Here is a 57671-nt window from a genome sequence, read left to right as displayed (position 1 = left end):
CTGCCGCCGTAGAGCGCCGCGATCAGCGCCGCATAGCGCTCGGCGATGAAGCCGCGCCGCACCTTGCGCGTGCGCGTCAGCTCGCCGTCGTCGGCGTCCAGCAGCTTGGGCAGGATCAGGAAGCGCTGGACCTGCGCGCCTTCCATGCGCGGATCGTGGGCGAGGTCGCGGTTGACCTGCGCCACCGCGTCGGCGATGAGGTCGTAGACCTCCTTCTTGCCCGCCAGCTCCTGGTAGCTGGCATAGGCGACGTCGTGCCGTTCGGCCCAGTTGCCGACCGCCGTCAGGTCGATGTTGATGAAGGCGGTGACGAAGTCGCGCGTGTCGCCGAAGGCCACCGCCTCGTTGATGTGCGGGAAGAATTTCAGCTTGTTCTCGATGAACTTGGGCGCGAACAGCGTGCCGTCGGTGAGACGGCCGACATCCTTGGCGCGGTCGATGATGTGCAGATGGCCGTCGTCGTCGACATATCCCGCGTCGCCGGAATGCACCCAGCCGTCGGCCGTCTTGGTCTCGGCCGTCGCCTCGGGGTTCTTGTAGTATTCGTGGAACACGCCGGGGCCGCGGAACAGCACCTCGCCGTTGTCGGCGATGCGCAGCTCGACGTCCGGCACGGTCTTGCCTACGGTGTCCAGGCGCACGTCGCGGTTGGGATGGATGGTGACGAACACGCTCGCCTCGGTCTGGCCGTAGAGCTGCTTCATGTTGATGCCGAGCGAGCGGTAGAAGTTGAAGATGTCGGGGCCCACGGCCTCGCCGGCGGTGTAGGCGATGCGCACGCGCGACAGGCCCAGCGTGTTCTTCAGCGGGCCGTAGACCAGCAGGTCGCCGAGCCGGTAGAGCAGGCGGTCGGCCAGGCCCACCGGCCGGCCGTCGAGCAGGTCGCCGCCGACCCGCCGCGCCAGCGCCATGAAGGCGCGGAACATCCAGCGCTTGAGCGCGCCGGCATCCTCCATGCGGATCATCACGTTGGTGATGATGTTCTCCAGGATGCGCGGCGGCGCGAAGTAGTAGGTCGGGCCGATCTCGCGCAGGTCGGTCTGCACCGTGGCCGCCGATTCCGGGCAGTTGACGGTGAGGCCCGTGATCAGCCCCTGGGCGTAGGAGAAGATGTGGTCGCCGACCCAGGCCATGGGCAGGTAGCACAGCAGCTCGTCGCGCTCGCCGAGGCCCTCGATGCGGGCGGCGTTCTCGGCGCTCCTGCGCAGGTTGTCGTAGGTCAGCACCACGCCCTTGGGGCGCCCGGTGGTGCCCGAGGTGTAGAGCATGACCGACGAGTCGCTGCCCTTGCCCTTGGCGATCTCGGTGTCCAGGAAATCGGGCTTCGCCGCCATCAGCGCCCGGCCGTTCTGCTGCACCTGGTCGTAGGACAGCAGCCCGTCATAGCCGCCCAGGCCGCGCCCATCCTCGTAGATCAGTGTGCGCAGGCCCGACACCTGGGCCCGGATCTCCAGCAGCTTGTCGATCTGCTCCTGGTCCTCGGCCAGCGCGAAGCGGGCCTCGGCATGCTCCACGACATAGGCCATCTCGGCCGCCACGGAGTCCTGGTAGACCGGCACCGGGATGCCGCCCAGCATCTGCGCCGCGTTCATCGCCCAGTACAGCCGCGGCCGGTTGTCGCCGACGATGATCAGCTTGTCGCCGCGCCCGAAGCCCAGCGACGCCAGGCCGGCGGCGAAGGCGCGCGTCTGGTCGTGGACCTGCCGCCACGTATGAGTCTGCCAGATGCCGTAGTCCTTCTCGCGATAGGCCGGAAGGTCGCCCCATTGCCGGGCGTTGCGCGCGAGGATCTGCGGGAACGTCTCGGCCGTCGCGGCGGCGGTCGTCTCCAGCCTCATGCCCCTGCGTCCTCCCTAGGACACGCCAGCTTCTTGTTGCACTGCGTCAAGTGTTTTTGCAATACGGCTTTGCTTTGTTGACGTAGGTACCCCCGGCTTCAGCCGAGGGTCAAGCCGAGTCTTTGCCGCAGGTCTTGGCATGGGGCAAGATGCGCCCAAGGAGGACGCCATGCAGGGCAGCAGCCTGCGCGGGAATCGCGGCCCGCGCTACAAGCACCGCGCCGGCGACGCTACAGCCTATGAAGGCATCGTGGTGCGCAAGCTGACGCCGATCATCGGGGCCGAGATCGGCGGCGTCGACCTTGCCCAGCCGCTCTCGAACCGCATCCAGGACGAGATCCACCGGGCGCTGGCCGAGAACCTGGTGATCTTCTTCCGCGACCAGGTGCTGACGCCGGACCAGCACCTCGCCTTCGGCCGCCGGTTCGGTGATCTGCATGTGCATCCGGCGGCGCCGCACGAGCCGGGCCGGCCCGAGCTCATGATCGTGGCCGCCGACGAGAACTCGACCCGGGCCAACGGCGAAGGCTGGCATTCGGACGTGTCGTGCGAGGCCGAGCCGCCGATGGGCAGCATCCTTTACATCAAGCAATGCCCGGCCGAAGGCGGCGACACGCTGTTCGCGAGCATGTATGCCGCCTACGAGGCGCTGTCGGAGCGCATGAAGGTCTATCTCGAGGGGCTGACCGCGATCCACGACGGCGAGCATGTCTATCGCGGCACCTACGCCAATCTCGGCGTCGCCGACAAGCCGTCCTATCCCCGCGCCGAGCATCCCGTGGTGCGCACGCATCCAGTGACCGGCCGCAAGTGCCTGTACGTCAACCGCGGCTTCACGGTGCGCATCAACGGCATTCCCCGCGACGAGAGCGACGGCATCCTGCGCTACCTCTACGAGCACATGGAGAACCCGCTGTTCCAGTGCCGCTTCCGCTGGCAGCCCAACTCGATCGCCTTCTGGGACAATCGCTGTGTCCAGCACCGCGCCATGTGGGACTACTGGCCGCACCGGCGCTACGGTAACCGCGTCACCGTGGCCGGCGACAAGCCGCGCTGAGGCGGGCCGACGCTGGGCGTCGTTGACCGGCCGCGGGCAAGAACCTGGCGTCCGGAATTGCTGGTCGCTGACACACCTGTCATCCCGAGCGCCCCTTCGACAGGCTCAGGAGAGGGATCTCCTGCGAGGGACGCACGGTGCGCCATGCGCGGGAGATCCCTCTCCTGAGCCTGTCGAAGGGGCGCTCGGGATGATGGTCACGATTGGCCGCAACTCCAAGCGCGCCAGCGGCCGCTACGAACGCGTCCGCGACGACGTCCGGCGCGGCATTACCTGATCGCAACGCTCCCTTCGCCCCGGCTGCCTTGCGCCGCGGGCGCCTGTCGTGCTGTGACAGGCGCAAGCCTCACAACAAGGTATTCCGAGCAACATCATGCCGCTTCCGCTCGACAGCCGACTGCAGGTCGGCATCCAGACCATCCATCGCCGCACCGAGCCCGCCACCGGCCCCTGGTTGCCCCGGATCGACGAGCTGGTGACCCTGGCCCAGCGCGTCGACCGCTGCGGCTACGACTCGCTGTGGGTCGGCGACCACATCGCGTTTGCGATTCCCATCCTCGATCCGCTGCTGCAGCTGGCGCAGGCGGCGGTGGCGAGCCGTCGCCTGGTGCTGGGCACGTCGGTCTACCTGCTGCCGCTGCGCCATCCCGGCCCCGTCGCCAAGCAGGTCGCGACGCTGGACCACATGACCGAGGGCCGGCTGATCTTCGGCGTCGGCGTCGGCGGCGAGTTCCCCAAGGAATATGCGCTGGCGGGCGTGCCGATCAGCGAGCGCGGCGCGCGGCTGAGCGAGGGCATCGCCGTGCTGCGCAAGCTGTGGACCGGCGAGAGCGTGGCGCATGACGGCAAGTTCTACCCGTTCCCCGAGGTGCGCATGCAGCCGCCGGCGCGCCAGGCCGGCGGCCCGCCGATCTGGTGCGGCGGCCGCTCGGAGGCGGCGCTGAAACGCACCGGGCGCCTGGCCGACGGCTGGATGTCCTATGTCGTGACGCCCGACATGTACCGCGCCAGCCTCGAGGCGATCGCGGCGGCCGCCGACTCGGCGGGTCGCACGCTGACGCGGTTCGGCACCAGCCATCTGCTCTTCATGCGCCTGGACGACACCTATGAAAAGGCCCTCGACGCGGCGACCAAGACGCTGAGCGTCCGCTACGCCATGGATTTCCGCAAGGCGGCGCAGCGCTACTGCGCGCTGGGCCCGGCGCCCCAGATCGCCGAGCGCATCCGTGAATTTTACGCCGTCGGCGTGCGGCACGTGATCCTCGACCTGGTCGGCCCCTACGAGGAGCGCGATGCGCAGATCGAGCGCGTCGCGGCCGAGGTGCTGCCGCTGCTGCGGGATCTGACAGGCAGCGGCGGGCACTGAACTGCGTGCAGGTTGTGCTCGGAATCTCCGATCGCTGATACATCCGTCATCCCGAGCGCAGCGAGGGATCTCCCGCGAGGGATGCACGGTGCGCCATTCGCGGGAGATCCCTCGCTGCGCTCGGGATGACAGTGAGGATGTGTGTGGATACCGTAGACTGCAGGAGTTGCTCGCGACGCCCGGGACGACGAAGCGCGCTTGACGGCTTGTGCTGCGCCGACGCACGGTATCGCCGCGATGACCATGGTGGTTTTCCTCGAGCGACTTACGATCGCGGCCTCCTGAGCGGAGGCCGTCGCGGGCGTGACGCCCGCTGTTCGCCCCTCGGGCTGCTCCTGCGCCATCGTTTCCGGAATCTCCGATGTCCTTCATCCGCAATGCGGGCCGCCTGCTGTGGCGCTCGCCCGCCGTGCTGCTGGTCCTGACCGCGCTGTTCTGGTCCGGGAACTTCGTCGTCGGCCGCGCCGTGCACGGTAGCGTGCCGCCGGTGGCGCTCGCCTTCTGGCGCTGGAGCATGGGCTTCGTGATGGTGATCGGCTTCGCCTGGCCACACCTGCGCCGCGACCTGCCGGAGCTCGCCCGGTGCTGGCGCCTCGTCCTGCTGCTGTCGGCGCTGGGCGTCGCGGCCTTCAACACCATGGTCTATATCGGCCTGCAGTCGACGATGGCGATCAATGCCCTGCTGATGCAGTCGGCGATGCCGCTGGTCATCCTGCTGTGCTCGTTCGTGCTGTTCGCCGAGCGCACCGGCGCGCGGCAGCTGCTGGCCGTGCTGGTGTCGCTGGCCGGCGTGCTGGTCATCGCCAGCCGCGGCGCGCCGGCGAGCCTGGCCTCGACCGCCTTCAACGCCGGCGATGCCTGGGTGTTCGGCGCCGTCGTGTCCTATGCGTTCTATTCGGCGCTGCTGCGGCGGCGGCCTGCCGTCCATCCGCTCAGCTTCATCGCCGCGACCTTCGCGCTGGGCGCCCTGATGCTGGTGCCGTTCTATGCCTGGGAGACGGCGTCGGGCGCGCCGATGCGCTGGAGCGGCACGTCGGCCCTGGCGGTGGCCTATGTCGCGCTGTTCCCGTCGCTGCTCGCCTATCTCTGCTTCAACCGCGGCGTCGAGCTGATCGGCGCCAACCGCGCCGGCCAGTTCGTCCACCTGATGCCGGCCTTCGGCACCGGGCTGGCCATCGTCTTCCTCGGCGAGAGCGTCCATGGCTACCACGCCGTCGGCATCGCCCTGATCGCGCTCGGCATCGGCCTTGCGATCGCGCGCCGGGCGCCGCCGGCCCGCGCCCCGGAGTGATCAGCGCGGGCCCCAGGGCCGCAGCCCCAGGGCGCCGGCGATCATCGCGCCGTAGAGCAGGATCGCCAGCCCGACCAGCCAGAACAGGTCCGGCAGGCTGCCGTGCCAGGCGGTGATCAGGAAATAGCCGCCGACGCCGGCGATCAGGGTGCGCACCACGCTGGCGGCCAGCGGCACCATCTGGCGGTTGGCGCCCTGGGCCGCGAAGTTCAGCGACATGCCCAGGCCGAACAGGGCGTAGAACGGCGCGGCGCGCGTCAGGTAGTGCGTCGCCGCCTGCAGCACCGCGGCGTCATGGCTGAACAGCCCGGCCCAGGCCTGCGGCAGCAGCGCCACCGCGATGCCCAGCGTGCCGGTCAGCGCCGCCGCCATCAGGCCGCCGATCCAGGCCACCCGCCGGGCGCGCTGCCACTGGCCGGCGCCGGCCGCGATCCCGACCAGGGTGGTGAGCGCCGAGCCGATGCCGAACGACAGCGGCACCAGGATGAACTCCAGCCGCGCGCCGATGCCGTAGCCGGCGATGGCGGCGTCGCCGAACGGCTTGATCGCGAAGTTCACCAGCATGGTCGTGAGGTTGGCGAGCACGGCCGACAGCGAGGAGATCAGCCCCACCTTCAGGATCGGCCGGAAGGCGGCGCCGGCCAGCCCATGGCCGCCCAGCGTCGGCGTGAAGCCGGCCCGTCCCGACCACAGCCGGCGCGCCAGCAGCGCCGCCGCCAGCAGGCTGCTCACGTTCATCGCCGCGGCCGAGCCGGCCAACCCCATTCCGTGCCAGCCGCCCAGGCCCCAGCCGGCCGGGCCCAGCACCAGCAGGCCGGAGATCGGGATCTGCAGCAGCGAGGCCACCAGCATGTACTTGCCCGGCGTCGCCGCATCGCCGGTGCCGCGCAGGATCGATGCCAGCGCGAACATCGCCCACGGCGCCACGGCACCGGCGAACAGCACCGTGGCGTAGGACACCGCCGCCTCCAGCGTCGCCCCGGTGGCGCCGAAGGCGGCGAACAGCGACGGGCCCAGCCACGACATCGCCGCCGTCCACGCCAGCGCGAAGCTGGTCGCGATCAGCATGGCATGCACGGCCAGCGACGCCGCCCGGGCGCGGTCGCCGGCCCCCAGGGCGCGGGCCACGGCCGAGGCGATGCCGCCGCCGATGCCGCCGGCGGCCATCATCGTCATCAGCATCAGGAACGGGAACACGAGCTGGAAGCCGGCCAGCGCCGATGTGCCCAGTCGGCCGACGAAATACATGTCGGCGATGCTGACGCCGCTCTGTACGAACATGACCGCGGTCGTCGGGCCGGCCAGGCGCAGGATCGTGGGCAGCGGCCGGGCCGCCAGCAGGGGATGGGGCGCGGTGCCGTGCATGGGCAATCCCATTTGGTGTATATGCACACATAAGGGCGGCCCGGCCGCCTGTCCAGCGCCCTTCGGCGTTGCGGTTCCTCAGGGCGATCCGGCGCGCGCCGCGACAAGCGCGCCATGGTCATGTCCTGCGGCGACGTCGGCTTCAGCCTATACGCGTGCAGCGGACGATCGCAAACGGCGGTGGTGCCGCGCTAGCCGGCCGGTCGCTTGCGGTCCTGCATCGGCGCCGGGCTCAGCACCCAGGCCAGCGCACGCCATCCCAGCGGCAGCAGCAGGGCAGCGGCGACGATGCCGGTGGTGCTGGCGGCGAAGTCGATCACCGACGCGCCACGGTCGGGCACGTAGATCTGGCCGATCTCCAGCGCGGCGGCGAAGGGCACCAGCACCAGGACCAGCGCCAGGCGGCTGAGCTTCGACTGATAGGCCAGGCCGATGATGGTCGTGGCCCCGAAATAGGCGATGACGTGCTCGAGCTGCTTGCCGTAGCCCAGCTTGGCGATGTCGGTGCGAACGAGCTCGCGGCCCGGCAATTCCGACAGCAGCACCAGCGCGATTACGCAGCCCCAGGCGGCGAGCTTGAGCAGGGTCGACAGGCGGGCGTGGACGGTCAGGCGACCCATGCGATCGGTCTCTGGCGGGCGGTGCCGTCTTTTACACGATCGTGCGATTATTGGCATGACAAAACGGTTGCTCAATTTCTTCTTTTTGTCGCCACTTTGCTCAAGCCTAACAGGCGTCGGGGCCCGGTGCCGAGCCGCGGCCTGCTTCACAAGGAGTGCCGATGACCCGTATTGTCCTGCTCTCGTCTGTCGCCTGCGTGATGTCGTTGGGGCTGGCGGCGCACGCCGAGGAGCTTCCCACGCGCAAAGCCGGGCTGTGGGAATCGACAGTCACCGGCAGCACCCTGCCGGCGCCGCAGGTCATCAAGCAGTGCATCGACGACAAGACCGACTCGCTGGCCCAGAGCGCGGCCATGGGCGGCGGCAACTGCAAGCAGACGCGCCTGGAGAAGACCTCGGCCGGCTACGAGATCGACGCCGCCTGCCAGATGGGCCAGATGTCGTCGACCGCCAAGTCGGTGATCAGCGGCGACTTCAGCTCCAGGATCACGGCCAAGATCAGCAGCTCGGTGGTGATGGCGCAGGGCCAGCCGCCGGTGACGTCGACCACCACGGTCGAGGCCAGGTATGTCGGCCCGTGCGCGGCCGGCCAGAAGCCCGGCGACATCATCATGCCGGACGGCAAGGTCGTGCGCACGCCCGGCACCACCAAGTAGCCTGCGTTTGCGTTGCCGCCCAGTGTCCGGGCGGCAACGCCTACGGCGCCTGGCGGCCGAAGATCTGGTCGAGGCGCTTGCGCGCGCCGTCGCTCAGGAAGTCGCGGTCCATGCGCATCGGATCGCCGAAGAAGGCCTGCGCCAGCGCCCGGTCCGTCACCACCGTGCCCAGCAGCGACAGCGCCCCGTCGCGATCGAAGATGCCCTCGGCATAGAGCAGGCGCCGGTCGCGCTCGGCCCGGCCCATCACGCGTTCGAAATACTGCATCGCGAGGTTGTCGGCGCGCGGCATCTTTGGGCCGAGCACCAGCACGTGCAGCTGCCGCCACTGCGCGGCGGTCAGCGCGCCGCGCCAGCTTCCGACCACCGCGTGCAGCCCGTCGATCTGCAGGGCGGCGGCGTCATCGCCGTTGGCCAGCACCGGCGCCGCCATGGCCTGCGCGAACGCTGCCAGCGCCGCCTTGTCCGGCCGTCCCGCCGCCAGCGTCGCCTCCATCAGCGCGATCGAGCGGTCGAAGATCTGCTGCTGCCGGCCCAGGCGGTCGGGCGGGAAGCCGACGCCCTCGAGCGTGGCGCGGGCGGCGCGCGCCCGCTCGAGCAGCGCCTGCAGCGGCGCCCGCCACGCCGTCTGCCCGGGCCGGTCCACCCACGGCGCCAGCGTCGACCACAGGCCCAGCGGCAGGTGCGCGACCTCCTTGTAGCGATGGTAGAGCGGCGGCGTGAACGACTCGGTCTGCGCCGGGGCGTCGGCGCGCAGCAGCGTGGCGTCGTCGAACGCCACCACGATCGCCGGCCGCGCCCGCAGCAGCATCTCGCGCTTGCCGTCGGCGTAGTTGGCGCGCGCCTGCTTGTTCAGCGCCATCAGGGCCTGCTGGGGTGCCGGCGCCGGGTCGGCGGCCGCCACCGGTGGCGATTGTGGGCCGGCGGCGCAGCCGGCTGCGGCCAGCGCCGCCAGCAGGGCTGCGATCGTCGGCTTGGTTGCGATGCGGATCATCGTTGCGTTCCCCCCGGAGTGGCCGTTGCCGGCAAATCAAAAGGGCTTAGCGGTCGCCCGCTAAGCCCTTGATTGTTTTGGTGGAGCCAAGGGGAGTCGAACCCCTGACCTCTACAATGCCATTGTAGCGCTCTCCCAACTGAGCTATGGCCCCGAAACTCCTGAACGCGCCCCGTGGGTGGTTCGCGCCGAACGCGGCGGAACATATGGACGCGCCGCGCTCGTGACAAGGCGAAAATGACGTCTCAGGTCTCTTCGTCGTTGCCCTTGTCCTCGATCTCGACCTCGAGCTCGGCATCGTCCTCGGCCAGGTCCTCGGTATCCTCCAGCGCCGCGTCGTCGTCCTCGGCCCCGTCCACGGCGGGCAGGTCGTCGTCGGCGATCGGCACGCCCTCGATCAGGTCCTTCTTCTTGGCGGGGGCCGGGATCTTGCTGGCGGCGGCCGGCGTCGAGCGGCTGCGGCGCGCCTTCACGAAGTCCTCGGGATCGTGCGAGTGGCCGCACTTCGGGCAGATGATCGGATTCTTGGCCAGATCATAGAATCGCGCGCCGCAGCTCTGGCAGCTACGCTTGGTTCCCCAGGCGGCCTTCACCATTCCCAAATCCTCATTGCAACACCGCGGGCAGCGCCTCGGGCGCCTGGCCGGCGCGGAAACCGGGCGTTTGCCATGCCCGGTCCGGCTTGTCAAAAGCCAAATCGCTACGTCCCGCCGCCGGCCGCTGCCGCCAGCACGGGCGGGGCCGGCGCCAGGCTGCCATGCAGGACCAGATCGATGGCGCCCTGCGCCAGCTTGTCGCGCGGCACGTCCGGCGCCCCCATCAGGCCGCCGCGGATCATGCCCAGCAGCAGCGCCGGCAGCACGTCGGGGTCGACGGCCCGGAACTCGCCGCCTTCGATGCCGGCCGCGATCACCGCCCGCAGCGCGTCCTGGATGGTGCGCCGCCGGCCGCGGTATAGCATGCGCCAGCGGTCGGCCAGCTCGGGCTGCTCGCCGGTCAGCACCCGCAGCGACACCATCTGCTGCGCCAGCACGTCGACCAGCCGCGCCAGCATGGCGCCCAGCGCCGCCTGCTGCGAGCGCGCCTGGTGGCGGATGGCCTCGAGGTCGGTCTCCAGGCCGGCCAGGGCATCGCCAAAGACCTGCAGGAACAGCTCCTCCTTGGAGGCGAAATAGCGGTACAGGGTCGGCTTCCCGATACCGGCGGCACGGGCCACGTCATCGACCTGCACGCCGCCGTAGCCCCGGCGTCCGAACAGGTCGGCGGCCGCGCGCAGGATGTCGGCGCGGCGGCGCTGGCGCCACTCGGGCGCATTTTCGCCATGGTCTCGGGGCATTGAAAACAGAACTCCTTGGTTCTAAATATGGAACGGCAGCATGCCGGCTTCAAGCATTTGCCGGCGGACACGATATCGTCGGTAACCTGCATCAGGCGGCATGCGGGACGCTGCGTCCCGCGGGGGCCCATTCGTATGATCAAAGCGCGTTTTCTGGCGGTGGCGGTGCTTCTCGTCGTCGGGGCGGTGGGCGCCTGGGCGTTCCGCGCCGCGGGCCCGCCTCCGTCGCCCGGCGCCGGCCGGCCGGCGGAGGCGGCCAAGCCCGTGTCGGCGACCGACGCCGTGGCGCGGCCGATGCCGGTGCTGATCGATGCCATCGGCCATGTCGAGACGCAGCAGAGCGTCGTGGTGCGCTCGCGCATCGACGGCGTCGTCGCCAAGGTCTGGGTCGAGGACGGCCAGGAGGTCAAGGCCGGCGACAAGCTGGTCACGCTCGATGCCCGCCAGGCGCAGGCCTCGCTGGCGCAGGCCGAGGGCGCCGTGCTGCGCGACAAGGCCCAGCTCGAGAATGCCCGCCGCGACCTCGCCCGCCTCGAGCCGCTGGCGCGCGCCGGCGCGGTGTCCAGGCAGCTGCTCGACCAGGCCGTCGGCAATGTCGCGGCGCTCGAAGGCACGCTGGCGGCCGACCAGGCCCAGGTCGAGAGCTTCAAGGTCCAGCTCACCTACACCGAGATCCGCGCCCCGATCGGCGGCCGCATCGGCACCATCGGCACGCGCCTGGGCACGTCGGTGCGCGCGGCCGACGCCACGGCGGTGGTCACCATCAACCAGCTCGATCCGATCTACGTCAACTACGCCGTGCCGCAGCGCGAGCTGGCGGCGCTGCAGGACGCCATGGCCGTCGGGCCGGTGCCGGTGCGGGTCGTGATCGCCGGCCGTGAGAAGCAGCCCCTCGAGGGCAAGGTCGCCTATATCGACAACACCATCGACACCACCTCGGGCACGCTGTCGGTGCGCGCCACCGTCGCCAATTCAGACCGGCGCCTGTGGCCGGGCCAGTTCGTCAACACCACCACCACGGTGCGGATCGACCAGCAGGCCGTCGTGATCCCTGCCGAGGCGCTGCAGACCGGCCAGAACGGCACCTTCGTCTTCCTGATCAAGCCCGATATGACGGTCACGACGCGCCCGGTCGTGGTCGACCGCGTGCTCGGCGACAGCGCCGTGATCCGCTCCGGGGTCGCCGCCGGCGACAAGGTCGTCACCAGCGGCCAGCTGCGGCTGAGCGAGGGCAGCAAGGTCGAGATCCGGCCGCCGGCGGCGCCGGCCAACACCGCGCCCGGGGCCAAGCCGGAGAAGCCGTCATGAACCTGCCGCAGCTGTGCATCCGACGGCCCGTCATGACGACGCTGCTGATGCTGTCGTTCATCGTCGGCGGCCTGTTCGGCTACGCCCAGCTGCCGGTGGCGGCCCTGCCGCGGGTCGACTTCCCGACCATCTCGGTGACCGCCTCGCTGCCCGGCGCCAGCCCGGAGACCATGGCCTCGTCGGTGGCGACGCCGCTGGAGCGCCAGTTCGCGACCATCCCCAACGTCAACTCGATCATCTCGATCAACGGTCAGGGCACGACGCAGATCACCCTGCAGTTCGACCTCGACCGCAACATCGACGGCGCGGCGCTGGACGTGCAGTCGGCGATCTCGACCGCGGCCCGCCTGCTGCCCGACGAGATGACGACGCCGCCCAGCTTCCGCAAGGTCAACCCGGCCGACTCCCCGGTGCTGTTGCTGGCGCTGAGCTCCAGCACGCTGCCGCTGTCGACGCTGAACGAGTATGCCGAGACCCTGCTGTCGCCCAGCCTGTCGACCCTGGGCGGCGTGGCGCAGGTCTCGATCTACGGCGCCCAGAAATATGCCGTGCGCATCCAGGTCGACCCGCGCGCGCTCGCCTCCACCGGCATCGGCGTCGACCAGATCCAGACCGCGGTCGCGGCCGCCAATTCCAACGTCCCGGTCGGCGTCATCGACGGCAGCCGCCAGAGCGTCACCCTGCAGGCCTCGGCGCAGCTCGAGCGCGCCGCCGCCTACCGGTCGCTGGTGGTGGCCTACCGCAACGGCAACCCGGTGCGCCTGGGCGAGATCGCCACGGTGGTAGACAGCGTCGAGAACGACAAGATCGCGAGCTGGATGAACGGCACCCGGGCCATCGTGCTGGCCATCCAGCGCCAGCCCGACGCCAACACGGTGGCCGTGGTCGATTCGGTCAAGGCGATGCTGCCGACTTTCCGCAGCCAGCTGCCGGCCGCCATCGACGTGCGCGCCATCATCGACCGCTCGCAGTCGATCCGCGAGTCGGTGCACGACGTCGAGTTCACCCTGCTGCTGACCATCTGCCTGGTCGTGCTGGTGATCTTCCTGTTCCTGCGCAACCTGCGGGCCACGCTCATTCCGGCGATGGCGCTGCCGGTGTCGCTGATCGGCACCTTCGGCGGCATGTACCTGATGGGCTACAGCATCGACAACCTGTCGCTGCTGGCGATCACCTTGTCGGTCGGCTTCGTGGTCGACGACGCCATCGTGATGCTCGAGAACATCGTGCGCCACGTCGAGGGCGGCATGCGGCCGTACGAGGCGGCGCTGAAAGGCTCGCGCGAGATCGCCTTCACCATCCTGTCGATCACGCTGTCGCTGGTCGCCGTGTTCATCCCGGTGCTGTTCATGGGCGGTATCGTCGGCCGGCTGTTCAACCAGTTCGCCGTCACCATCAGCATGGCCATCCTGATCTCGGCCTTCGTGTCGCTGACGCTGACGCCGATGCTGTGCAGCCGCATGCTGAAGCACGTCGATCATTCGGCGCCGCAGGGCCGGCTGATGCGCTGGTCGGAATCGGTGTTCGACGGCATGCTGGCGGTCTACGAGCACAGCCTGAAATGGGCCCTGGCGCGGCGGCGCTTCATGCTCGGCGTCACGGTGATGACGCTGATCACCTCGGTCGTGCTGTTCCAGACCATCCCCAAGGGCTTCTTCCCGACGGAAGACACCGGCATGATCCTGGCCATCACCGAAGGCCCCCAGGACGTCTCCTTCCGGGGCCTGTCGCGCGAGCAGGCGCGCGTGGCGGAGATCGTGCTCGCCGATCCGGCGGTCGACGTCGTCAACTCGACGGTCGGCGTCGGCGGCCCCAACACCGCCACCAATGCCGGCCGCATGTTCGTGGGCCTCAAGCCTCTGGCCGTGCGCAAGGTCTCGGCGCAGGAGGTGATCCGCCGCCTGCGCCCGAAGCTGGCGGCGCTCACCGGCATCAACGTCTTCCTGCAGCCGATCCAGAACATCAATGTCGGCGGCCGCCTGTCGAAGGGGCTGTACCAGTACACCCTGCAGGGCACGCAGTTCCCCGAGGTCGAGCGCGCCGCGCCGCTGGTCGAGGCCAAGCTCGGCACGCTGCCGCAGCTGCAGGACGTCACCAGCGACCTGCAGGTGCGCAGCCCGCAGGCCGTGGTCGAGGTCGACCGCGACCGCGCCGCCACGCTCAACGTCACCGCCGACGCGGTGCGCAACACGCTCTACTCGGCGTTCGGGGCGCGCCAGATCTCGACCATCTACACGCCCAGCAACAACTACGAGGTGATCCTCGAGGTCGACCCGCGGTTCAAGGGCGACGTCGCCGCCCTGGGCTCGCTCTACGTGCCCACCACCACGGGCTCGACCGTGCCCCTGGATGCGGTGGCCACCGTCAGCCGCAAGGCCGGGCCGCTCAACGTCAACCACCAGTCGGCGCTGCCGGCGGTCACCATCTCGTTCAACCTGGCGCCGGGCGTCGCGCTGGGGCAGGCGGTGGCGGCGATCCAGGGCGCCGAGCGCGAGCTCAACCTGCCGGCCACCATCACCACCAGCTTCCGCGGCACCGCCCAGGTGTTCCAGGATTCGCTCAAGGGCCAGGCGCTGCTGCTGCTGGCGGCCGTGTTCGTGATCTATGTCGTGCTGGGCATCCTCTACGAGAGCTTCATCCACCCGCTCACGATCCTGTCCGGCCTGCCCTCGGCCGGCATCGGCGCCCTGCTGACCCTGATGCTGGTGCGCATGGACCTCAGCGTCATCGCCATCATCGGCGCCGTGATGCTGATCGGCATCGTCAAGAAGAACGCGATCATGATGATCGACTTCGCGATCGAGCGCCGCAGCCAGGGCAACGTCACGGCCGACGACGCGATCTACGAGGCCTGCGTGCTGCGGTTCCGGCCGATCATGATGACCACCATGGCCGCGATCATGGGCGCCGTGCCGATCGCGCTCGGCATGGGCGCCGGCGCCGAGCTGCGCCAGCCCCTGGGCGTCGTCGTGGTCGGCGGCCTGATCGTATCGCAGCTGCTGACGCTCTACATCACGCCGGTGATCTACCTCTACCTCGACCGGCTGCAGACGCGCTGGGGCCACGGCCGCGAGGCGGTCGGCCACGATGCGGCACCGCACGCGGCTGAATGATCTCTCGCTGAGCCTGTCATCCCGAGCGCAGCGAGGGATCTCCCGCGAGTGGAGTCTCGATCTTCAGGAGATCCCTCGCTGCGCTCGGGATGACAGTCCAATGAGTCTCCCTACGAATACGGGATGGCCTGCGGCGCGAAGATCTCGATGGTGCCGCCGCCGGGGCCGGCGCCCGATGTCGCCGTGAGCTTCGTCGGCGTGCCTGACGAGTTGACCTGCAGGTCGCACTTTGCGGACAGCCCGTCGACGTTGAAGCCGATGCCGTTGGTGATGCAGGTCAGCTTGTTGAGGTAGGCGCCGGCGGACGGCACGAGCTGGATCTGGATGCCGGTGCCGGCCGGGATCTTGGCGTTCAGGTGGTCGAGGCAGATCTCCAGGCCGAACTTGATGCCGTCGATCGTGAAGATCGATCCGCCCATGCGCTCGTCGTTGAACTTGCTGGACGTGCCGCCGCCGACATCGCGCGACCCCGGCACGGGCAGGGCCTTCACCACGCCGCCCTTGAGCTCGATACGGCGGTCGTCGTCCCAGTCCTTGAGGATGGCGACGCCGTCGTAGCCGGTCTTCTTCTTGCCTTCCTTGAGCATCTGCGGGCTGGCGTGGCGCCGGAAGTCGATATGGGAGACGTACTCCTTCTCGATGACATAGCTGTTCTTGAAGTCGCTCTCGCCGCCTTTCTGGATGAGCGCCACGTTGTCGATCCGGGCGCCCAGCCTGCCCTCGGCCACGCTGCCGGGCGGGCAGCCGGTGCATTCGAACGTCTTCGGCCCGGTGCGCACGAACGACTTGGCACCCATCTTGCCGCAGCTCTTGCAGAACAGCCGGTCGTCGAACGAGGCGCCGATCACCGTGCCGAACACGAACAGCCAGTCCTTGAACCTGGCGTCGCTGGTGTGCGTCCGCAGGTTGGTGAAGATGTCGGATACGCGCGATATGTCGTAGGCGCCGTTCAGGCCGCGGAAGAAGAATTCCGGCGCCATGAAGATCTTCAAGGTCTTGGCGTCGTTCTTGTCGGCCCCGTGGGCTGCCTGGTACTGGGTGTGGGCATCGTCGATCGCCTGGCGCAGCGCGGCGCACCGCGCCAGGCTGTCGGCCGCGTCGGTCGAGGCGCCGGCATATTCGACCAGGCCGTTGTACTCATACTTCGCGCCCGTCCATGTCGCCTTGAAGCGATGCGCGTCGAACTTGCCGGTCGTCACGCCGTAGCCGATGCAGCTGACATAGTCGTACTTGTGCCCGGAGACGGTCATCTCGGCCTGCGTGCGCGCCGCCGCCTCGAGGTCGGCCAGCGGCCTGGGCAGAGGGGCGGACGCATAGGCGCGCTTCCACGCCGCCTGGAAGTCCTTGATCCGCTCGACGATGGACATCGCGACGTTGCGCTTGGCCATGGGCAAGAACGCCTGGTCGTGGAGCTTGACCTCCTCGTTGATCTTCAGCAGGGCGCCGGTGAGGGCTGACGACCAGCCCTTGCCGATGCCGCGGATCTGCTCCAGCCAGACGCCGTAGCGCGGGATCTCGGCGTTGGCAGGTGTCCGGGAGACCGGCTTGAGGGTCGACAATGGCCCCGACATGACGCCACCTCGCAACAGAGGAATTATTCAAATAAACGGCAACCTTGTCGCTCGATAATGCGGCGATGGGTCAGCAACCGGCAGTTAAAAATTCTTAAAATCCGCGGTGAGGCCGGTGCGCTTCGATGACCTGCGATGCTCGCGCATCTTCACTGTCATCCTCGCTGCAGCGCCAGATATTTGCGTGGCTGCGGCATCCATGTTTCGCCTTGATTTGTGAGCAAATCTTCACTTATTTTACCACGACGCGACCGCGCCCCACAGGATCGATCCGGTGACAGGTCCTGGGGCGTCGGCGTGTCAGCAGGAGGCATGGTGTCCGGCGTACCTTTGATTTGCTACGATCTGCCCACGGTCAGCCGCTTTTTCCGATCGGTCGCGTTGTCGATGGCGTTCCAGCGTCACACCTCGATCGAGTGGGTGCCATATCGCGATAGCGCCGTGCTCAACGCGATCTATGGCGTGCTGTTCTGGAAGGAAGGCCCCGGCACCGCCGAGGTGAGGCAGGGCAGCGGCGCGAAGATCATGCAAACCACCGACGAGCTGCACGAACGCTTTCTCGCAGCCTGGGTGGACAAGCTGTTCCAGGGTGGCCCGACGGCGGGCAACACCTACGTGACCGAGATGGCGGGGCTGCGCGAGTACGCGCGCCAGGCGGTCAGCGACGTCTTTCGTGAGGCGCAGCAGATCAACGCCGCGGTCATCAACCAGACCCAGGATGCCATCGTCACGCTGGCGCGCATCAAGCTTGCCTCCACGGTGGGCGTGGCGGTGATCGGCGGCGCGGCGGGCGTGGCCTTTGCCCTGGGCGCCGCTGGAGGCGCCGCGGCGGGCGGCGTGACCGTGCTCGGCCTGCAGGCCGGCACGTCGGCGGCCGGCTTCGGTCTTGCAGGGCTGGGCTACTCGGCCACCAGCAACATCATCAAGACCTGGGAGCAGGGTCCTGTCGCCAAGGTGGCGGCGGTCAGCGTCGATGTCGGCAAGTATGCCGCCAGCGAGGCCGGCGGCCATCTCGCCGGCAAGGCGGTGGAGAAGGCGGTCACGCAGCAGGGGCGCTCAGCCCAGATCATCAAGTCAGCCGAAGGCCAGGTGCGCAAGTATTCCGAGAAGCTGGCGCAGGAAAGCCTGCGCCGGGCCCAGGCGCGCAAGGCCACCAACATCGTCCGGGGCTCGCAGCAGCAGATCGCGCGGGCAAGCGCCAATCTGGCCAAGGCCGGCACGGCGGCCAGGCTGGCGCGCGGCGCCGGCGCCGGCATTCCCGTGCTCTTCGCCGCCTGGGACATCATCGACGCCTGGGGCGACTATCAGGACACGATGAAGACGGTGCGTTGACACCGACTATCGGAGGAAGGTGAGTCACGACTGTCATTCCGAGCGCAGCGAGGAATCTCCTGCTGATGGCGCACCGTGCGTCCTACGCGGGAGATCCCTCGCTGCGCTCGGGATGACAGGAGGGCTTACGTGATCCTTCAGCTGGAGGCCGCGACTCTTGCCTCACGTCCGGGCGGCGCTGCGGCGCGATGCGGCACCGCCGACCAGCGCCGCGACGGCGAGCGCGAGCGGGCCGAACGACACCCACAGCACCGTGTCCCAGCCATAGGCCGTCAGCAGGCCACCCGAGGCGAATGAGCCGAGCGCCATCGTCCCGAACACGACGAAGTCGTTGAGCGATTGAACCCGCGTCCGTTCCTCCGGCCGGTGGCATTCCAGCACCAGCGACGAGGCGCCGACGAAGCTGAAGTTCCAGCCGAGGCCCAGCAGGATCAGGCTCCACCAGAAATGTGCCACATCCTGGCCGAGCAGCCCGGCGAAGGCGGCGACGCCGGTCAGCGCCAGGCCGGCGGCCACCACGCGCGGGGCGCCGAAACGGGTGATCAGGCGGCCGGTGAAGAAGCTCGGCGCGTACATCGCGATGACGTGCCATTGCAGGCCGAGATTGGCCGCCTCCTGCGACAGCCCGCACAGCCGCATCGCCAGCGGCGCGGCGGTCATCAGGAAGTTCATGAGCAGGTAGGAGACGACGCCGCAGATCACCGCGATGACGAAGCGCGGCTGGCGCGCGATGACGGCAAGCGGCCGCCCGCCGTCGATCTCCTCAGCCGTCGGCATCGGCAGCCGCACGCCGATCAGGATGAGAGCGCAGAGCGCTGCCACGCCCGCCTGCGCCAGGAAGGTGGCGGCGAAGAGGTGCGGCAGCCACAGGTCCATGGTGTGCGTCACGAGCTGCGGGCCGATGACGCCGGCGAAGACGCCGCCCGCCATGACGAGCGAAAGAGCGCGCGGGCGCTTCGCGGCCGGGACGCAATCCGCCGCCGCGAAGCGGAAGGACAGCACCACCGCGGCATAGGCGCCGCCGAAGAAGGTCGCCGCGCAGAACAGCCAGAAGGACCCGAGCACCACCGCGAGCGCCGCGAGCAGCCCGACCAGCACCCCGCACCCCGTCCCGGCCAGGAAGGCGGCGCGGCGCCCGTGGCGCCGTGCGATGGCGCCGGCCGGCAGCGTGCAGGCCGCCATCCCCACCACGAAGATGGAGATGGGCAGGGTCGCCAGCGCCTTGTCGGGCGCCAGCGTGTTGCCGACGATGGCGCCCGTGGCATAGACGACCGTCGAATTCGCGCCGGCCAGCGCCTGGGCGATGGCCAGCCTGGCGACGTTCCCCGCGGCGTATTGCGGCTGCGCTGCGAAGGCGGGTGCAGCCGGGGCGGTTTCTGCTTGGGACATGATGCTCGTTCTCAGGCAGTGGGCTGGCGAGCCAGCCCATGGAGGGGTCCTCGTGCTGGCATGGTGGTCGGTGGTGCCCGATCAGGCAGGTGCGGGACCGGCACGACTGATCAGCCACGTCATATCGGCTTCCCGTATGGCCGTCTTTCGACGAACAGACAGATTATGTAGAACAAAAGACAAAGGAGGCATGGACCCATGCGATGGGAGACGATCGCCGCGCCGCCCGGGCTGATGCCGCCCCGCCCGATGACCGTGCGGGCGCAATCGATCCCGGCGCGCCATCATTTTCCGGAGCACGCGCATGCCTGGCACCAGATGGTCTACGCGATCTCGGGGGTGCTGACGGTGGCCGTTGAAGGCCAGTCCCTGGTGATCTCGTCAGAGCAGGCCGTGTGGCTGCCCACGGGCCTGCGGCACCGTGTCGGGTCGCTGCTCGGCGCGGAATTCCGCAGCCTGTGGATCGCCGACGAGGCCGGCAAGGGCCTTCCCGCGAGCCCGACCGTGTTCGGCGTCTCGCCGCTGCTGCGGGCCCTCGTCGTCGAGGCGGTCGCGATCGAGGGCCAGGAGGATCATGACGGCTACACCGCCCGTGTGACGGACCTGATCCTCGACCAGCTGCGGCGCGCGCCGCCGCTGGCCGGGGCGCTGCCCTGGCCGCGCAGCGGCGCGCTCGGCAGGCTTTGTGAGGCTCTCTACATGGATCCGGCCGACCCGCGCGGCCCGCAGGCATGGGGCCGGGAGCTTGGCATGTCGGGACGGACCCTGGCGCGCCGCTTCGAGGCGGAGCTGGGCATGAGCCTCCGCTCCTGGCGACGGCGGCTGCGGCTGTTCAAGTCGATCGAGCTGATGGGCGGCGGCCTGAGCGTGACGCAAACGGCGATGGAGCTCGGCTACGGCTCGACATCGGCCTTCGTCTACGCGTTCCGCAGCGACATGGGGGCCAGCCCCCAGGCCTACATTCGCGGCAATGCGGCGGACCGGCCGCGTCGCGCACAGTCCGCGCTCGCGCGCCCTGAGACACCACGGTCCATGGCGGCGGTGGATGAATCCGGGTACTAACGGCGCGCGTTTGCCCTCTGGCTCCCGGAGTCGTCCCGTGTCGTCCTCGTCCGTTCCGCAGAAGCTCGTCTCCGCGCCCGTGGCGCGGCTGGAAGGCCGCGTGCGCGCGCCGGGCGACAAGTCGATCTCGCATCGCGCTCTGATGTTCGGCGCCGTCACCGTCGGCGAGACCACGATCGAGGGTCTGCTCGAGGGCGAGGACATCCTGTCCAGCGCCGCGGCGCTGCGGCTGCTGGGCGCCGACGTGGTCCGCCTCGGCGATGGCGCCTGGCGCGTGCGCGGCGTCGGCGTCGGCGGTTTCCGCGAGCCGCCCGATGTGCTCGACATGGGCAATTCGGGCACGTCGGCGCGCCTGCTGTCGGGGCTGATCGCCAGCCACGCCTTCACCAGCTTCATGACCGGCGACGCCTCGCTGCGGCGGCGGCCGATGCTGCGGGTGATCGAGCCGCTGTCGCGCATGGGCGCGCGGTTCGTGTCGCGCGACGGCGGGCGCCTGCCCATGGCCGTCACCGGCGCGCCGACGATGATGCCGATCGAGTACCGCCTGCCGGTCGCCTCGGCGCAGGTGAAGTCGGCGATCCTGCTGGCCGGGCTCAACACGCCCGGCGAGACGACGGTGATCGAGCCCGAGCCGACGCGCGATCACACCGAGCGCATGCTCGAAGGATTCAGCGCCGCCGTGCGCACCCGGGCGCTGGATGACGGCGCGCGTGCCATCACCATCGTCGGCCAGCCCGAGCTGGCCGGCAACCGCCACATCGTGGTGCCGGGCGATCCGTCGTCGGCCGCCTTCGCCGTCGTGGCGGCGGCGGTGCGGCCGGGCAGCGACGTCACGGTGGAGAATGTCGGCATCAACCCGACACGCGCCGGCCTCTACGAGACCTTGCGCGAGATGGGCGCGGCGCTCTCCTTCGAGAACCGGCGCGTGATGGGCGGCGAGACCGTGGCCGACCTGCGCATCAGGGGCGGCGCGCTCAAGGGCATCGACGTGCCGCCGGACCGCGCGCCCAGCATGATCGACGAGTATCCCGTCCTCGCCGTCGCCGCCGCCGTCGCCGAGGGCACGACGCGCATGCAGGGCGTCGCCGAGCTGCGCGCCAAGGAAAGCGACCGCCTGGCCAGCGTCGCGGCGGGCCTGCAGGCCAACGGCGTGCGCTTCGAGATCGGCGCCGACTACCTGCACGTCCAGGGCGGCGCCGTGCCCGGCGGCGGCCTGGTAGCGACGCATCTGGACCATCGCATCGCGATGTCGTTCCTGGTGCTGGGCCTGGCAGCGCAAAGCCCCGTGGCCGTCGACGACGGCAGCCCGATCAACACCAGCTTCCCCGGCTTCGCCGACATGATGAACGACCTGGGCGCGAAGATCACGAACGCGTAGGCCATCCCGTAGTCGGTCGGGCCGCGCCGCTCCAGCGGCGCTCTTCCATCGGTCGCGCAGCACCGCGCCGATGGACGTGGGCCTGACCTTGGCCGGCCACCGACAGTCCGTTCGTGTGGATCCCACGCGCGCCTACGTGGGCGCGCGCGGGCCGGTGCCGACAAGATAGATGGCATTGGCGTCGACGCCGTCCTTGACCAGGAGCTCGGGCGTTGTGTCCTCGGGGATATCCTCGAGCATCAGGGCCGCGATACCCTGGTCGAAGGCTTCTTGAACGGAGCGTCCGAAGCCGATGGCGCGGTAGAAGGATGCGGAGAATGTTATAGCGGCATTGTCGCCGATCGCCCGCTTCATCCCGATGGCGCAGTCCACCACTTCCGTGATGGCTTCGGCCTGAGGCCGCGAGAAGCATGCGTTGAGCACGACGACGCGGATGTTGTCCTTCATGGTCCGCAGGAGCTGCTTCAAGGCCGCCTTCGAAACCGGCTTCGCCAGCTCGCGGCTGTCGTGAAGAATGATTTCCTCCGTTGCGTCGCCGTGGCCGCTGAAATGAACGATGTGCGGCCGGAATTGATTCAGATACTGCAGCAGGTCATCCGGACGGATCGCCCACTTCGTGATGAGATCCAGCGAGTCGCGGTGATCCGAAGCCCGGATCTTCTGGTCCATCTCGCGGCTCTCGCGATCCAGGGCCAATTGCGAGGTTCCGCTCGGGTTGGCGGCCAGGAAGAGCAGCCTGCATTTTGCGGGCATTTCACCACCTCGCGTGTCGTTCTGCTCGGCAGCCAGCGCATTCCTGCGCCGCGGGACATAGGCGTTGGGATCGTGGCCGGCGGCCAGGTTCTCCCAGCGGCGCTGTTGCCGATCGGCGGCCGATTCGACGCCGTTGAGCAGATCGGCAACGCGATACCGCTTCTTCGATCGCTCGGGCCGAACCCATTCTTCGGCCTCATCTTCGAGTATGAGCAGGTGCTCGTAGCTGACGGTCAGGTCGGGTTCATCCGGCAATGGCACGCGTTGCTGAACCGGCAGGCCGCTGAAGTCGCTGTGAATCGCATCGAACTTCTCGCGGATGATGGCGAGAAGGCTTCGCCGCAGGTTTGGTGGTCCATGGACCGAGATCCCGACGGTGCGCTTGTCGCGGTCGGCGCGGACCACGGCACGACACCGGTCGCGCTCCAGCACGACCCCGGTGCGCCAGCGCGGCGTCTTCTCGCTCATCGCGTGGGTCTGCACGATGAACCGCGGCAGCAGGCCTTCCGGCAGCGCGTATTCGTATTCATAGCGGAACCCCAGATCCGGTGGCGTCGGATCGACGCCGACGCCTGCCTCGCTCAGCAGCTCGGGCACGAGGTACCGCTCGGCGCGACCGCCCAGACGGAAGCAGAGCTCGAATTTTTCCATGAGGCGCAGCAGGAAATCGTGTGTGTCGGCCGGGTAGCGCCGGGCATCGAGCGCCTGCCCGAGGTCTGCCTTTGTGAGGATCCCGCCGACGTTCGTGCGCTGGCTGGCGCGAAGGACCGAATAAATCCCGTCCGTCACCCAATGCGGGTTGAGCACGTGCGTGTCCTTGAGGCGTGGATCGTCGCGGTAGTTGAGCGCGATCCCCAGCACGTGCAGGAAGCCCGCCAGCTCGCGCTGCGCCGCGGGATCGGTCTCGCCCAGCTCGCGGCAGACGTCCTGGTAGGCTTCCCAGGCGATGAAGTTGTCCTTCATCGTCGCCAGCCGCTCCTTGATGGCGAACCACTCGGCCGGGAACTTCGTGCGGCGATGATCCAGCTCGTCGGTGTACCTCAGGATCTGCTCCTTCAGGTCCGCGATGCCGGTTCCATCCGCGCAATCAGTGGCGATCACGCCGACGATGAAGGGATACTTCGTCAGCAGCAGGCCGCGATCGAGGTCGAAGCGATGGGCGCTCGACTTGTTGAGGACGATCAGCACGCGCGAGTCGCCGCCGAAGCTGCGAATCAGCTGGAGCCAGTATTCGGCATCCGGCATGGCGCCGCCTTCGCGGCCCGCCAGCACCAGCAGGTACAGGGTTCGCTCGGTCAGGAAGAACTGGTGCGTGGCATGGAGGATCTCCTGCCCGCCGAAATCCCAGATATGCAGCCGCACATCGGCGCCGCTCGGCACGTTGACAACCCACTGCTGGATCTCGATGCCCGGTGTTTCCCTCTCGTCGGCATCGAACTGACCGGCCACCAGGCGGCGGCGAAGGCTCGTCTTGCCGACGCCGCCGCGGCCGACGAGGATGAGCTTGGCCTCGTTCAGCGCCTGCGCGCCGCGAACGGTGCGGAAATAGTAATCGAGGATGCTGGCTGCGGACTCGGGGCGGCGGCCCTTCTCGACATCCTGCCACGTCGGTCCGAGAATCTCGGTCGGCAGGGCGAGGTCGGGGTTGCCGTGCAGAAAGAACATCGCGACCCGCGAGAGATTGGTCATCGACTCCGGGAGCGCTGTCAGCCTGTTCCCCGCGACGTTCAGGTATTCCAGTTGCGCGAGGTTTCCGACGCCGTCCGGCAGCCGCGTCAGCGCATTCTCGGAGAGATTGAGCGTCTCCAGCGCGGTCAGGCTTCCCAGGTCGTCCGGCAGCACGGTGAACAGGTTGCGGGCGATGTCGAGGTATCTCAGCCGGACGAGCGGGGACAGCTCGGTCGCCAGCGCCGTCAGCCGGTTGCCCGCCAGGTCCAGCTTGGTGAGGCTGGCAAGCCTGCCCAGCCCTTCCGGCAACCTGCTCAGCTGGTTGTCCGCGGCGACGAGCACCCCGAGCCGGACCAGGTTGGCCAGGCGGCCGGGCAGCGCTGTCAGCCGGTTGCCTTCGACGGCGAGGTAGCGCAGCTGGACAAGGTCTGCCGTGCCGTCTGGCAGGTTGGCCAGCTGATTGCGCGAGACCCTGAGGTGTTCCAGCCGTGCAAGCCTGGAAAGCTTGTCCGGGAAGGCGGTCAGGCGATTGTCGGCCAGGTCGAGGGTGTTGAGCTGCCCCAGCTCGGTCAGACCAGCGGGCAGCGTGGTCAGCTGGTTCAGCTCGGCACCAAGTAGCCGCAGCTGCGTGAGCCCGGCCAGGCTGTCCGGCAGCGCCGCGAGCGCGTTGCCGCCGACCATGAGATGCTGCAGCGATGCGAGCTTGCCGAGATCCTCAGGCAGCGCTGTCAGCTTGTTGAACGAGACATCCAGCCACTGCAGCCGGACGAGATTGGCGATGCCGTCCGGCAAGGCCGTGAGGTGGTTGTTCCTGAGGCTCACGTGCTGGAGCTGCACGAGGTCGGTCATCGTCTCCGGCAGTGCCGTCAACTGGTTGTTCCAAAGCATGAGGCTCTGGAGCCCTCGCAGTGCGCCCAGGGCGTCGGGCAGCACCGTGAGCTGGTTCGCTGTCACATCCAGCGCGCGAAGCTGCGTAAGATTGGCAAGGACATCCGAGAGCGCCGTCAGCCGGTTTCGCGACAGGTCGAGCCTCTGAAGATGTGTCAGCCGCGCCAGGGAATCCGGCAGGCGAGAGAGACCGAGATCCACAAGATTGAGCTCTGTCGCCCCGGTCGCCGCCACATGCGCGATCCGCCGCTCGGCCACGGCCGTCGCGTCACTGGGCATCAGGTGGAACTGGACCATGACCGTGCCAGGAAGTTCCGCCGACTGGATGTCGGTCACCCATCGATCGCGCATGGTGCAGTCTGCGCGCAAGCGGGGCAAGCGCCAGTCCTGAGGTCCCGAGCTGCACGGGCGCGACGCCTGATTCCTATGCGGTTCTTATGGGCCGGGGCAATCGCCCGTCTCGAATTCCTATCCGCCGGCAGCCCATATCCCGGCGCGCGTTCCCTCCGGAACCGCGCTGGAGTCCCTCTATGCTCGACATCCTCTTTCTGGGCGGTGGCTGCGCGCTGATGCTGCTGATGGTCGCGTACGAAGCGCTGTGCCGTCGCCTGTGAGGTCACCATGACGCTCGATTATGTGCTGGGCGGTCTGCTGACCGTCTTCCTGCTTGCCTACCTGACCGTGGCGCTGACGCGGCCGGAGAAATTCTGAGGCGCGCCATGACCGTCAACGGCTGGATCCAGATCCTCGTCTTCATCGCCATCGTCGTGGCGCTGGCGCGCCCGATCGGCGGCTACCTCGACCGCGTCCTGGAAGGCGAGAGAACCTTCCTGTCGCCCGTGCTGGGGCCGGTCGAGCGCGGCTTCTACTGGCTGAGCGGCGTCAAGCCGACGGAGAACCAGAGCTGGTGGGCCTATTGCGGCGGCATGCTGATCTTCCACCTGTTCGGCTTTGCCCTGCTCTACGGCCTGCAGCGCCTGCAGGGGATGCTGCCGTTCAACCCGCAGGACATGGCGGCCGTGGCGCCGGACCTTGCCGCCAACACCGCCATGAGCTTCGCCACCAACACCAACTGGCAGAACTACGGCGGCGAAAGCACCATGAGCTATCTGGTGCAGATGGCCGGCCTGACGGTGCAGAACTTCACGTCGGCGGCGTCAGGCATCGCGCTTGCCGCGGCGCTCGTGCGTGGCTTCGCGCGCGCCGAGTCGCGGGGCATCGGCAATTTCTGGGCCGACCTGGTGCGCGTCACGCTCTACGTGCTGCTGCCGATGTGCATCGTGCTGACCCTGTTCTATGTCTGGCAGGGCGTGCCGCAGAACCTGTCGCCCTATGTCGAGGCCACAACCCTGGAGGGCGGCAAGCAGGTGATCGCGCAGGGCCCGGTGGCCTCGCAGCTCGCCATCAAGATGCTGGGCACCAACGGCGGCGGCTTCTTCAACGCCAACTCGGCGCATCCCTACGAGAACCCGACGGCGCTCTCCAACCTGGTGCAGATGCTGAGCATCCTCGTGCTCGGCGCGGCGATGACCAACGTCTTCGGCCGGCGCGTCGGCGACGAGCGCCAGGGCTGGGCGATCCTCGCCGCCATGGGCGTGCTGTTCGTGGTCGGCGTGTTCATCACGTACTGGGCAGAGGCTGGCGGCAATCCGCTGCTGACGGCGTTGGGCGTCGATCCGTCTGCCGGCAACATGGAAGGCAAGGAGGTGCGCTTCGGCGAGGCGTTGTCGGCGCTGTTCGCCGTCGTCACCACGGCGGCCTCGTGCGGCGCGGTCAATGCCATGCATGACAGCTTCATGCCGCTGGGCGGCGCCGTGCCGCTGGCCAACATGCTGCTGGGCGAGGTGATCGTGGGCGGCGTCGGCGCCGGCCTCTACGGCATGCTGCTGTTCGCCATCATCTCGGTGTTCGTCGCCGGCCTGATGGTGGGCCGCACGCCGGAGTATGTCGGCAAGAAGATCGAGGCGCGCGAGGTCAAGATGACCATGCTCGCCATCCTGTGCCTGCCGCTGGTGGTGCTGGGCTTCACGGCGCTCGCCACGGTGATCCCGGCCGGCCTCGCCGGCCCGGCCAATGCCGGCCCGCACGGCTTCTCCGAGATCTTCTATGCCTTCACCTCGGCGGCGGCCAACAACGGCAGCGCCTTCGGCGGCCTCACCGGCAACACCATGTTCTACAACTCGACCCTGGCGGTGACGATGGCGGTGGGGCGCTTCGCGATGATCGTGCCCATGCTGGCGGTCGCCGGCTCGCTGGCGGCCAAGCGCAAGACCGCGGTGTCGGTGGGCACGTTCCCGACCCATGGCGGCCTGTTCATCGGGCTTCTGGTCGGCGTCGTCGTGATCGTCGGCGGCCTCACCTACTTCCCGGCCCTGGCGCTCGGCCCGATCGCCGAGCACCTCGCCATGCTCGCCGGGTCGGTGTTCTGATTTTCCCTCCCCCAACGAAGTTGGGGGAGGTGGCCGAAGGCCGGAGGGGGACCCGACGTGGTCTCAGTTGCACAAGCCACGTCGGCTCCCCTCCGCCCCTTCGGGGCACCTCCCCACTGCGTGGGGAGGAGGACGTAACGGAGATCCAACTATGTCCAGTGGTCCGCGCGCGGCTTCGCTGTTCGACCCCGCGCTCATCAAGCCCGCCATTGTCGAGAGCTTCCGCAAGCTCGACCCGCGCGTGCAGATCCGCAACCCCGTGATGTTCGTGCTCGAGATGGTGGCGCTGGTGGCCACCGTCCTGATGGTGCGTGACATCGTCGGCGGCGCCAAGGGCGTCGGCTTCACGGTGCAGATCGTGATCTGGCTGTGGGCGACATTGCTGTTCGCGAACTTCGCCGAGGCGGTGGCGGAAGGCCGCGGCAAGGCGCAGGCCGACGCCCTGCGCCGCACCCGCACCGAGACGGTCGCCAAGCGCCTGCTGGGCGTCTCCGACATGTTCGAGCAGGTGCGTGCGCCCGAGCTGCAGGTCGGCGACGTCGTGCTGGTCGAGGCCGGCGACACCATCCCCGGCGATGGCGAGATCATCGAGGGCGTGGCCACGGTCGACGAATCGGCGATCACCGGCGAGTCGGCGCCGGTGATCCGCGAGGCCGGCGGCGACCGCTCCGCGGTGACCGGCGGCACGCGCGTGCTGTCCGACCGCATCAAGGTGAAGGTCACGGCGGCGGCCGGCTCGAGCTTCCTCGACCGCATGATCGCCCTGGTCGAAGGTGCCGTGCGCCAGAAGACCCCCAACGAGATCGCGCTCAACATCCTGCTGGCCGGCCTCACCATCATCTTCATCTTCGCGGTGGCCAGCATCCCGAGCTTCGCCGACTACGCCGGCGGCGCGGTCTCGGCCGTGGTGCTGATCGCGCTGTTCGTCACCCTGATCCCGACCACGATCGGCGCCCTGCTGTCGGCCATAGGCATCGCCGGCATGGACCGCCTGGTGCGCTTCAACGTGCTGGCCACCTCGGGCCGCGCCGTCGAGGCGGCGGGCGATGTCGATACCCTGCTGCTGGACAAGACGGGCACCATCACCCTGGGCAACCGCCAGGCGACGGCATTCCTGCCGGTGCGCGGCATCACCGAGCGGGAGCTGGCCGAGGCCGCGCGCCTGGCCAGCCTGGCCGACGACACGCCGGAAGGCCGCTCGATCGTCGTGCTGGCCAAGGAGAAGCACGGCCTGCGCGGCATGGAGATGGGCGAGCTGAAGGCGCGCTTCGTGCCGTTCTCGGCCAACACCCGCATGTCCGGCGTCGACCACGAGGGGGCCGTGATCCGCAAGGGCGCGGTCGAGGCGATCATCGAGCACGCCCAGGGCCTGGGCATCGGCAAGATGATCCCGCCCGACGCCGAGCGCATCGCCAACGACATCGCCCGCCAGGGCGGCACGCCGCTGGCGGTGTCGAGGAACGGCCAGATCCTGGGCATCGTGCACCTCAAGGACATCGTCAAGGGCGGCATCCGCGAGCGCTTCGCCGAGCTGCGCAAGATGGGCATCCGCACGGTGATGATCACCGGCGACAACGCCGTCACCGCCGCCGCCATCGCCGCCGAGGCCGGCGTCGACGACTTCCTGGCGCAGGCCACGCCCGAGGCGAAGCTGAAGCTGATCCGCGAGGAGCAGGCCAAGGGCAAGCTGGTGGCGATGTGCGGCGACGGCACCAACGACGCGCCGGCGCTGGCGCAGGCCGATGTCGGCGTCGCCATGCACACCGGCACCGCCGCGGCGCGCGAGGCCGGCAACATGGTCGACCTCGACAGCGATCCGACCAAGCTCATCGAGATCGTGGCCATCGGCAAGCAGCTGCTGATGACGCGTGGCGCGCTCACCACGTTCTCGATCGCCAACGACGTCGCCAAGTACTTCGCCATCATCCCGGCGATGTTCCTGGCCTTCTATCCCCAGCTCGACACGCTCAACGTGATGTCGCTGGCGACGCCGCAGAGCGCCATCCTGTCGGCCATCATCTTCAACGCGCTGATCATCATCGCGCTGGTGCCGCTGGCGCTGCGCGGCGTGCGCTACACGCCCGGCGGCGCCGCCGCCCTGCTGCGCCGCAACCTGCTGATCTACGGCCTGGGCGGCATCATCGTGCCGTTCATCGGCATCAAGGCCATCGACCTCGTCGTGTCCGCCGTCGGATTGGCGTGACCGTTTGCCTCCCCCACGCAGTGGGGGAGGTGGCCGAAGGCCGGAGGGGGACCCCACGTGGTCTCAGTTACGCGGGCCTCGTCGGCTCCCCTCCGCCCCTTCGGGGCACCTCCCCAGCAGAGCTGGGGAGGAATTCAAGGAGAAACTACAATGCTTCGCGACATCCGCCCGGCGCTCGTGATGATGCTGCTGATGACGGTGCTGCTCGGCCTCGTCTATCCGCTGGGCATGACCGGCATCGCCGGCGCAATCATGCCGCAGCAGGCCAAAGGCTCGCTGATCGAGCGCGACGGCAAGGTCATCGGCTCGACCCTGATCGGCCAGAATTTCACCGGCGACAGGTATTTCCATGGCCGGCCGTCGGCGACCACCGACACCGACCCCAACGATTCGGCCAAGACAGCGCCGTCGCCCTACAACGCGGCAAGCTCGCTGGCGTCGAATCTCGGCCCGACCTCCAAGGCCCTGGTCGAGCGGGTGAAGGAGGACGTCGCCAGGCTGGGCGGCAGCAAGGAAAAGCCTGTGCCGGCCGACATGGTGACGACATCCGGCAGCGGGCTGGATCCGCACATCTCGCCGGCCGCCGCCGCGCTGCAGGTGGCGCGCGTGGCCCAGGCCCGCGGCCTGCCGGAGGCGCGCGTGCGCGCGCTCCTCGCCGCCGCCACCGACGACCGCACCTTCGGCGTGCTGGGCGAGCCGCGCGTCAACGTCCTGCAGCTCAACCTGTCGCTGGACGCGGTGAAGTAGCGCCGAAACCTCCTCCCCCAGCTCAGCTGGGGGAGGTGCCCGAAGGGCGGAGGGGGAGCCGACGCGGTTCCTGTAACTGAAGCCACGTGGGGTCCCCCTCCGGCCTTCGGCCACCTCCCCCACGCGTGGGGGAGGGCAGTCATCAAACCCAGAGGAAAATCACACATGCACAGGGGTGTTCTCGCGGCCGGATGCCTGGCCGCCATGATGGCGGCCGCGCCGGCCTTGGCCCAGACGACACCGGCGCCGGCCTCGACACCGGCGCCGGAGCCGCCGAAGCCGGACCCGACCGGCCCGTTCGGCGGCAGCATCACCGGCATCGTGACCTTGACGTCCGACTACCGCTTCCGCGGCATCTCGCAGAGCAAGAACGACCCGGCGATCCAGGGCGGCCTCACCTACGAGGTGCCGCTGCCGTTCATCGGCTTCGCCCCCGTCTCCATCTACGGCGGCTTCTGGGGCAGCAGCATCAACTTCTCGCCCGACGTCGACGAATCGATCGAGCTCGACATGGTGGCGGGCGTGAAGTTCAAGTTCCTCCAGGAGAAGCTGGTGCTCGACCTGGGCTGGATCGGCTACCGCTATCCCGGCTCGATGAAATCGGCGCACCTGGCCTACGACGAGTTCGGCGGCGCGCTGAGCTACGACTTCGGCTTCGCCACGCTGGCCGGCCAGGTGCGCTACAGTCCCAACTTCTTCGCCCGCTCGGGCGATGCCTGGTACAAGCAGGCGATGCTGACCGTGCCGCTGGACTTCATCAAGATCAGCGAGAAGGTATCGTTCAAGATGTTCGGCGGCATCGGCCACCAGGCGGTCCAGCGCAACGCCCGCTTCGCCAACCCCGACTACTGGGAATGGCAGATCGGCCTGGTCGCCACGATCTACGGCGTCGATTTCGGCGTCACCTATGTCGACACCGACATCTCCAGGCGCCGCTGCAACGGTGGCGGCTTCAACTACTGCGCCCCGCGCGCCATCTTCAGCATCAGCAAGTCGTTCTGATCCAAGCCAGACCTGGTAGAATCGCGCAATATCGGCCGTTACGACCAAGTCGACGTCGAAGCCCGGGTTCTTGAGACAGACCGACCATCGGTCGGCTGAATCTGCAATCGAGGGCGAGCCATGGAACGCCGGCGGCGCACGATTTTTGCGAAGAGTGGATAGTGCCAGCAATCGGCGGACAGCAGGCTGTGCGCGCAGCATTACATTCCCGCTTGTCCGGGGCGCTCCCGGGTGGAGGGGACAACCATGGAAAGCCTGGGCAGAAGGTCGGCTCTTGGCGTTGCCACGACGTCGACGCTGGCGCTAGCCTTGCCGACGGCGGCGTCGCGTGCCGCCGGGAAGAGCGAACCGGTCGAGCCCCGGGCAGGGAGCTGGAAGACCTGGGTCGTTCGCTCTGGCGCCGAGCTCAGCCCGCTGGCATCGCCGGACGCAGCTGCCACCGGCCGCGAGATCACACAGCTTAAGGAGCTGACGGGCAAACGCGATGCCGCCGCCAAGGATCTGATCGCCTGGTGGGACACGGGTGCGCCGTCCTATCGCTGGCACGAAATCGCGCTCGCCGAGACGTTGCGGGCCAACATGGGCGGAGCGCCCGCCGCGCGGCTGCTGGCCCTGGTGCATGTCGCGATCTACGACGCGATGGTCGCCACGTGGGCAAGCAAGTACGCCCACGGCCGCAAGCGGCCCAGCGAAGTCGACGCGACCCTGTCGACCGTGCTGCCCAATCCGCCGAGTCCTTCCTATCCGTCCGGGCACGCGGCTGCGGCCGGCGCCGCCGCTGCGGTGCTGTCGTATGTCTTTCCGGATCGCGCGCAGATGTTCGCCCAGAAGGCCGAGGAAGCAGGCCGCTCACGCATGCTTGGCGGCGTCAACTACCCGAGCGATGTCGCTGCTGGATTCGATCTCGGGCGCCGGGTTGCCGCCCTGGTCATCGAACGCGGCAAGGCCGACGGATCGGACGCCAAATGGACCGGCACGGTGCCGTCCGGCGCCGACAAGTGGTTCGGCACCAACCCGCTGGGCCCGGCGTTCGGCACTTGGAAGACTTGGATACTGTCTTCGCCGGGCGAGTTCCGACCCGGGCCACCATTGCCGCATGATTCATCCGAACGGGGGGCCGAGCTCGCCGAGCTTCGGAACTTCAAACGCACCCCGAAGACCAACAGCGAGGCCCTGTTCTGGGAGGCGGCGGTCGGCGGTCCGCGTGGTCACCAGTATTGGAGCAATCACCTCGGTCGCTTGCACTTCGAATACGGGCTCAACGGCAACTCTCCGCGCGCGGCGCGCGCCTACGCGATCTGGAGTGTCGTCTATTACGATGTGCAGATCGCCTGCTGGGAAGCCAAATACATTTACTGGGACATCCGCCCCATGCAGCTTGATCCCGAGATCAAGCCGCTGTTCAACACGCCGAACCATCCCAGCTATCCCTCGGCCGGCGCAACCATCTGGACGGCTGCCGCGGTTATTCTCGGCCACCTCTTCCCTCGCGACGCAGCAGCACTTTCAGCGCTGGCTGATGAAGGTGGTCAATCCCGCATCGCCGCTGGTATCCACTATCGCAGCGACGTCGTCGCTGGCAATGCGATGGGCCGCGCCGTCGCCGGCAAGATGATCGAACGGGCGCGTGACGACGGGGCGTCGTAGTCAACCCCCCGGACTCATTCGAATTTCGCTCAGGCGGGGAGAGAGGCGGATCAACTATGGCCAGGCGCACCATGCGAAGCCGTCCCGGCGGCATCCATGGCGGCCCTGATCTGGTCGATTTCGGGTCGTGCCACCACATCGCGCCGCGGATGCCACGTTGGGCCAGACCATTGTATTTTGACGGCGGCGTTCTGGTTTCCCATGTGGGCGAGGACGTCCCCCTTCCAACGCTCGCCGGAAGGTGCAAATGCCAGTCGCCTTAGTATCAGCCGTCCAGCCGCTGGCTCGGGGCTGTGAGAACTGCCATTTCCTTCAAGTGACGGAAGAGTTTTCCTATCGGGCGGAAGCCGCTGCCGGATATGACCCCGCTTTCTCTCATGTCTCGAACTACTTTGTGCCCTTCTTGCTGCGCGCGGCGCGGCTCGGATCAGGCCAGAACGTCTGCCGGGTCCTTGAGGAACCAAGCTGGCGGCAATCGTCGCCGTCGATGTCGTCGGGCAATCACGTCGGGGCTGGACGAGAATGGCACGCCACCGGCAGCGCCCTAACCAGTTTGTAGCCAAGATAGGGCGCGCGCCCGCTCGCTGCTGCTGAAGACCCTGATCTCCGGATGAGCGAAGTGCTCAGCCAAGCGCGGCGCGATCTGCAGAAACGCGCTGTCAGTCACGGCAGCAACTCTCTCGATCCTCTTGTGATGGTCCCGAACGAACTTCAGATGTTCGACGAGCGCACCGAAACTGTCCCAACCGGGAAATGACGGCGCCTCGATCAACAACCCTGCCAGCATTCCCTGTTCGACAAGGTAGGGATCGATAACCTCCGCAACCTTCGTGAAGTCACCGGCCTCGATCGTTCCTTGTGGGCGGACGATCAAGATTGCCTTGTCGCGCAGCAGCTCAAATTGAATCAAGGCTTCCTCCTGCACTTGTCTATCAGCATTCCAAGCGCCGGACCCCACGATACCGCCTGCGCTGCTCACCGTCACCGACGCGCAAGCGGCTTGGCCATGTCCGCATTGGGTCAATCTCTGACGAACCGCTTGACATTCGTCGATGTTTTGGAATCCGGCCGGAAGCAGGCACGGCATGGCCGGCTTTATGGGTTTCGACTGTAGTCACCCCTATGCGGTTCCTATGCCGAACCGGCCCCAGCCACATGGCGGTTCCAGGCGCCCGGTGCGATCTACCTGATCGGTGATCGTAGAGGAGGCACCCCGTGCCACGTTCGACTGAGACTGAATGCGGACCGTGTACGACGGCCGAGCGCGAGGCGGCGCTCGGCGAGGATATGATCGCAGCGGCGCCGCCGCGGCCGGAAACCCACGCCGTGGTGATCGGCCACCGCACCTTGCCGCTGGTGCTGACCCTGATGCATCGGGGCTGCGCCGCCGTCGCCGGCCTGCAGCTGGGCACGCGTGCGCCGGATAGCGAGCCGGCCGACCTGGCCTGGATCGCCGATCCGCGCACCGACGCCGAGCTCCACGCTGCGATGGAGGCCGCTTGCCACCGCATCGGCCCGCAAGGCCGTGTCGTCCTGGACGTGACGTCGCTGGCGCAGGCCGGTGGGCTGGCTGCCGTGCAGCGCCTGATCACCGCCTTCGGCCTCAGCGTCGCCTCGATCGGCGACAGCAGCCTCCACCTCATCCTGGTGGCCACGCGCGCGCCCACCATGGCCCGCGCCGCGTAAGCTTCTCCTCGGCGCCATTGTCACAGGAGCCCATCATGAACGCCTCACGCCTGCGGCTGCGCGGCTCGATTGTCGCGCTGGTGACGCCGTTGCGCGACGACCGGGTCGACGCCGACGCCTTCGCCGCGCTGTGCGCCCGCCAGATCGACCGCGGCACATCAGCCCTCGTGCCCTGCGGCACGACCGGCGAGGCGCCGCTGCTGACGGCGGACGAGCATCGCCGCCTGATCGAGATCGCCGTCGCCACGGCTGCCGGCCGGGTGCCGGTGATCGCCGGCGCCGGGACCTGCAGCACGGCCACGTCCGTCGCCCTGGCGCGGCAGGCCGAGCATGCCGGCGCATCGGGGCTGCTGTGCGTCACGCCCTATTATCTGCGGCCGACCCAGGAAGGCGTGATCCGACATGTCCGTGCCATTCACGACGCGGTCGGCCTGCCGATCGTGCTCTACGACGTGCCGGCCCGCACCGCCTGCGCCCTGAGCGACGAGACCGTGCGGCGCCTCGCCGAGCTGCCGCGCGTGATCGGCCTGAAGGACGCTACCGCCGACTTGCGGCGGCCCGGTCGGCTGCTGCGCCTGATCGGCGACGACTTCACGCTGCTGTCGGGCGATGACGCGACCCAGGCCGATTTCCGCCTGGCCGGCGGCCATGGCTGCATCTCGGTGACGGCCAATGTGGCGCCGGCGCTGTGCGCGGCCCTTCATCATGCATGGGACATCGCCGATCTGGTCACCTTGCGCAGCGTCACGCAGATCCTGGCGCCGCTGCATGCGGCGCTGTTCCTGGAGAGCAACCCGATCCCGGTGAAGCGCGCGCTGCATCATCTCGGACTGATCGCCGACGAGCTGCGCCTGCCGTTGACGCCGCTGGCTGCCGACGCCGATGTCCGGCTGCGCGCCGTGCTCGAGCCCGTGATGGCCGCCGAGGGGAGGGAAGCGCGCCGTTGCGCTGCTGTCATGCCGCTGGTGTGGCAGGAGAGTCCGTTCACCGGCTTCGCGGCGTGAGGTTTCGACCACCTTCCCCCGCTTGCGGGGGCTACCGGATTCACACATCGCGCCGGCTATCTGAAACGCTGCGTGTTGACCCTTCCCCCGGAGGGGGAAGGTGGCGCGCAGCGCCGGAAGGGGGAGGTTGCAACCGCTTCGATGCTGCTGAACGGCCGCCGAATCTGTTCGAACATCCCCCTTCCGCCCCTTGCGGGGCACCTTCCCCCTCCGGGGGAAGGGACGCATAAGATGTGTGAATGTCGTAGCTTGCGGGGGAAGTAGAAGACATCGCGGATCTGTCATCTTGTTCTCCAAAAGAGAACGTGCTATAGGTCCGGGGGTGCTTCGGAGGAGCCGGCCGATGCTGCCGCTGTGCGTTTCCGTTCCCCATTCCCAGGCGTCCACCCGCTGCGGACGCCTGAGACGTTGCAATCGAACCCGGGGAGTTTCCGTATTTTTCGACGTTTGCGACGTGGCCTTTGCGGGATGAAATTTCGTAAGTGACTGAGATCGTTGTCTTCTTTGTGTGATGGCCATCCCATCTCCGGACCGCACCATCGACCGCCCCTCGCCCGAGGCGTTGCTGGCGGCGGCCAACCGTGAGCTGCGCGGCAAGCTGAAGATCTTCCTCGGCGCCGCGCCCGGCGTGGGCAAGACCTACGAGATGCTGTCGGCGGCGCGCCAGCGCCGGGCCGAGGGCGTCGACGTCGTGGTCGGCGTGGTCGAGACGCATGGCCGCGCCGAGACCGCGGCGCTGCTGGAGGGCCTGGAGGCGGTCCCGCGGCGGCGCATCGACTACAAGGGCCGTTCGCTGGAGGAGATGGACATCGATGCCGTCCTCGCCCGCCGCCCGGCCCTGGTGCTGGTCGACGAGCTGGCGCACACCAACGCGCCCGGCAGCCGCCATCCCAAGCGCTACCTCGACGTGCTGGAGCTGCTCGCCGCCGGCATCGACGTCTACACCACGCTCAACGTGCAGCATGTCGAGAGCCTCAACGACATCGTGGCGCGCATCACCCGCATCCGCGTGCGCGAGACGGTGCCCGACTCGATCGTCGACGGCGCCGACAGCGTCGAGGTCATCGACCTCACGCCCGAGGACCTGATCAAGCGGCTGGGCGAGGGCAAGGTCTATGTCCGCGAGGCCGCCGAGCGGGCGCTGAAGCACTATTTCTCGCCCGGCAACCTGACGGCGCTGCGCGAGCTGGCGCTGCGGCGCACCGCCGAGCGCGTCGACGAGCAGATGCGCAGCTACATGCGCGAGCATGCGATCGCCGGCCCGTGGGCGGCCGGCCAGCGTGTGCTGGTCTGCATCGATCCCTCGCCGGACGCCGAGAACGTGGTGCGGGCGGCCAAGCGCACGGCCGACAGCCTGCGGGCGCCGATGCTGGCCCTCTATGTCGAGACCGACCGCCACGCGACGCTCGGCGAGGCCGAGCGCGGCCGGCTGGCCGAGACCATCCGGCTGGCCGAGCGGCTGGGCGCCGAGGCCGCGACCATCCCGGGCCGGCGCATCGCCGAGGACGTGCTGGCGTTCGCGCGCGAGCGCAATGTCACGCGCATCGTCGTCGGCAAATCCAACCGCTCGGCCTGGTTCGAGCTGCTGCACGGCTCGGTCGTCGACGACCTGGTGCGCACATCGGGCGGCATCGCGATCGAGGTTGTGGCCGCCACGCACGCCACCGCCGATTCGAGCTGGGCCGGCTGGCGCCCCGAGCGCGCGCCGACCTGGGCCTATGCCGAGGCGGCGCTGTCCGTGATCGTAGCCGGCATCATCGGCGTCGGCATCGACCGGCTGGTCAACCTCAGCAACATCTCGCTGGTGTTCGTGGTGCCGGTGCTGCTGAGCGCGGCGCGGCACGGCATCTGGCCGTCGGTGTGGGCGGCGGCGCTGGGCGCGGTGGCCTACAACTTCTTCTTCCTGCCGCCGCTGTACGAATTCACCATCACCGACCCGGCCAACGTCGTCGCGCTGTTCTTCTTCCTGCTGGTGGCGGTCTTCACCAGCGCGCTGGCGACGCGCTCGCGCTCGCGCTCGCTGGCGGCGCGGCGCGAGGCGCAGGTGACGGCGGAGCTCTACTCCTTCAGCCGCAAGATCGTCGGCCTCGCCGATCTCGACGACCTGCTGTGGACCATCGTGGCGCAGATCGCGCGCATGGTGCGGGTCGAGGTCGTGGTGCTCATGCCCGAGCACGACCGGCCCGGCCGCACCGCGCTCGACATCAAGGCTGCCTTCCCGCCCGAGGACATGCTGGAGGACGCCGACCTCGCGGCGGCGCTGTGGTGCTGGGACCATGACCAGCCCACCGGCAAGGGCAGCGATTCGCTGCCCGGCGCGCGCCGCCTGTTCGTGCCGCTGTGCACGGCGCGCGGCAAGGTGGCGGTGCTGGGCGTCATCAACCGCGACAACGACGCGCCGCTGACGCCCGAGCAGCGCCGCCTGCTCGATGCGCTGGGCGACCAGGCGGCGGTGGCGATCGAGCGCGTGCTGCTGGCGCGCGACATCGATGCGGCGCGCCTGGGCGCCGAGCGCGAGCGGCTGCGCTCGGCCATGCTGACCTCGGTGTCGCACGATCTGCGCACGCCCCTGGCCTCGATCCTGGGCGCCGTCTCCAGCCTGCGCAGCTACGGCGAGCGCTACGATCCCGCCACCCGCGACGAGCTGCTGGCCACGGCGCAGGACGAGGCCGAGCGCCTGAACCGCTTCGTCGGCAACCTGCTCGACATGACGCGGCTGGACGCCGGCGCCGTCAGCGTGAAGCGCGAGCCGGTCGATGCCGCCGACCTGATCGCCACGGCGCTGCGGCGCGCCGAGCCGCTGCTGCGGGCACACCGGGTGGCGACGACGGTCGCGCCCGACCTGCCGCCGGTGGAGCTCGATTTCGTGCTCGGCGAGCAGGTGCTGTTCAACCTGCTGGACAACGCCGCCAAGTACACGCCCGAGGGCACCACCATCGCGATCGAGGCACGCGCGGAGAACGGCCACGTGCTGCTCGCGGTGCGCGACGAAGGTCCCGGCCTGGCGGCCGCCGACCTGCCGCATGTGTTCGAGAAGTTCTATCGTGCCCGCGAAGGCGATCGGCGGCGGGCCGGCACCGGCCTGGGCCTGGCGATCGCCAAGGGCTTCGTCGAGGCGCAAGGCGGCCGGATCGTGGCCCGCAACCGCGCCGACCGGTCGGGCGCGGAGTTCGTGATAAGCTTTCCGGCGATGACGGTGGCAGGATGAGGGCGGTATCTGAGACTTCCCTCCCCCAACGCAGTTGGGGGAGGTGGCCGAAGGCCGGAGGGGGAGCCGACGCGGTCTTCATGATCAAGACCACGTCCGCTCCCCTCCGCCCCTTAGGGGCACCTCCCCAGCGAAGCTGGGGAGGGAGATGACGCCATGACCAGCGACGCCGCCGCCATCCTGGTCGTCGATGACGAGCCGCCGATCCGCCGCCTGCTGCGCACCACCCTGGGGGCGCAGGACTATCGCGTGATCGAGGCCGCCACCGCGCGCGATGCGCTCGCCATGCTGCGCCATCATCAGGTCGACCTGATGCTGCTCGATCTCGGCCTGCCCGACATCGACGGGCTCGATCTGATCGGCCAGGTGCGGCGCGACAACCCGGTGCCGATCGTCGTGCTCTCCAGCCGCGGTGAGGAGCCGGCGAAGGTGGCGGCGCTCGATGCCGGCGCCGACGACTATGTCACCAAGCCGTTCGGCGCCGAGGAGCTGATGGCCCGCATCCGCACCGCGCTGCGCCACCGCCTGCAGCAGCAGGGCACCCGGCCGGTGTTCGAGAGCGGCGACCTGCGGGTCGACCTGGTGCATCACCACGTCGCGGTCGGCGGCCGCGAGGTCAAGCTGTCGCCCAAGGAGTACGACATCCTGGAGCAGCTCGTGATCCATGCCGGCAAGGTGCTCACCCACCGCCACCTGCTGCGCGAGGCCTGGCGCGACGAGAGCGTCGATCCGCAGTACCTGCGGGTCTATATCCGCCAGCTGCGCCAGAAGGTCGAAGCCGAGCCGGCCTGCCCGCGGCATTTGATCACCGAGGCCGGCGTCGGCTATCGGCTAGTTTGACCCGAAGGCCGGCGGTCCGGGCAGCAAGAGGTTCATGAGCGTGCAATTAGTTCGTCCCCAGGTCATTGCGCTGGACGGCCCATCGGCGGCCGGCAAGGGCACGCTGGCGCGCCGGCTGGCCAGCCACTACGACCTGGCCCACCTCGACACCGGCTCGCTCTATCGGGCTGTGGGCCGGCGCATCCTGAGGGAAGGGCGGGACCCGAAAGACGCAACGTATGCTGCTGAGACTGCTGCCAACCTACAACCGGTTGATCTCAAGGATCCCGAGTTGCGCAGCGAGGCGACCAGCCAGGCGGCCTCGATCGTGGCCGCGATCCCGGCGGTGCGGGCCAACCTGCTGGCTTGGCAGCGCGAGTTCGCCAAGGCGCCGCCGGACGGCAAGCAGGGCGTGGTCCTCGATGGGCGCGACATCGGCACCGTGATCTGTCCCGACGCCGACGTGAAGCTGTTCGTCACCGCCAGCCCCGAGGCGCGGGCGGAGCGGCGCTTCCAGGAGTTGCAAGCGGCCGGGGCGAACCCTATAAGACGCGCCGTTCTGGATGAGATGGCGTCGCGCGACCGGCGTGACAGCGAACGGGCCACGGCCCCCCTGTTGCCGGCTGACGGCGCCTTCGTGCTCGATACGAGCGATCTGGACGCCGACGCGGTCTTCGACCGGGTCGTCGCCTTCATCGAATCCAAAACACGTCCGCGCCGGGCCTGAAGCCGTCGGCGGCGCGAACGATCCGGGTACCGGCGGCTGGACCCGCGGGCACATCGTGCCACGCGGTCGTGGTGTGACCAGGCACTGGATCCGCCGGATGAACCGGCTGGCCGACGGGCTGCGACCCACGCCCGGGATCGTTGTTGAGGAGAAGAGATCGCATGGCAAGACGTTCTGCCCTGAGGGAGGCTGATCCCTCGACTGCCGATTTCGCTGCGATGCTGGACGAGTCGCTGAGCAAGTCGCAGGGCTTCGAAGGTGCCGTGATGCGCGGCACGATCGTGAACATCATCGGCGATTTCGCGATCGTCGATGTCGGCCTCAAGTCCGAAGGCCGCGTCCCCCTCAAGGAATTCGCCGTCGGCGGCACCGGCGCCGAGCTGCGCACCGGCGACACCGTCGAGGTGTTCGTCGACCGCATGGAGAACCGCGACGGCGAGGCGATGCTGTCGCGCGAGAAGGCCCGCCGCGAGGAATCGTGGACGGCGCTGGAGAAGGCCTTCCAGGACAACCAGCGCGTCACCGGCACCATCTTCGGCCGCGTCAAGGGCGGCTTCACCGTCGACCTCAACGGCGCCGTGGCGTTCCTGCCGGGCAGCCAGGTCGATGTGCGTCCGGTGCGCGATGTCGGGCCGCTGATGGGCTCGCCGCAGCCGTTCCAGATCCTCAAGATGGACCGCCGCCGCGGCAACATCGTGGTGTCGCGCCGCGCCGTGCTCGAGGAGAGCCGCGCCGAGGACCGCAACCGCCTGATGGGCCAGCTGAGCGAAGGCCAGGTCCTGGACGGCGTCGTCAAGAACATCACCGACTACGGCGCGTTCGTGGACCTGGGCGGCGTCGACGGCCTGCTGCACGTCACCGACATCGCCTGGAAGCGCATCAACCATCCGTCCGAGGCGCTCAACATCGGCCAGCAGGTCAAGGTGCAGGTCATCCGCTTCAACCCCGAGACGCAGCGCATCTCGCTGGGCATGAAGCAGCTGATGGCCGATCCGTGGGACGGCGCCGCCGCCAAGTACCCGGCCGGCATCAAGGTCAAGGGCCGCGTCACCAACATCACGGACTACGGCGCCTTCGTGGAGCTGGAGCCGGGTGTCGAGGGCCTCGTGCACGTCTCCGAGATGAGCTGGACCAAGAAGAACGTGCACCCCGGCAAGATCGTGTCGACCTCCCAGGAGGTCGAGGTCATGGTGCTGGACGTCGACATGTCCAAGCGCCGTATCTCGCTGGGCCTCAAGCAGTGCCTCGACAATCCGTGGGACACGTTCGCCGACAAGTACCCGGCGGGCACGGAGCTCGATGGCGAGGTGCGCAACATCACCGAGTTCGGCCTGTTCGTGGGCCTGCCCGGCGACATCGACGGCATGGTGCACCTCTCGGACCTGTCGTGGGACAAGGCCGGCGAGGACGCGATCCGCGACTACAAGAAGGGCGATCAGGTCAAGGTCAAGGTGCTCGACGTCGACACCGAGAAGGAGCGCATCTCGCTGGGCGTGAAGCAGCTGCTGAACGACCCGTTCGAGAAGGCCGGCAACCTGAAGAAGGGCGAGGTGGTCACCGCCATCGTCGCCGGCATCCAGGAGAACGGCCTGGACGTCACGGTCACCGACGGCATCCCGGGCTTCATCCGCAAGACCGAGCTCAGCCGCGAGCGCTCCGAGCAGCGGCCTGACCGCTTCGCCATCGGCGACAAGATCGACGCCAAGATCACCAACATCGACCGCGCCTCGCGCCGTGTCGTGCTGTCGGTCAAGGCGCGCGAGGTCGACGAGGAGAAGCAGGCGATGGCCGACTACGGCTCGTCCGACTCGGGCGCCAGCCTCGGCGACATCCTGGGCGCCGCCCTGCGCCGCGCCAAGGACAACGGCGAGAAGTAGTCCTGCCGCCATCGGCAGCAGCATCGGCCGGCCCGCTCCCCAGGAGCGGGCCGGCTTTCATTTGGCCGCCGGCGAAGGCAGCCCGCGCTCGGGGAACAGGTCGTTCTCGGGCCAGGCGGTGATGGTCGCCGGCAGCGCCGCCAGCCGCTCCACCAGCGCGTCGGTCGCCGCCTTGCCCGGGCGCGGCGTGTACCACACGAACCATGCCGCGCCGTCCTGGTGCTGCATCGCCGTCATGCCGAAGGTGCTCGGCGGCACGCCCCAGGTGCCGGTATGCCAGGCGATGCGCGATGAAGACGTGATGTCGGCCATGAACTGGCCCAGGCCGTACCACGCCGACGGCCATGGAATCGGCGCGCCGTCGGCCGCGTGCCGCGCGTCCGGTTCCGCCAGCAGGCCACGCCACGGCAGGTCACGCAGGCGATCGCGCGCCAGGAACGCCAGGTACTCGGTGCCGCTCAGGGACCAGCCGCCGAACGACGAGAACGAGCGCCATTCGGAGTCGAGCCGGGGGGCCCGGATGCCGGCGGCCTCCAGCATCTCGCGGCCGCAGAACCGCTCGTAGCTTTCGCCCGTGATGGTCTCGATCGTCACGCCCAGCGTCAGGTAGCCGATATTGGAATAGCGGAAGGCCTCGCCCGGGGCCGATGCCAGCGGCGCCGTCAGCGTGGCCGCCAGCAGGTCGGCGGGCGTGGCCGTGGCCGGCGACTTCTTCGTCTGCAGCAGATCCATGGCGGCCGTGGTCATCAGGTCGCGCGGCGCCGCGGCGAAGCCGGCGCGGTGCACCAGAAGCTGCTCGACGGTGGCATCCTTCAGCCGTGCGTCGGCCGGATCGCCGGCTTGGCGGAAGAACGGCGCCAGCACGTCGCCGACCTTGCCGTCGAGGCGCAGCCGGCCGTCCGACACCAGCCGGGCGATGCAGCGGCCGGTGATCGCCTTGCTGAGGCTGGCCAGCAGCACGCGCTGGCCCGGGTCCTGGCCGCCATAGCCGCGTTCGAGCACCAGGCGCCCGCGATAGGTGACGGCCAGGGTGCCCTTGTCGACGCCGTTCGTCTGCATCCAGTCGCGGAAGGCGGCGTCGAAGGCATCAGGTGTCTGCGCCGACGCGGGCGCCGCGGCGAGAGCCAGCGGCGGCAGCAGGAGCACGCGGCAGAAGACACGAAACGCGGCACGGAGCATGGGTGACTCGCCTTCGGACGGGCGATTTGTAGCCCACGATCCGTCGCACTGCCTATGCGATTTGGGTTCGTCCGGCGCCGTCCGTGCGGTACAATTGAAGCTGATCTGCGCTCCGTGTCCGTCTCGTTTGAACAGACGCTCATGGTGATGACTCCGACACCACCGCCTGACCCGCCGCGGCGCAATGCCGTACAGCGCTTCGCCGACTGGCTGGTCGACCGCTCGTGGCCGGGGATCGCCCTGGTCTGGCTGGCGCGGCGGCTGGCGACGCCGTGGTGGGCGATATGTGATGCAGCGCGGGTCTTCTGGGCCTGCCGGGCATCGCTGCTGGCCGTGGTGGTCGGCGGCGGCCTGATCGTGCTCACCGACCAGGCGCGCGACATCGTCATCAGCAATGTCGATCCGCGGCGCGGCTGGTCGGAGCTGATCGGCATGACCGCCTACGCCTTTCTGTGGGCGGTGGTGTCGTGGTACTGGGCGCGGGTCACCCTCAACTACAGCTTCGTCCTGGAGCCCGTGGCGGCGGCCGAGGCGCTGCCGCGGGGCCAGGAGCCACCGCTGCCGACCTTCCAGGAGGAGTGGCGCGACTTCTGGGTCGACCAGGTGCCGCGTCTGATCGCCTTCGGCGCCGTGGTGTCGTTCGGCTGGGCGTTCCTGAACGCGGCGGAGGTCTACCAGCACGCCGGCGACCTCGACGCCGCCAGCACGTTCCGGCGGTGGTTCTGGATGTATCTCGGCGGCGCGTGCGTGCTGTACGCCGTGCTCTGGATACGCAAACCGCTGCTCAAAGGGCTGATCGTCGGCAAGCCGGACCAGCCGCCTCGGATCCCGCCGACGTCGCGCGCCCACCATCTCCTGGCCGGACGGGCCCACTACGACCGGTTGCGCGACTACCTGTCCAACCCGCTGGCGGCCTCAGTGCTGTCGATCTCGCTGATCGCCCCGCCATGCCTGGCGATCGCCTTCGCGCTCGATCCCGTCGGCACGAGCGCGTTCTTCGGCACCGCCGTCAACGCCACGCTGCTGGGCCTGGCCGCCATGGTGCCGATCACCAGCTTCCTGGTGCTGCTGTCCAGGCGCACCAGGCTGCCGATCTTCGCCGGCACGGTCGCCTGGATGGTGGTGGCGACCCAATGGGCCGGCGACAACCACGACGTCCGCACCCTGAAGGACAGGCCGCTGGCCCTGCGCCCGCATGTCGATGCCGTGTTCAAGGCATGGTGGGCGGCGAATGTCGACCGCCAGACCGGCATCAACGCCGCGGTGGCGCCGTCGGTGTACACGCCGCCCTTCATCGTCGTGGCGACCGCCGGCGGCGCCAGCCGCGCCGGCTACTGGACCACGCAGGTGCTGGGCGAGATCGCCGAGCGCGAAGCGCATTTCGCCGATCGGGTCTTCCTGATCAGCGGCGTCTCGGGCGGCTCGCTGGGCGCCGTTGCGTTCCGCTCGCTGGTCGAGGCCGAGCGGCGCAAGCCCGGTGGCGGCGCGGCCAGGATCGCGCAGGCGGCGCCGATGGCCGCCGAGTTCATCAAGAGTGATTTCCTCGGCCCCGCCATGGCGGCCGGCCTCTATGTCGACCTGCCGCTGCACGCCTTTCCTGGCCTGTCGCCGGACGACCGGGCGGCGGCATTGGAGAAGGCATGGGAAGCGGCCTGGGCCCGCACGATCAAGGACAAGGGCCGGGCGCCATTCGCATGGGATGCCGGCTTCGTCGATACCTTCGCCGTGCCGCCGGCAGGCACCGACCGTGACCGCGTCTGGCCGATCCTGGCGCTCAACGGCACCTCCGTGGAGAAGGGCAAGCGGATCGTCACCGCCAATGTCCGCTTCCACACCGCGCCCCGGGGGGCGCGGGAGGACCTCGCCGGGCAGGTGAACCGCTACGACGCCTTCGACATCCTGGGCCGCGACATCCGCATCAGCACCGCGGTCACGATGAGCGCCCGGTTCCCCGTGATCTCGCCTACGGGCGGCATGCGCGACGACAAGGGCGTGCTCTGGGCCCGCGTCACCGACGGCGGCCTGTATGAGAACTTCGGCGCCGTCACGGCCGATGAGGTGCTGCGCTACGTCGTGGAGCGCCGCGCCGACACGCAGGGCGTGGGCGGCAGGCCGGTGCAGTATCCGGTCTGGCCGATGGTGATCCTCATCAGCAGCGATCCGTCGCTTGACCGCCTCGAGCCGCCCGGGCGGCGGCGCGCGGGCGCGAAGCCCGAATGTGCCATCGTGGACGCGGCGCGATCCGAAGCGCGCCGGCGCGCCCGCGGCCTCGTGCCGCCACCGCCTCCCTTCAAGCCGGACGAGCCGCCGCTGCTGGCGCATCCCGGCAACGACTGGCTGGAGTGCGAGAAGGATGCATCCAACGCGGCGCTGGTCGTCGTCGACCCGGGGCTGGCGCTCTACAATGGCCGTGTCGCCCGTGGCGAGGCGGCGGCGACGGCGCTGTATGACCGGATCATCGAGAACAAGATCATCGTGCGCGACCGCATGGAGGATGCCGTCCGCTATGCCGGCGGGACGATCGACGAGGTCAAGGACAGGCTCGGCGCGCTCGGCAGGCGGCTGCGGACGGACTCCGAGATCGATGTCTTCCACTTCCGCCAGTGCAAGGTGGCGATGCGCAAGGGTCCCACCATGAGCTGGCACGACTCCGAGGACGCCTGGGACGTCATGAACAAGATGCTGGGGCTGGACCCCGGCGCCGGCGATCCGTGCGGCAATCGCGCCGAGTTCGTGCGGCTGTGCGTGCGGCTGGCGACGGTCTCCGGGCTGGAGGCGCAGGAGGCCGCGTCAGCGCGCTGTGAAAGGGACTGGGCGCCGGCGCCGCCGCCGCTGGCGCCCCTGGCCGGGGCGTCGAAATAGGATCAGCTGCCCGCCACCCGGCGCCCGTGGCCGACCCAGAACGGCTCGCGCAGCTCCTTGCGCTTGATCTTGCCCACCGGCGTCTTGGGCAGCGGCTCGGCCCGCAGCACGACCTTGCCTGGCCGCTTGTAATTGCCCAGCCGCTCCTCGCAGAGCTGGATCAGCTCCGCCTCGGTCACGCTGGCGCCGGCCTTCACGGTGCACACCGCGCACGGAGTCTCGCCCCAGCGCTCATGCGGGATGCCGAACACCGCCACCTCGATCACGTCGGGATGGTCCGAGATCGTGTTCTCGAGCTCGGCCGGGTAGATGTTGAAGCCGCCCGACACGATCATGTCGCCGACCCGGTCGACCATGTAGAGATAGCCGTTGGCATCGAGGTAGCCGACGTCGCCGGTCTTCACCCAGCCGTCGACGAGGCGCTCGGCCGTCGCCTTCGGATCGTTCCAGAACGCCGTCATCTGGCCGTCGGTCTTGGCCACGATCTCGCCGGGCGTGCCCGGTGGCACGGGCTTGTTGCCCTCGTCCCAGATCTGCAGCTGCGCGAACGGCAGCGGCAGGCCGCAGGCGCGCAGCGGCGTCGAGCCGGGCACGTCCGTGGCGAACCACTGGGCCGGGCCCATCATCGCCACCGGCAGCACCTCGGTCTGGCCGTAGCCCTGGTACATAGCCTTGCCGAAGATCTCGTAGGCCTTCATCGCCGTGTCGTCGGCGATCGGCGCCGCCGCCACCAGCATGCATTTCAGGTGGGGGAACTTGCGCTGCTCGATGCCGGGGATGCGGTTGATGGCGTTGAGCATGGTCGGCACCATGAACAGGTAGCCGATGCGCTCGCGCTCGAAGGTGTCGAGCACGGCGGCCGGATCGAAGCGGTCCATCATCACGTTGCAGCCGCCAGCCAGCCACACCGGCGTGAACAGGTAGCCCGAGCCGTGGCTGATCGGACCCAGATGCAGGGCGGTGTCGCCCGGCTCGACCGGCGGATAGAGGTAGAACCAGTCGCGGCCGGCGGCGAGCCAGGCGCGGTGCGAATAGGCGACGCCCTTGCTCTTGCCGGTCGTGCCGCCGGTGTGGCGGATGATGAAGTTGTCGTCGGGTGCGATCTTGGGGTCGGGATCGACGGCCGACTGCTTTGCCAGCCAGGCTTCGTAGCCGGCGTCGCGCACGATCACGTGCTGCAGGTCGGGCAGCTCGGCCTGCAGGCCCTCGATCTCGGGCAGGTGCTTCTCGTCGACCACCAGGACGCGGCAGTTGGTATGGCCCATCATGTGCAGGTGGCTGTCACGGGCATTGCGCGGATAGAGCGGCACGCGCACGAGGTTGGCGATGGCGGCGCCCAGGAACATGTCTGCCGATTCGAGCCGGTTGTCCTCCAGCACCGCGACGCGGTCCTGCGCCTGCAGGCCCAGCGCCAGCAGGCCGTTGGCGAGGCGGATGCCGCGTTCCCAGGCCTGGGCGAAGGTGAGCCGCCGGCCTCCGGCGACGATCGCCTCGCGCTGCGCGTAGTAGCCTGCGGCGCTGCGCATCTGCGTGCGGACATCCATGACGTATCTCCCAACTGGTTCGATTGGTGCGCGAGTGTCGATGCGGCAGCATTGAAGTCAAGGATTACGCCGTCCGGGGTGTGGCGCTCCGGCCGGCGTCGTGGCACGCTGCGCGCCACGCTTGAGGAGCGTGATCATGGACGAGGTCCTGCTGTTGACCCGGGCCTTCGCTTTCGCCGCTGAGAAGCATGTGCATCAGCGGCGCAAGGGCGCTAACGCCGAGCCCTATGTCAACCACCTGGCCGAGGTCGCTCACCTGCTGGCGGTGGCGGTGCATGGCCGCGACGCGAACCTGGTCGCGGCCGGCCTGCTGCACGACGTTCTGGAGGATACCCAGACGACGCGGGACGAGCTGGCGGCGACCTTCAACGAGGATATCGCAGCGCTGGTGAGCGAGGTCACCGACGACAAGTCGCTGCCCAAGCAGGAGCGCAAGCGCCAGCAGGTCGTGCATGCACCGGGCAAGACCGACCGCGCCAAGATGCTGAAGCTGGCCGACAAGACGTCGAACCTGCGCGACCTCGCCGCCAGCCCGCCGGCCGACTGGTCGACCGAACGCCGCCTGGACTACGTCCGCTGGGGCCGCGACGTCGTCGCCGGCCTGCGCGGTGTGCACCCATGGCTGGAGACCCAGTTCGACGACGCCGCTGCGACGGCCGAGCGGGCGCTGGCAGGGAAGTAGCAGCCCATCCCGGAACCGACGCCAGGCCCTGGAAACCGGGCGGTCTGCAACAGCTTGCATCCAAAGGTAACGTCGTTATTATTCTGTAGAGGCGATATTCGCACGGGGAAAATCATGCCGAAGGTGCTTTATGAAAAGGATGGCCGGATCGGGCGCATCACCCTGAACCGGCCCGAAGTGTTCAATGCGATCGACGATGAGCTGCCGGGCGAGCTTGCCGAATGCGTCGCCCGCGCCAATGCCGACCCGGGCGTGCACGTGATCATCCTGTCAGGGAACGGGCAGGCGTTCTGCGCCGGCTACGACCTGACGCACTATGCGCAGACCAAAGGCACGAACGCCGCGACCCAGGACATGCCTTGGGATCCGATGAAGGACTATGCCTTCATGATGCGCAACACCGAGCTGTTCATGAGCCTGTGGCGCTCCTACCGGCCGGTGATCTGCAAGGTGCAGGGCTATGCGATCGCCGGCGGCTCGGACATCGCGCTCTGCAGCGACATGATCGTCATGGCCGAGGATGCCCGCATCGGATACATGCCGGTGCGTGTGTGGGGCTGCCCCACGACAGCCATGTGGGTCTATCGCCTGGGCGCAGAACGCGCCAAGCGCATGCTCTTCACCGGCGACAAGATCGATGGCCGCGAAGCGGAGAAGCTGGGCCTCGTGCTCAAGGCGGTGCCGGCGGCCGAGCTGGATGCCGAGGTGGAGGCGCTGGCCGAGCGCATGGCGACCGTGCCCACCAACCAGCTCATGATGCACAAGCTGATGATCAACCAGGCGATCGAGGCCATGGGGCTCAAGAACACCCAGATGCTGGCCACGATCTTCGACGGCATCACGCGCCACACCCCGGAAGGGATGAACTTCAAGAAGCAGGCGGAGGCGATCGGTTGGAAGGAGGCGGTGCGCCATCGCGACCAGGGCACCTGGGACTGGACAGCCAACCGGCCGATCAACCCGGTCGGCTAAGGAGAGCGGTGGCAATGCCAGGGGCGACGCCGGCGCGCAGCCGGCACGATGACCCCAGGGTCCGCGATCGCCTCGGGGTGATCCGCGACATCAAGCGCCAGCTGGTGATCGACGCGGCACGCCGCGTGTTCGAGGCTCATGGCCTGGAAGGCGCGTCGATCCGGCTGATCGCCATCGAGGCCGGCTGCACGACGGGGGCGATCTATCCCTATTTCCGCGGCAAGGAGGAGATCTACGCCGCGATCCTGTCGCAGACGTTGATCGCGCTGAAGCAGTTCATAGAGCAGCATCTGGCGCGGCACCGCCGCCCGATCGATCGGGCGCGGGCCGCCCTGGCGGCCTTCTATGCCTACTACAAGGCGCACCCGGCCGAGCTGTCGCTCGGTCTTTATCTTCTGCGCGGCGCCGGCGTGCGTCCCGTGGGCTTGAGCCGCGACCTGGACCGCGACCTCAATGGCCAGCTGCGCACCGTCTTCGACGCGATCATCGCCGCCATCGCCGATGCCGGGTTCGATCGCGCCCAGGCACTCACCGTCGACGGCGTCTCGCACGCCATCGGCTTGCTGGTCATGGACGGCACCGGCCGGCTGCGGATTTTCCGCGAGCCTGCCGATGGCCTCATGATGGACTACCTGGAGCGGCTGCTGCCGCAACAGTGATGGCGCCGGGTCGCCCGCATGGCTAGTCTTGGCCCGTGCAGTCGCTTGCGCTCCTGGGGCAGGTCTTCGCCATTATCGCGCCCGTGCTGCTGTGCACCGGCGTCGGCTACGTCTGGGGCTGGCTCAGGCGGCCGTTCGATCCCGGCATCACCACGGCGCTGGTTTCGGCCATCGCCGCGCCGTGCCTGATCTTCAACGCCCTGACGCGGCTGGAAGTGTCGGCAGCGGCGCTGGCGCAGCTGGCGGCCGCAACCCTGGCCTGCTTCGTGGCCATGGGCGTGCTGGGCTGGGTGGTGCTGCGCCTGGCGCATCTGCCGGCGCATTCATACCTGCCGGCGCTGATGTTTCCCAACGGCGGCAATGTCGGCCTGCCGCTGTGCTTCCTGGCCTTCGGCGCCGAGGGGCTGGCGCTGGGCATCGCCTGGTTTGCGGTCGGCGCGGTGGGGCAGTTCACCGTCGGCATCAACATCGCCGCCGGCAGCTTCGCGATCGGCAAGCTGGTGCGCCAGCCGATCATCTACGCCATCGCGCTCGCCTTCGTCTTCATCCTGACAGGTCACCGGCCCCCGGTCTGGCTCGGCCGCACCACCGAGATCCTGGGCAACATGCTGATCCCGCTGATGCTCCTGTCGCTGGGCGTCTCGCTGGCGACATTGAAGGTGACTCGGCCGGGACGCGCCGCGGCGCTGTCGGCCCTGCGCCTCGTGGGTGGCTTCTCGGTCGGGCTCGCCGTGGCCTGGGCGTTCGGGCTGGCGGGTGCCGCGCGCGGCGTGCTGATCATCCAGTCGGCCATGCCGGTGGCGATCTTCAACTATCTGTTCGCTCTGCAATACAAGCGCGAGCCGGCCGACGTCGCCGGCATGATCGTGATCACCACGGTGGTCTCCTTCATCAGCCTGCCGGCGCTGCTGCTCTACGTCCTGCCCTGAAGATCAGCGTTGCGCGCCCTCGCATGGCGTGGCTGCCGGATTGGAGGCATCCTACGCCGGCAAGACGGAGGAAACGCATGCTGCCGTTGGAAGGCATCAAGGTCGTCGAGCTGGCGCAGAACCTGGCCGGGCCGTTCTGCGCCCAGATCCTGGCGCATCTGGGCGCCGAGGTCATCAAGGTCGAGAAGCCTAACGGCGGCGATGACGCGCGTGGCTGGGGCAGGGTGCTGTCGCACGCGGCCAGCTCGTCGTTCAACGCCGTCAACCTCAGCAAGAAATCGGTGGTGGCCGACCTCAAGGACCCGGCCGATGTCGAGAAGGTGCGCCGGCTGGTCGATACGGCCGATGTGCTGGTGCAGAACATGCGGCCAGGCACATTGGAGGGCCTGGGGCTGGGTCCCGAGACGTTGATGGCACGCAATCCGCGGCTGATCTACTGCTCGGTCAACGCCTATGGCGCGAGCGGTCCCAAGAAGATGGATCCCGGCTACGAGCCTATCGTGCAGGCCTTTGCCGGCATGATGATGATGTCGGGCTTTCCCGGAGGGCCGCCGATGCGCATGGGCACGCAGGTGCTGGATCACGGCAGCGCCATGTGGGCCGCGATCGGCGTGCTGGCGGCGCTGGCCGAACGGCATCACACGGGCCGTGGTCGCAAGGTCGATACCTCGCTGCTGGAAACCGCGATCGGGTGGTGGACCAACCCCTATGCCGGCTACGCGACCACCGGCGAGGTGCCGGAACGGCATCCGACCGGCAGCCGCGGCGTTGTGGTGTTCGAGGGCTTCGAGACGGCGGACGGCCCGATCATTGTCGCGGCCGGCAATGACGGCCTGTTCCGCAAGCTGTGCCCGGTGATCGGCAAGCCGGAATGGGCCAGCGACCCGAGCCTGGCAACCAACCGCCAGCGCGTCGATCGGCGCGAGGAGCTGGTCGGCGAGATGCAGCGCGTGCTGAAGACCAAGCCGCGCGCCCACTGGCTCGAGGTGATCGCCGCGGCCGGCATCCCCTGCACGCCGATTAACGCCTTGCCCGAGATGCTGGCCGAGCCCCAGACCCAGGCCGTCGGCATGCTGCAGAAGGTGCCCGGCCTGGAGCGGGATGTGCCGCTGATCGCCCTGCCGCTGCAGTTCGATGGCCAGCGTCCGCCGATACGCCACCGTGCGCCGACGCTCGGCGAGAACACGAAGGACGTGTTCGGGGAGTGAATCCTCCCCAACGCAGTTGGGGAGGTGCCCCGAAGGGGCGGAGGGGAGCCAACGTGGTCTCAGTTGCAGGCACCACGTCGGCTCCCCATCCGCCCTTCGGGCACCTTCCCCGCGAAGCGGGGAAGGGAGGAATTACGACGCCATCGGCAGCCGCAGCGTGAAGCGCGCGCCCTGAACCTGGCCATCGGGTAAGCGCAGATTGCCGGCGGCGATGGAGCCGCCATAGGCATCGACGATCTGCCGGCAGATCGACAGGCCCAGCCCCGAGTGCTTGCCGAACTGCTCGGCGTTGGGGCGCTCGGAATAGAAGCGGCGGAAGATCGATTCGAGATTGGCGTCGGGAATGCCCGACCCCTGGTCGTCGATCGTCACCACGACCTGGTCGCGCTCGCGCATGAGGCCGATCGAGATGTTGCCGCCCTGGGGGCTGAACGAGATTCCGTTGTCGACGATATTGCGGAACACCTGGCCGTAGCGTCCCTCATGCCCCAGCGCCAGGAATGTCCCGCTGCCCAGCACGTTGAGCTGCACCCGCACGCCGACCTCGGCGGCTGCCGTGGCGTTGTAGGCATCGGCCATCGATGACAGCAGCCGGCCGACATCGACGATCTGCGGGTCGCTGCGCAGCAGCTCGGCATCCAGCCGCGAGGAATCGGCGATGTCGCTGATCAGGCGGTCCAACCGCTTCACGTCGTCGAGCACGATCTCCATCAGCTTGGCGCGTTTCTCCTTGTCGTCGATGCGGGCGGCGACCTCGACGGCCGAGCGCAGGGACGTCAGCGGATTCTTCAGCTCATGCGCCACGTCGGCCGCGAAGGTGTCGATGGCGTCGATGCGCTGCCACAAGGCGTCGGTCATGGCGCGCAGCGAGTCGGCGAGATCGCCGATCTCGTCGTTGCGCGCGCCGAAATTGGGCATGCGCGGCGTGCCCTCGCGCGCGAAGCGGATCTGGTCCGCCGCGCGCGCCAGCCGCTGGATCGGCCTTGCGATGGTGCTGGCCAGGAACAGCGACAGCAGCACCGTGGCCGCCAGCGCCACGGCGGCGATACGGAACACGTCCAGGCGCACCTGGCGGATGCGGGCGGCAATGGCGGCATCGTCATGCGTCAGCATCAATGCGCCCAGCACCTGCTTGTAGCGCTGCACCGGCACCGCCACCGACAGCATCAGCCGTCCGTCCGGCGTGCGCCGTGCGGTGCGTGTGTTGATGCCCCGCAGCGCCTGCTCCACCCAGGGATAGTCGCGCGCCACCGGATCGGGCAGCTCGATATACTCGCCGTCGGAACGGGCCACGCGCAGCCGAGCATCGATCCAGTCGCTGATGCGCGTGAGAACGCCGCGCTGCGCCGGCGCTGCGTTGGGCGGCGGCAGCGGCTGCGACGTGATGCGGCCGGCGCGGTCGCGCAGCGTGCGGGTGTCGCCGAGCATCTCGCCGGTTTCGGCGAACAGCCGGCCGCGGATGCCGATGGGCGCGGTCAGTCGCGCCATCAGCTGATTGGCATGATCGCGGTCGAGCCTGTTGATCGTGGTCTCGCCGCCGCGCACGGCGCCCTCGCCCAGGCCTGTGGCGACGATCTCGCCATGCACCGTGAGCGCCGCGAGCTCGGCCTCGATCAGCGTGTCCTCGTAGTCACCCAGGAAGACCACGCCGGCGGCGAGCAGCGCAATCGGCAGCATGTTGAGCAGCAGTACGCGTCGCGTCAGCGGCGAGAAGCGGCGTCCACGATGGCGGCGGCGCAGGAGCGACGATGCCGAGCTTGCCGGCGGCTCGGCGGCAGCCGCACGCCGATGCGCCGGAAACAGCCATCCGGTTCCCCAGCGTCGCCACCAGGGGCGGCGCAGGCTGGCCCGAGAGACGTCGGCCGGCGGTGCCGGCGTGTCCTCGGTGCGGGACCTATTGCCCGTCGCGGTATCGATATCCAATTCCATACAGGGTTTCGATCTGGGCGAACCCTTCGTCGATCTCGCGGAACTTCTTGCGCAGGCGCTTGATGTGGCTGTCGATCGTGCGGTCGTCGACGTAGATCGTCTCGCCGTAGGCCGCATCCATCAGCTGATCGCGGTTCTTCACATGACCCGGGCGCTCGGCCAGCGATTTCAGCAGCAGGAACTCGGTGACCGTGAGGTTCACCTGCTTGTTCTTCCAGACACAGAGATGGCGTGACGGGTCGAGCACCAGGTCGCCGCGGACGATGCGCTCTCCCGCATCCTTGGCGTCGCCGCCGACCTTTTCGCCCCGGCGCAGCAGGGCGCGGATGCGTTCCAGCAGCAGGCGTTGCGAGAACGGTTTCTTGATGTAGTCGTCGGCCCCCATGCGCAGGCCGAGCACCTCGTCGATCTCCTCGTCCTTGGAGGTGAGGAAGATCACGGGCATGGTCTGCGTCTTGCGCAGGCGGTTGAGCAGCTCCATGCCGTCCATGCGCGGCATCTTGATGTCGAGGATCGCAAGGTCCGGCGGGCTGGCATTGAGGCCTTCCAGCGCCGCCACGCCGTCGTTGAAGGTCTTGACGGTGAAACCCTCGGCCTCGAGCAGCATGGAAACCGAAGTGAGAATATTCCGGTCGTCATCGACCAAGGCGATCGTCTTTTTCATGTGGGCCTCCAGGGGCGAAGCCGGTGGGGGTGTGAGCTGTCTTTGAGCATACACAAAGCGATGGGAAAAGGGGCCATGCGGACATTGACCGGGCTGACGGCTGGCGGCACGGTCCCCGCCATGACCGTCTCCACCGATTCCAGCCCTGCGACGCAGGCGCGCACCCTGATGCGTAGCCTCGATCGCGCCAGCTTGGCCAGTGGCCTTCCCGGGTCGCTGGCGGTGCCTGGCGCCGATATCCTGGCTGCCTGGCCTTATGCATCGCTTGTATTGATTGCCGTTGACCACGACCTGGCACCAATCCTGCTGCTGAGCACCTTGGCCGAGCACAGCAAGGCCATTGCGGCGGAGCCTCGCGTCTCCCTGTTGTTCGATGGCACGGCCGGCCTGGCGCAACCCCTGACAGGCCCACGGGTGACGGTGTTGGGGCATGCCGCGCGCAGCGCCGATCCGGCGATCCGGCGTCGGTTCCTGGCGCGCCATCCCGACGCGGCGATGTATGCGGATTTCAAGGATTTCCACTTCTATCGCGTTGAGGTGGCACGGGCGCACCTGGTGGGCGGCTTCGGGCGTATCCGCTGGATCGAGCGCGAAGACCTGGTGGCGACGCCTCCAGCAGCCCTGGTCGAGCGCGAGGCCGGCATCGTCGCTCATATGAACGAGGATCACGCCGACGCCATCCAGCTCTACGCCACGCGGCTGCTGGGACACTCAGGCGAAGGCTGGCGCATGACCGGCATCGATGCTGCAGGCTGCGACCTGCGCCTGGCTGGCGTGGTGGCCAGGCTCGACTTTCCCAGCCTCGTGCATGACGCCGAATCGGCACGGGCCATGCTGGTGGCCCTGGTCAGGCAGGCTCGGGCCCAGGGCGGGCGCGATCTGTCTGTAGGCGAACGATAGAACGAAACAGGACTTTTGCAGAGCGAGCGTGGAGGGAACTTCCACAGATTCGTCACGTTTAATAAGCAAGTCGCTTGTTGCCCGGCAGGGGCGCGTCTCCGTAAGGTGCGCGCTCGCTTGTCGGTGTAGTTTATTGCATCCCGCGCGACGTATTATAACGAGTGCAGGGACACAGGAGACCAAGACGTGCATCAGGCAGGAATGGCCATCAGCAAGCATGGCCTGGACGCACTGGGATTGAAAAATCTCGGCAACGTTTATTGGAACCTTTCCGTTCCCGCACTGTATGAGCATGCCATTCGCCGGGGCGAGGGCGTGCTGGCCAAGGGGGGGCCTCTATGCGTGCTGACCGGCGTGCACACCGGCCGCTCGCCCAACGACAAGTTCTTCGTTCGTGAGCCCTCCAGCGAGGGCAAGATCGACTGGGGCAAGACCAACCAGGCGATCGACCCGAAGCAGTTCGACGGGCTGCTGGCGCGCATGCTGGCCTACGCGCAGCGCCGTGACCTCTATGTGCGCGAATGCTACGGCGGCGCCGACCCGGCACACCGCATCGGCGTGCGGGTGATCACCGAGACCGCCTGGCACAACCTGTTCGCCATGAACATGTTCCTGCGCCCGCCGGCGGAGGATCTGGCCGATTTCCGGCCCGACTTCACGATCCTGCAGCTCCCCGGCTTCCAGGCCGTGCCGGAGCTCGACGGCACCAATTCCGATTGCGCCATCGTCTGCGACTTCCGCCGCAGGCTCGTGACGATCTGCGGCACGTGGTACGCTGGCGAGATCAAGAAGTCGGTGTTCACGATCCTGAACTACCTGCTGCCCGAGAAGAACGTGCTGCCCATGCATGCCTCGGCCAATGTCGGGCCCAAGGGCGACGTCGCGATCTTCTTCGGCCTCTCGGGCACGGGCAAGACGACGCTGTCGGCGGATGCTTCGCGCACCCTGATCGGCGACGACGAGCACGGCTGGGGCGAGAGCAGCGTCTTCAACTTCGAGGGCGGCTGCTACGCCAAGGTGATCAAGCTCAGCCGCGAGGCGGAGCCGGAGATTTTCGCCACCACGGGACGCTTCGGCACTGTGCTCGAGAACGTGGTGGTCGATCCGCTCACCGGCCTGCTCGACCTCGACAGCAACAAATTCACCGAGAACACGCGCGCCTGCTATCCGCTGGATTTCATACCCAACGCCAGCGCCACCGGCATCGCCAGGACGCCTGAAAACATCATCATGCTGACGGCCGATGCCTTCGGCGTGCTGCCGCCGATCAGCCGGCTGTCGCCGGAGCAGGCGATGTACCACTTCCTCAGCGGCTACACCGCGCGCGTGGCTGGCACCGAGAAGGGGGTCAGCGAGCCGCAGGCGACGTTCTCGACCTGCTTCGGCGCCCCCTTCATGCCGCGTCACCCGACCGTGTACGCCAAGATGCTGGGCGAGAAGATGGCCCGGCAGAACGTGAAGTGCTGGCTGGTCAACACCGGCTGGTCCGGCGGCGGCTTCGGCGTCGGCGAGCGCATGTCGATCCGCCACACCCGAGCCATGCTGCGCGCCGCGCTCGACGGCCGTCTGGCGCAGGCGGCCGCCGCGCCTGATCCGCATTTCGGCCTGATGGTGCCGTCGGCCTGCCCGGACGTACCGGCCGAGGTGCTTAATCCGCGCGCGAGCTGGAAGGACAAGAAGGCCTACGAAAGCGCCGCGCGCGACGTCGCCCAGCGCTTCGAGAGCAATTTCAAGCAGTTCGAGACGGCGGTCGACGGCAAGGTCAAGCAGGCGGCGATCCGCGCCGCGGCGTAAGATCCCGGATCACCG

General features: G+C 68.6%; 43 protein-coding genes and 1 tRNA gene (1 of these 44 running past the window's edge). 29 read left to right on the top strand and 15 right to left on the bottom strand.

The features are described 5' to 3' along the window. A protein-coding gene (locus tag FHP25_RS02785) for an AMP-binding protein (RefSeq protein ID WP_147845363.1) crosses the window boundary here: on the bottom strand, positions 1–1838 show its 5' portion. It extends 124 nt beyond the left edge of the window; the window shows 1838 of its 1962 coding nt (coding positions 1–1838); its start codon is at positions 1836–1838; its stop codon lies off the left edge, out of view. A gap of 169 nt (positions 1839–2007) precedes the next feature. On the opposite strand from FHP25_RS02785, the gene FHP25_RS02780 reads away from it, so the two are divergent. The 3 genes from FHP25_RS02780 (at position 2008) to FHP25_RS02770 (ending at position 5552) form a co-directional block, all read left to right on the top strand. Then, entirely contained in the window at positions 2008–2895 is an 888-nt protein-coding gene (locus FHP25_RS02780; RefSeq protein WP_147845362.1) for a TauD/TfdA dioxygenase family protein, read from the top strand. A gap of 373 nt (positions 2896–3268) precedes the next feature. Next, positions 3269–4261, top strand: coding sequence for an LLM class flavin-dependent oxidoreductase (locus FHP25_RS02775; protein ID WP_147845361.1), 993 nt, complete (start codon positions 3269–3271; stop codon positions 4259–4261). Positions 4262–4622: 361 nt separating this feature from the next. Beyond that, entirely contained in the window at positions 4623–5552 is a 930-nt protein-coding gene (locus tag FHP25_RS02770; RefSeq protein WP_147845360.1) for a DMT family transporter, read from the top strand. On the opposite strand, the gene FHP25_RS02765 is transcribed toward FHP25_RS02770, so the two are convergent. Together FHP25_RS02765 and FHP25_RS02760 are read right to left on the bottom strand one after the other, a co-directional pair. Then, positions 5553–6917 (bottom strand): MATE family efflux transporter, encoded by a 1365-nt coding sequence (locus FHP25_RS02765; RefSeq protein ID WP_178133230.1) that lies wholly within the window; start codon positions 6915–6917, stop codon positions 5553–5555. It lies immediately after the preceding gene. 191 nt (positions 6918–7108) lie between these two features. Continuing rightward, positions 7109–7537, bottom strand: coding sequence for a VanZ family protein (locus FHP25_RS02760; RefSeq protein ID WP_147845358.1), 429 nt, complete (start codon positions 7535–7537; stop codon positions 7109–7111). Positions 7538–7698: 161 nt separating this feature from the next. On the opposite strand from FHP25_RS02760, the gene FHP25_RS02755 reads away from it, so the two are divergent. Further along, positions 7699–8193 carry a DUF3617 domain-containing protein gene (locus FHP25_RS02755; RefSeq protein WP_147845357.1) on the top strand — a complete coding sequence of 165 codons (495 nt, stop codon included), beginning with the start codon at positions 7699–7701 and terminating at the stop codon, positions 8191–8193. A 40-nt stretch (positions 8194–8233) separates the two neighbouring features. On the opposite strand, the gene FHP25_RS02750 is transcribed toward FHP25_RS02755, so the two are convergent. The 4 genes from FHP25_RS02750 to FHP25_RS02735 form a co-directional block, all read right to left on the bottom strand. Further along, entirely contained in the window at positions 8234–9187 is a 954-nt protein-coding gene (locus FHP25_RS02750; protein ID WP_147845356.1) for a hypothetical protein, read from the bottom strand. Between the two features lie 78 nt (positions 9188–9265). After that, positions 9266–9341, bottom strand: a tRNA-Ala gene (locus tag FHP25_RS02745). Positions 9342–9432: 91 nt separating this feature from the next. Then, positions 9433–9783 carry a TIGR02300 family protein gene (locus FHP25_RS02740; protein WP_147845355.1) on the bottom strand — a complete coding sequence of 117 codons (351 nt, stop codon included), beginning with the start codon at positions 9781–9783 and terminating at the stop codon, positions 9433–9435. A 104-nt stretch (positions 9784–9887) separates the two neighbouring features. Continuing rightward, on the bottom strand, positions 9888–10523 hold the full coding sequence (locus FHP25_RS02735) for a TetR/AcrR family transcriptional regulator (RefSeq protein WP_147845354.1): 636 nt from the start codon (positions 10521–10523) through the stop codon (positions 9888–9890). A gap of 135 nt (positions 10524–10658) precedes the next feature. Here FHP25_RS02735 and FHP25_RS02730 point away from each other — a divergent pair, with 135 nt between their 5' ends. Continuing rightward, a complete protein-coding gene (locus tag FHP25_RS02730) occupies positions 10659–11831 on the top strand; it encodes an efflux RND transporter periplasmic adaptor subunit (protein ID WP_178133229.1) in 1173 nt (390 codons plus the stop codon). After that, positions 11828–14944, top strand: coding sequence for an efflux RND transporter permease subunit (locus FHP25_RS02725; RefSeq protein ID WP_147845352.1), 3117 nt, complete (start codon positions 11828–11830; stop codon positions 14942–14944). Before FHP25_RS02730 ends, FHP25_RS02725 begins: the two co-directional genes overlap by 4 nt. Before the next feature lie 110 nt (positions 14945–15054). Here the strand turns inward: FHP25_RS02725 and FHP25_RS02720 are convergent, their stop codons facing one another. Then, complete coding sequence (locus FHP25_RS02720) at positions 15055–16515, bottom strand: hypothetical protein (RefSeq protein WP_147845351.1); 1461 nt, start codon at positions 16513–16515, stop codon at positions 15055–15057. 387 nt (positions 16516–16902) lie between these two features. Between FHP25_RS02720 and FHP25_RS02715 the strand changes: the two genes are divergently transcribed. Continuing rightward, positions 16903–17847 (top strand): hypothetical protein, encoded by a 945-nt coding sequence (locus FHP25_RS02715; RefSeq protein WP_147845350.1) that lies wholly within the window; start codon positions 16903–16905, stop codon positions 17845–17847. Between the two features lie 162 nt (positions 17848–18009). On the opposite strand, the gene FHP25_RS02710 is transcribed toward FHP25_RS02715, so the two are convergent. Further along, positions 18010–19236: an MFS transporter gene (locus FHP25_RS02710; RefSeq protein WP_147845349.1), complete on the bottom strand. Its 1227-nt coding sequence runs from the start codon at positions 19234–19236 to the stop codon at positions 18010–18012. 198 nt (positions 19237–19434) lie between these two features. Between FHP25_RS02710 and FHP25_RS02705 the strand changes: the two genes are divergently transcribed. Continuing rightward, positions 19435–20298 (top strand): AraC family transcriptional regulator, encoded by an 864-nt coding sequence (locus FHP25_RS02705; protein ID WP_147845348.1) that lies wholly within the window; start codon positions 19435–19437, stop codon positions 20296–20298. Between the two features lie 37 nt (positions 20299–20335). Then, positions 20336–21676, top strand: coding sequence for a 3-phosphoshikimate 1-carboxyvinyltransferase (gene aroA / locus FHP25_RS02700; RefSeq protein ID WP_231712186.1), 1341 nt, complete (start codon positions 20336–20338; stop codon positions 21674–21676). Positions 21677–21808: 132 nt separating this feature from the next. Here the strand turns inward: aroA and FHP25_RS02695 are convergent, their stop codons facing one another. Next, positions 21809–25321, bottom strand: a complete 3513-nt coding sequence (locus FHP25_RS02695) for a leucine-rich repeat domain-containing protein (protein WP_178133228.1) — start codon at positions 25319–25321, stop codon at positions 21809–21811. 285 nt (positions 25322–25606) lie between these two features. Between FHP25_RS02695 and kdpF the strand changes: the two genes are divergently transcribed. The 6 genes from kdpF to FHP25_RS02660 all read left to right on the top strand — a co-directional run bounded on the left by kdpF (position 25607) and on the right by FHP25_RS02660 (position 33013). Continuing rightward, positions 25607–25696: a K(+)-transporting ATPase subunit F gene (gene kdpF, locus FHP25_RS02690; protein ID WP_147845345.1), complete on the top strand. Its 90-nt coding sequence runs from the start codon at positions 25607–25609 to the stop codon at positions 25694–25696. Between the two features lie 8 nt (positions 25697–25704). Then, on the top strand, positions 25705–27414 hold the full coding sequence (gene kdpA, locus FHP25_RS02685) for a potassium-transporting ATPase subunit KdpA (RefSeq protein ID WP_147845344.1): 1710 nt from the start codon (positions 25705–25707) through the stop codon (positions 27412–27414). Positions 27415–27565: 151 nt separating this feature from the next. Beyond that, positions 27566–29617 carry a potassium-transporting ATPase subunit KdpB gene (gene kdpB, locus FHP25_RS02680; RefSeq protein ID WP_147845343.1) on the top strand — a complete coding sequence of 684 codons (2052 nt, stop codon included), beginning with the start codon at positions 27566–27568 and terminating at the stop codon, positions 29615–29617. A 150-nt stretch (positions 29618–29767) separates the two neighbouring features. Next, the gene (gene kdpC / locus FHP25_RS02675) at positions 29768–30364 is read left to right on the top strand and encodes a potassium-transporting ATPase subunit KdpC (protein ID WP_147845342.1); all 597 of its coding nucleotides are present in this window, start codon (positions 29768–29770) and stop codon (positions 30362–30364) included. A 165-nt stretch (positions 30365–30529) separates the two neighbouring features. Continuing rightward, positions 30530–31366, top strand: a complete 837-nt coding sequence (locus tag FHP25_RS02670) for a TorF family putative porin (RefSeq protein ID WP_147845341.1) — start codon at positions 30530–30532, stop codon at positions 31364–31366. 246 nt (positions 31367–31612) lie between these two features. Next, positions 31613–33013 (top strand): phosphatase PAP2 family protein, encoded by a 1401-nt coding sequence (locus FHP25_RS02660; RefSeq protein WP_147845340.1) that lies wholly within the window; start codon positions 31613–31615, stop codon positions 33011–33013. Positions 33014–33557: 544 nt separating this feature from the next. Here FHP25_RS02660 and FHP25_RS02655 read toward each other — a convergent pair. Further along, entirely contained in the window at positions 33558–34100 is a 543-nt protein-coding gene (locus FHP25_RS02655) for a SpoIIAA family protein (RefSeq protein ID WP_147845339.1), read from the bottom strand. Positions 34101–34228: 128 nt separating this feature from the next. Here FHP25_RS02655 and FHP25_RS02650 point away from each other — a divergent pair, with 128 nt between their 5' ends. From FHP25_RS02650 to rpsA, 6 genes are all read left to right on the top strand, one after another. Next, a complete protein-coding gene (locus FHP25_RS02650; RefSeq protein WP_147845338.1) occupies positions 34229–34699 on the top strand; it encodes a hypothetical protein in 471 nt (156 codons plus the stop codon). 35 nt (positions 34700–34734) lie between these two features. After that, positions 34735–35703, top strand: coding sequence for a 4-hydroxy-tetrahydrodipicolinate synthase (dapA, locus tag FHP25_RS02645; protein ID WP_147845337.1), 969 nt, complete (start codon positions 34735–34737; stop codon positions 35701–35703). A gap of 511 nt (positions 35704–36214) precedes the next feature. Then, complete coding sequence (locus FHP25_RS02640; protein ID WP_147845336.1) at positions 36215–38911, top strand: sensor histidine kinase; 2697 nt, start codon at positions 36215–36217, stop codon at positions 38909–38911. A gap of 156 nt (positions 38912–39067) precedes the next feature. Then, positions 39068–39751, top strand: a complete 684-nt coding sequence (locus FHP25_RS02635) for a response regulator (RefSeq protein WP_147845335.1) — start codon at positions 39068–39070, stop codon at positions 39749–39751. 34 nt (positions 39752–39785) lie between these two features. Next, positions 39786–40457, top strand: a complete 672-nt coding sequence (gene cmk / locus FHP25_RS02630) for a (d)CMP kinase (RefSeq protein ID WP_147845334.1) — start codon at positions 39786–39788, stop codon at positions 40455–40457. A 161-nt stretch (positions 40458–40618) separates the two neighbouring features. Further along, the gene (gene rpsA / locus FHP25_RS02625; protein WP_147845333.1) at positions 40619–42334 is read left to right on the top strand and encodes a 30S ribosomal protein S1; all 1716 of its coding nucleotides are present in this window, start codon (positions 40619–40621) and stop codon (positions 42332–42334) included. Positions 42335–42391: 57 nt separating this feature from the next. Here the strand turns inward: rpsA and FHP25_RS02620 are convergent, their stop codons facing one another. Further along, positions 42392–43513, bottom strand: coding sequence for a serine hydrolase domain-containing protein (locus FHP25_RS02620; protein ID WP_147845332.1), 1122 nt, complete (start codon positions 43511–43513; stop codon positions 42392–42394). 141 nt (positions 43514–43654) lie between these two features. Here FHP25_RS02620 and FHP25_RS02615 point away from each other — a divergent pair, with 141 nt between their 5' ends. After that, positions 43655–46375: a hypothetical protein gene (locus FHP25_RS02615; protein ID WP_178133227.1), complete on the top strand. Its 2721-nt coding sequence runs from the start codon at positions 43655–43657 to the stop codon at positions 46373–46375. 2 nt (positions 46376–46377) lie between these two features. On the opposite strand, the gene FHP25_RS02610 is transcribed toward FHP25_RS02615, so the two are convergent. Continuing rightward, positions 46378–47919 (bottom strand): class I adenylate-forming enzyme family protein, encoded by a 1542-nt coding sequence (locus FHP25_RS02610; protein ID WP_147845330.1) that lies wholly within the window; start codon positions 47917–47919, stop codon positions 46378–46380. Positions 47920–48055: 136 nt separating this feature from the next. Between FHP25_RS02610 and FHP25_RS02605 the strand changes: the two genes are divergently transcribed. From FHP25_RS02605 to FHP25_RS02585, 5 genes are all read left to right on the top strand, one after another. After that, positions 48056–48601: an HD domain-containing protein gene (locus FHP25_RS02605; RefSeq protein WP_147845329.1), complete on the top strand. Its 546-nt coding sequence runs from the start codon at positions 48056–48058 to the stop codon at positions 48599–48601. Positions 48602–48715: 114 nt separating this feature from the next. Continuing rightward, positions 48716–49573, top strand: coding sequence for a crotonase/enoyl-CoA hydratase family protein (locus FHP25_RS02600; protein ID WP_147845328.1), 858 nt, complete (start codon positions 48716–48718; stop codon positions 49571–49573). A 14-nt stretch (positions 49574–49587) separates the two neighbouring features. Further along, positions 49588–50232, top strand: a complete 645-nt coding sequence (locus FHP25_RS02595) for a TetR/AcrR family transcriptional regulator (protein ID WP_147845327.1) — start codon at positions 49588–49590, stop codon at positions 50230–50232. A gap of 35 nt (positions 50233–50267) precedes the next feature. After that, positions 50268–51161 (top strand): AEC family transporter, encoded by an 894-nt coding sequence (locus tag FHP25_RS02590; RefSeq protein ID WP_147845326.1) that lies wholly within the window; start codon positions 50268–50270, stop codon positions 51159–51161. A gap of 77 nt (positions 51162–51238) precedes the next feature. Beyond that, positions 51239–52369, top strand: coding sequence for a CaiB/BaiF CoA transferase family protein (locus FHP25_RS02585; protein WP_178133226.1), 1131 nt, complete (start codon positions 51239–51241; stop codon positions 52367–52369). A gap of 132 nt (positions 52370–52501) precedes the next feature. Here FHP25_RS02585 and FHP25_RS02580 read toward each other — a convergent pair whose 3' ends face one another. Together FHP25_RS02580 and FHP25_RS02575 are read right to left on the bottom strand one after the other, a co-directional pair. Next, complete coding sequence (locus FHP25_RS02580) at positions 52502–54298, bottom strand: sensor histidine kinase (RefSeq protein ID WP_147845324.1); 1797 nt, start codon at positions 54296–54298, stop codon at positions 52502–52504. Next, positions 54264–54962, bottom strand: coding sequence for a response regulator transcription factor (locus FHP25_RS02575; protein WP_147845323.1), 699 nt, complete (start codon positions 54960–54962; stop codon positions 54264–54266). Before FHP25_RS02575 ends, FHP25_RS02580 begins: the two co-directional genes overlap by 35 nt. Positions 54963–55037: 75 nt before the next feature. On the opposite strand from FHP25_RS02575, the gene FHP25_RS02570 reads away from it, so the two are divergent. Together FHP25_RS02570 and FHP25_RS02565 are read left to right on the top strand one after the other, a co-directional pair. Then, positions 55038–55862, top strand: a complete 825-nt coding sequence (locus FHP25_RS02570) for a HugZ family pyridoxamine 5'-phosphate oxidase (RefSeq protein WP_231712185.1) — start codon at positions 55038–55040, stop codon at positions 55860–55862. Between the two features lie 186 nt (positions 55863–56048). Next, complete coding sequence (locus tag FHP25_RS02565; protein WP_147845322.1) at positions 56049–57656, top strand: phosphoenolpyruvate carboxykinase; 1608 nt, start codon at positions 56049–56051, stop codon at positions 57654–57656. Positions 57657–57671: the final 15 nt, after the last annotated feature.

Source organism: Vineibacter terrae, from assembly GCF_008039615.1.
In the GTDB taxonomy this organism is placed as follows: Bacteria; Pseudomonadota; Alphaproteobacteria; order Reyranellales; family Reyranellaceae; genus Vineibacter; species Vineibacter terrae.
Note: the sequence above shows the minus strand (reverse complement) of the source record. Positions and strands in the feature narration are given on the sequence as shown.

What these genes read in the sequence shown, in the direction of transcription:
- FHP25_RS02780 (WP_147845362.1), top strand. Translation starts at nt 2,008, where the DNA reads ATGCAGGGCAGCAGCCTGCGCGGGAATCGCGGCCCGCGCTACAAGCAC.
- FHP25_RS02775 (WP_147845361.1), top strand. Translation starts at nt 3,269, where the DNA reads ATGCCGCTTCCGCTCGACAGCCGACTGCAGGTCGGCATCCAGACCATC.
- FHP25_RS02770 (WP_147845360.1), top strand. Translation starts at nt 4,623, where the DNA reads ATGTCCTTCATCCGCAATGCGGGCCGCCTGCTGTGGCGCTCGCCCGCC.
- FHP25_RS02765 (WP_178133230.1), bottom strand. Translation starts at nt 6,917, where the DNA reads ATGCACGGCACCGCGCCCCATCCCCTGCTGGCGGCCCGGCCGCTGCCC.
- FHP25_RS02760 (WP_147845358.1), bottom strand. Translation starts at nt 7,537, where the DNA reads ATGGGTCGCCTGACCGTCCACGCCCGCCTGTCGACCCTGCTCAAGCTC.
- FHP25_RS02755 (WP_147845357.1), top strand. Translation starts at nt 7,699, where the DNA reads ATGACCCGTATTGTCCTGCTCTCGTCTGTCGCCTGCGTGATGTCGTTG.
- FHP25_RS02750 (WP_147845356.1), bottom strand. Translation starts at nt 9,187, where the DNA reads ATGATCCGCATCGCAACCAAGCCGACGATCGCAGCCCTGCTGGCGGCG.
- FHP25_RS02740 (WP_147845355.1), bottom strand. Translation starts at nt 9,783, where the DNA reads ATGGTGAAGGCCGCCTGGGGAACCAAGCGTAGCTGCCAGAGCTGCGGC.
- FHP25_RS02735 (WP_147845354.1), bottom strand. Translation starts at nt 10,523, where the DNA reads ATGCCCCGAGACCATGGCGAAAATGCGCCCGAGTGGCGCCAGCGCCGC.
- FHP25_RS02730 (WP_178133229.1), top strand. Translation starts at nt 10,659, where the DNA reads ATGATCAAAGCGCGTTTTCTGGCGGTGGCGGTGCTTCTCGTCGTCGGG.
- FHP25_RS02725 (WP_147845352.1), top strand. Translation starts at nt 11,828, where the DNA reads ATGAACCTGCCGCAGCTGTGCATCCGACGGCCCGTCATGACGACGCTG.
- FHP25_RS02720 (WP_147845351.1), bottom strand. Translation starts at nt 16,515, where the DNA reads ATGTCGGGGCCATTGTCGACCCTCAAGCCGGTCTCCCGGACACCTGCC.
- FHP25_RS02715 (WP_147845350.1), top strand. Translation starts at nt 16,903, where the DNA reads ATGGCGTTCCAGCGTCACACCTCGATCGAGTGGGTGCCATATCGCGAT.
- FHP25_RS02710 (WP_147845349.1), bottom strand. Translation starts at nt 19,236, where the DNA reads ATGTCCCAAGCAGAAACCGCCCCGGCTGCACCCGCCTTCGCAGCGCAG.
- FHP25_RS02705 (WP_147845348.1), top strand. Translation starts at nt 19,435, where the DNA reads ATGCGATGGGAGACGATCGCCGCGCCGCCCGGGCTGATGCCGCCCCGC.
- kdpF (WP_147845345.1), top strand. Translation starts at nt 25,607, where the DNA reads ATGACGCTCGATTATGTGCTGGGCGGTCTGCTGACCGTCTTCCTGCTT.
- kdpA (WP_147845344.1), top strand. Translation starts at nt 25,705, where the DNA reads ATGACCGTCAACGGCTGGATCCAGATCCTCGTCTTCATCGCCATCGTC.
- kdpB (WP_147845343.1), top strand. Translation starts at nt 27,566, where the DNA reads ATGTCCAGTGGTCCGCGCGCGGCTTCGCTGTTCGACCCCGCGCTCATC.
- kdpC (WP_147845342.1), top strand. Translation starts at nt 29,768, where the DNA reads ATGCTTCGCGACATCCGCCCGGCGCTCGTGATGATGCTGCTGATGACG.
- FHP25_RS02670 (WP_147845341.1), top strand. Translation starts at nt 30,530, where the DNA reads ATGCACAGGGGTGTTCTCGCGGCCGGATGCCTGGCCGCCATGATGGCG.
- FHP25_RS02660 (WP_147845340.1), top strand. Translation starts at nt 31,613, where the DNA reads ATGGAAAGCCTGGGCAGAAGGTCGGCTCTTGGCGTTGCCACGACGTCG.
- FHP25_RS02655 (WP_147845339.1), bottom strand. Translation starts at nt 34,100, where the DNA reads ATGCCGTGCCTGCTTCCGGCCGGATTCCAAAACATCGACGAATGTCAA.
- dapA (WP_147845337.1), top strand. Translation starts at nt 34,735, where the DNA reads ATGAACGCCTCACGCCTGCGGCTGCGCGGCTCGATTGTCGCGCTGGTG.
- FHP25_RS02640 (WP_147845336.1), top strand. Translation starts at nt 36,215, where the DNA reads ATGGCCATCCCATCTCCGGACCGCACCATCGACCGCCCCTCGCCCGAG.
- FHP25_RS02635 (WP_147845335.1), top strand. Translation starts at nt 39,068, where the DNA reads ATGACCAGCGACGCCGCCGCCATCCTGGTCGTCGATGACGAGCCGCCG.
- cmk (WP_147845334.1), top strand. Translation starts at nt 39,786, where the DNA reads ATGAGCGTGCAATTAGTTCGTCCCCAGGTCATTGCGCTGGACGGCCCA.
- rpsA (WP_147845333.1), top strand. Translation starts at nt 40,619, where the DNA reads ATGGCAAGACGTTCTGCCCTGAGGGAGGCTGATCCCTCGACTGCCGAT.
- FHP25_RS02620 (WP_147845332.1), bottom strand. Translation starts at nt 43,513, where the DNA reads ATGCTCCGTGCCGCGTTTCGTGTCTTCTGCCGCGTGCTCCTGCTGCCG.
- FHP25_RS02615 (WP_178133227.1), top strand. Translation starts at nt 43,655, where the DNA reads ATGGTGATGACTCCGACACCACCGCCTGACCCGCCGCGGCGCAATGCC.
- FHP25_RS02610 (WP_147845330.1), bottom strand. Translation starts at nt 47,919, where the DNA reads ATGGATGTCCGCACGCAGATGCGCAGCGCCGCAGGCTACTACGCGCAG.
- FHP25_RS02605 (WP_147845329.1), top strand. Translation starts at nt 48,056, where the DNA reads ATGGACGAGGTCCTGCTGTTGACCCGGGCCTTCGCTTTCGCCGCTGAG.
- FHP25_RS02600 (WP_147845328.1), top strand. Translation starts at nt 48,716, where the DNA reads ATGCCGAAGGTGCTTTATGAAAAGGATGGCCGGATCGGGCGCATCACC.
- FHP25_RS02595 (WP_147845327.1), top strand. Translation starts at nt 49,588, where the DNA reads ATGCCAGGGGCGACGCCGGCGCGCAGCCGGCACGATGACCCCAGGGTC.
- FHP25_RS02585 (WP_178133226.1), top strand. Translation starts at nt 51,239, where the DNA reads ATGCTGCCGTTGGAAGGCATCAAGGTCGTCGAGCTGGCGCAGAACCTG.
- FHP25_RS02580 (WP_147845324.1), bottom strand. Translation starts at nt 54,298, where the DNA reads ATGGAATTGGATATCGATACCGCGACGGGCAATAGGTCCCGCACCGAG.
- FHP25_RS02575 (WP_147845323.1), bottom strand. Translation starts at nt 54,962, where the DNA reads ATGAAAAAGACGATCGCCTTGGTCGATGACGACCGGAATATTCTCACT.
- FHP25_RS02570 (WP_231712185.1), top strand. Translation starts at nt 55,038, where the DNA reads ATGCGGACATTGACCGGGCTGACGGCTGGCGGCACGGTCCCCGCCATG.